We start from the raw sequence: 56,768 nt of genomic DNA, 5'->3' as shown, positions 1-56,768 counted from the left end.
GGCAGATCGATCACATAGGTTTCTTCGACGCTCACCGACTTGCGCTCCTGGCTCGCACTCACCTGCCGCCGGTCGATGCCGCGGCACAGGCTGTACAGGCTGCCGCCGAATTTGCCGAAGTGATGCTGCAGCTCGGGAATCGGCCATTGGCGCAAATCGGCGCAGGTGAACGCGCCCAGCTTCTTCAGCTTCATCGCGGTCACCTTGCCGACGCCGAACAATTTGTCGACCGGCAGCGCGGCGACGAAGTCATCGACATCCTGCGGACGGATGACGAACTGGCCGTTCGGCTTGTTCCAGTCGCTGGCGATCTTGGCGAGAAACTTGTTCGGCGCAATGCCTGCCGATGCAGTGATACCGACCGTGTCGGCAATGCGCGCGCGGATTTCCTGCGCGATCAGCGTGGCGCTGCCCTTGAAGTGCGGTGATGCGGTGACGTCGAGATAGGCTTCATCCAGCGACAGCGGCTCGACCAGATCGGTGTAGTCGCGGTAAATGGCGAGGATCTGTTTCGACGCGGCGCGATACTTGTCCATCGCGGGCGGCATCACGATCAGGTCCGGGCAACGTTGCAGCGCCTGCGACATCGGCATGGCGGAGCGCACGCCGAAGCGGCGCGCTTCATAGTTGCAGGTCGCGACCACGCCGCGCTGATCCGGACGTCCGCCGACGGCCAAGGGATGTCCGCGCAAGGAGGGATCGTCGCGCATCTCCACCGCGGCGTAAAAACAGTCGCAATCGCAATGAATGATTTTTCGCAGCGGAACGCTCACGGTGACCTGGACAGGCTGAAGACGAAGAAAGGCGGAGCTTCATTTTACCGGGCTGTACGCAATGCGTGCTGCGAAGAATCGCAGCAGTTCCAACATGTGAACACTTGAACAAGCGACAAAGAAAAACGCCACCGGCTATGCGGTGGCGTCGATCATGCATGCGTTGTGAAACGCTTGTGTGTCTTGCTTTCTCTTACTTGCCAGAGGTCGACGGCGTTTCGATGTTGCCCTGCGCTGCAGGTGTTGCGCCGGACTCCTTCAGCTTTGCATTGGCTGACTTCTTCTCTTCCTTGTACTCCTGCTTGGCGGCCTTCTTCTTTTCCTTGTACGCCTGCCGTGCCTGCTTGCGCTCTTCACGCCGCTGCACGTAAGGATCATTGGAGCTGCTTGCAGCCGGATTGGTGGTGACCGTGGTCGATGCGCCTGCCGGCGGCGTGGTGGTGACCGTCGCGCCGCTGCCCGCGGCGGCGGAACCGGTGCTGCTCGTGCCTGAGCTGTCGCTCGGCGCAGGTGTCGTCGCACTCGGCATGGTCGTCGATGAGGGCGAGGTGCTGCTCTCGGTCGACGACTGGGCGAAAGCGAGGTTGGCCAGCGCGATCAGCGCCGAGCCGAACAGGATTTTATGTGGTCTTGCCATGAAGAACTCCTGAGAAAGATTGGGTTACCGGGATGACATGCAGGATTGCCGTCACCACGTAGAAAGCCCGTTAAATTCCGGAATCATTCGGCTTCCGTTATTCAAATGACAAATAGATGAACAAGAAAGTTCCTCCCGTCGCGCGGCAAGATTTCCATCGCGCAGCTTTTCACGATATTCCGTATTTGTTTGCGAATTTACAGCGCTCGCCGTGATCTACATCCGTGCAGGTTCCGGTGCGACATGCGTGTTGCACCTCGGTCCTGTCGTCGTCGCAGCCACGACGGTCCCGTGAATTTCAAGCAAGGAGTACATAATGGCAACCAGCACTTTGGATCCGGATAACGTCCCGGAACCTGATCGCCGCCTGGCAAAAGGGCATGGCACACGCGCGCTCGGGCCGAGCGATACCTCCGACAGCGGCAGCGATGTGCAGGGCGGCCTGCGCTGGGCCGATGAGGCGGACATCGGCCTGGACAAAGGCACGTATGAAGATCCCGACAGCGGCAGGCGCGACAGGAGCGCGGGGCCGGATATCGGCGATGCGGAGATCGACAGTGACACCGATGCCGTCGGCACCGGCGAACGCGCAACGGCCGGCCGCGATTCGGACATCGAAGCAGGCAGCGATATCAACGTCGATCGCATCGATTATGTGAATCCGGGCGACGAATCCGGCATCGACGACCTGGAGGCAATGCCGCCGCGCACGCGTCATCCAAACCGTCAGCAGTCATCCCGTCGGTGAGACAGGATCAGGTTCATGCATCGCATGGACCTGACTTCCTTGCGCACTTTCTTCCTGATTCTCCGTTGATCGAACAAAACCACCTTGTCTTTCGACCCTGATCTGCTCGACTGCGCCATCATCGGCGCCGGCGCCGCGGGATTGACCGCAACCATCTATCTCGCCCGTTTTCGACGTCGCATCGTGGTCATCGACAGCAACGCGAGCCGCCTGCTGGCGATTCCAAGTTCGCACAACTATCCGGGCTTCGCCAACGGCATCCATGGCGAGGAATTGCTGACCCGGCTGCGGGCTCATGCGGCGAAGTACGGCGCACGCCGTGTTTCCGGAACCGTGGACCGGCTGGAACGGCTGGACGACGACAGCTTCATTGTCCGTTGCGGTGAACGACACTGGCATGCCCGCCATGTCATTCTTGCGACCGGCGTGATGGACGTCGAGCCGGATTTTCCTGACGTGAAACGCGCAGTGGCGGCGGGTTGCGTGCGCTATTGCCCGGTATGCGACGGCTTCGAGGCAAGCGGCAGGCAGGTCGCGGTGATCGGCCGCGGCAAGGACGGCCTCGGCGAAGCGCTGTTCGTGAAGCATTTCGCGCAGACCGTGAGCCTGCTGACGCTGGACGACATGCCTGGCTTGAACGACGAAGAGCAGGCGCGATTGCGCGGCGCCGGAGTCCAGGTGGTGCAGACGCCTGTTGCGGGCATGCGCTATGACGGCGCCGATGCGATGCACATCGATCTTCGAGATGGGCACAGCCTGCTTTTCGAAGTGGTGTATGTCGCGCTCGGCACGCTGGTCAATTCCGGCATGGCGCAAGTGCTCGGCGCGGAATGCACCGAACACGGCGAACTGATCGTCGACGCGCACCAGCAAAGTTCGGTGGATGGCCTGTATGCGGCGGGCGACATCGTGAAGGGGCTGAACCAGATCATCGTCGCGATGGGCCACGCGGCGATTGCAGCCACGGCGATTCACAATCGCCTGTGACAGGCGCTCCAGCAGGCTGTTGAAAAACGTAGCGAGCGGGGCGAGATTGGGGTCGAGGAGCGCAAGCGTACGACTGGTACGCAGAGCACCGCAGGCCCCAGGATCGGCCCGCGCAGTAGTTTTTCAACAGCCTGCTACAGATCTCCTTCGGAGACGAGAAAGTCGGTAATCAGCACTTCCTGCACCTTGTCGGTCCGCAGCGACGCATTGCTTGCCGCGCGCACGCTCGCCTGCAGCGTCGGCAGGCCGTCGGGCGCGAGGGCGCGTTGCGGGTCGACTTCCATCAGCGCTTGTTTCATCAATTGCTCCAGCGCCTGCTTGTTGGCTGACGCCCATTCCGCGTCGGCGCCGCTGGTGCGGACGGCGAAGGAAGCGCGGATCGAATGCCCGCTTCTGCTGATCGCCACGTCCTGCACGTTCAGGTAGACGATCTCGCTGCTCAGGCGTTCCTTCTGCTTGAAGTAAAACCAGACGCCGGCGAAACCGGTCACCAGCACGAGAAGAACGATCCCGATGACAAAGGCCAGCATCTTGTCGGGTACGCGTTTGGACGGCATGAGGATTTTTCGGGCAAGGCGGCGCGAAACCGTGTTGGACAGGAAGCGTCATTCTACAGGCGCGGCACGACGCGACCGCGCGAAACCGTGCTCTGGGGCAAAAAAAGTAAGTGCCTTGTAAGCTTCGGGCAACAGAATCAATGTGTAGATTCCGGCTACATGTGCGGACCGCTACACATGATTCCACCGCGATTCCACAGCTTCAAGGGCATGCCATGTTACCGGAAGAGATTGTTGACCATATCGATGCGCAAAACCGCGCGAACCTCCATGCGCGCGACTACACGCAAGCGCTCACTTACGACGAGGTATTGAGCCTGATGAATGCAGCGTCGATGCGCGGATTCCGCTATGGCAGCGAAAGCGCCCTGTCGCTGTTGAAGAGCAAGCTGCTGGTGAAGCAGTTGCACCAGGCGACGTCGAGCGAAGCCTAGGAGCGTCTATCAGAATGCGTCGCGAGCAGCCCGAGGCTGGATCGAGAAGCGCAACCGTACGTGAGGTACGGTGAGCATCGCAGGTCCAGGATCGGGTTGCGCAGTAGCATTCTGATAGACGCTCTAAATTTCCTGCACCAGTATCCAGGGTTTCACCACCACCGCCCACAGGGTGGCGTCCGCTTCCAGCCATGCGCTCGCCTGCGCATCGCTCACCCTCCCGATCCGGCTCTCCGCCATCCATTGCGCAATGGCCTTGGTGTCGTCGTTCGCGATGCAGGCGGCGACCTCGATCAGATCAAGTTCATGGCTGACGGCGATCACCGCGCCGGATGCGAAAAAGCGCTGCAATTCGGTCCATTGCATGCGGGAGGTTTCGCCATTCAGTTTGGCGCGCAGCAGTTCCTGTTGTTCCATGTGAATCAATAGTGTGGTGGTTTCTCGTTGGCCGGTCCGCGTTCGGTCGCGGCCTCGCGGACTTCGCGGATGTGCCGCGCGAGCGCGGTGCACAGGCCTTCCAGTTCGTCGATCTTCTTTTGCTGCTGATAGACCGTCTTGTTGAGCGTGTCGATCATGTCTTCCTGGCGCGCAATGCGTATTTCGATGTCGACCAGGCGGTCTTCGCTTGTCATGTTTTCAATTTTCTCAAGTTAGCGCGCGACCCAGCCGCCGCACAGGGGAAATACTTGCCCGACGAAGCAATCGGCGGCATCGCTGCACAGGTAGGCGGCGAACTGCGCGTCTTCCTGCTGCGTCACCAAGCGGCCGAGCGGCACTTCGCGCTTGAGCCTTTCCTGGAATGCAGGATTGGCCTGCACTTCGAGCGGGAAATAGGTGGGATTCTCGACGAAATTCTGCGCAATTGCGTTGATCTGCACATTATGCGGCGCCGCTTCCACGCCGACTGCCTGGATATAGGACAGCTGCGCGCCGCGCGCGGCGCTGTAGGTCGAGGTACGCTTCATGCCGCGCAGCGCCGATGCGCTGCCGATCAGCAGGATCTTGCCGGAGCGGCGCTGGATCATTTGCGGCAGGACCGCGCGGATCAGGCGCGGCAGCGGATCGACCATGTGCGCGAAGGCGTCGCGCCATTCGTCGTCGCCGACCTGGACCGCCGGCGTGGTCGGCGCGGGAATCGCGAGGTTGGCGATCAGCACGTCGATGCGACCGGCGGCCTGCACGATGGCCTGCGGCAGCGCGGGGTCGAGCAATGCGCGTTCGTCGGCGATCACTTCGGCGCCGAACTGCGCGAACAGTTCGCACAAGACCGGCCCCATGAAGGTCGATGACTGCGTGATAAGCACCCGCTTCCCGCTCAGGTCGAGAGCTGCCATTGTTTTTCCTTATGTCTGATTGCCGCCTTCGGGCGTAGAATCCGCCCGTATTTTACGCCGAACATAGCACCGGAAACAGGAGACAAGTCATGAAAGCAAACACTCACTTGCGATTCACGCGGCAGCCGTCCTTGGGTGACCTGTTCCTCGCCCTGATGCGAAACAGCCGCCAAGGACGGCGCAATCCGCAGAACGCGCTGCATCTGCGCGCGAGCTGGCACGACATCGGGGTTGATCCGGCGCATCGCTCCGCCTTCCATGCCGCCTGCCATTTGCCGGACAACAGCGACGTCTCGATCCTGTATCCGATGGCATGGGTCTACCCGCCGATGCTGCACATGCTGAGCCATGGCGCTGCGCCGATGCCGCTGTTCCGTGCGCTGAATACACGGATAACAATCCGGCAACACCACCCCTTGCCGGCTGATGCCCGGCCGGATGTGGAGCTGGCGGCGCAGGCGGTGCGGCGGGTTGAAAAGGGTCTGGAATTCGATATCGGTGCCGAAGTGCGCGTCGATGGCGTGCTGACCTGGGAAAGCCGGATCACGATGTTCTATCGCGGCCGTTTCGACGGGTCTCCCGATTCTTCTCCGTCCCAGCCCGATCCGCGGGTGGAGTCCGGCGATGCCAGCCATGCGTGGCATCTGCCGGCAAAAGATCGTTTTCGCTTCGGCCGGCTGTGCGGCGATACCAATCCGCTTCACTACGGCAAGGCGTATGCGAAAGTTTTCGGCTTCGAGCGCGACTTCGCGCAGCCGCTGCTGGTGATCGGGCAGGCACTGAGCCGGCTGCCGGACTACCGCGCGGCAGGTCCGTCGCGCCTCGAAGCGCGCCTGAAGGGGCCGGTTTACTATGAACGGAACCTGAAGATGCTGGTGCAGGACATCGACGGCGGGCATCGCTTCGACGTCTATTGCGAACCCAATACCCGGCCGAGCCTGTGCGTCGAACTCGGCGGCGCACCTGACCGGACTGCATTATGATGAACACATCCGATCTTCCGGACACTTGCCGGATTTCCACATAGGTTTGCAATGAGATCAACCAAAGCCAGCGCTGCCATCGCACGACTGAACGAGCGTGACAGCGCCTATCGCTATTCGCTGGGAATCAATGCCGCCGGCTTGTTCTATCTGCTGCGCGCGGAGCCGGGCGGCAAGCCGGAAAAGATCAGCGCCGATCTCGCGCTGGATGAATTCGTGCAACTCGTGAACCAGACCGGGCCGCAAAAGAAGGCACGAATCAGCAAGCTCGACACGGCGTTCGAGAAGCAGCTCGGCGACAGGAAGCGCAACGCGGAGTAAAGCTTCGGCCCTTGCTCAAGCCGACTGCAATAGGCTGCGCACCGCACGCGAACTCGACACCGCTCCCTTGAGCATCAGCTTTTCATGGTTCGATTCCAGTTCCGCCTTGCGGTACAGGTAATTGACCATCATCCCTGCCGATTGCTTGAATCCCTTGTCGGACCTGTCCGCCAGCCAATTGACGCGTTCGATGCGTGCGCCGTTGACCAGGTGGAAGCGCGCGACTGGATCCTGCGGCAGTTCCTGCGATTTCTCGCGCGTGAGATAGTGAGCGCATGCTTCCAGCAGTACCGGCTGCAGTGCTTGCGCGACAGGCGAATTGGCGTACCAGCTGCCGGAGGCGACAAACTCCGCGACACCGGGATGCGCATCGAGCACCGGCGCATCGGTTTGCAAACAGCCCAGCCTGATCCGGTCCAGATACGCCTCCTGGCGCTTGAGCCAGGACATGAAGCCGGGGATCGGCGACAGCGTCGAAAAAGTCTTCAGCGTCGGGAAGTCGCGCGCCAGGTCATCGACCACGCGCTTGATCAGGAAGTTGCCGAAGTTCAGTCCGCGCAGTCCCGGCTGGGTGTTGGAAATCGAATAGAAGATCGCGGTGTTGGCGCGCGTCGGGTCCAGCGGCGGCAGCGATTCGTCGAGCAGCACCTGGATGTTGTCGGACAGGCGGTCGGTCAGCGCGACTTCGACGAAGATCAGCGGCTCGTCCGGCATGCGCGGATGGAACAGGCCGTAGCAGCGGCGATCGGAATCGAGCCGGTTGCGCAGGTCGGCCCAGGAACGGATCTGATGCACGGCTTCGTACTTGATCAGCTTTTCCAGCAATGCGGCGGACGAATTCCAGCTGATGCGCTGCAATTGCAGGAAGTCGACATCGAACCAGGTGCTCAGCAGGGAAAACAGCTCGCTCTCGACCACGCCGAGTTCGGGCGAGCCCTTCGCGAAGCGCAGCAGGTCGTCGCGCATCTCCACCAGAAATTTCACGCCCTGCGGAATCGCGCTGAACTGCGTCAGAATGCGCAGCCGCTGCGAACGCAAGGCTTCGCGCAGCGCCATCTCGGCGGCGGTCTTGTGCTGCGTATCGACCGCATGTTTCCAGTCCTTCATCGCCGCATCGACCGCTTCCGGCCGGGGGCCGAACTCCAGTGCCAGCAGGCGCAGGTAGTCGCGCCGCCCCTGCTCGTCCAGGCCGGAATAGATCTGGCCGATTTCCACTGCGCGCTGGCGTGCCGAGACCACGCCACCCCGTTCGGCAGCGCAGGCGGCGAAGCGCTGCCGCAGGCTTCTCAGTTCGCTCGATGAAAGACGGCGGTTGCCGGGATCCGCGTCCTCGTGCTTGCCGAACAGCCGGCCGATCAGATGGCGCGCGCCGGTGAGGAGGTTGGATTCTTTTGCATTTGATTCCGGTGTGGCGGCGGCGTCGGTAAACATGCAGACCCTTTCCAGCGAATCGCGAGGAGTAATCGAAATTGTAGGCCGCGTATTCGAGGACCGAGCAACTGCTTGCACATTTCTTGATGCACGGCAGGCCGGCGAGCGCGGCGTCAGCCGTCGGCGCGTCCCGGATCGTGGCCGATGCGCGACCGGTACTCGCCGGGCGACATGCCGAACCAGCGCTTGCAGGCGCGGAAGAAGGTGCTCTGGTCGGCGAAGCCGAGCAGGTAGGCGATCTGGGACAGCGTCACGTTGTGCTGGCCCAGATGGTCGCGCGCCAGTTCGTGACGGATGTCGTCGACCAGCTGGTTGAAGGAAGTGCCCTCCTCCTGCAGCCGGCGCTGCAATGTGCGTTCGCTCATGTGCAGGGCCTTGGCGATGTCGGCGCGCAGCGGGTCGCCATCGGGCAGATGGCGGATGATGAGCTCGCGCGCCTTGAAGCTGATGCGATCGTTTTCCAGGCGGTTCAGGTGCTCGCCCGCGTAGCGATCGTGCAGCTCGGCGAGCATCGGGTTGGAGGTCGGCAGCGGATGCATGACGTCCTCGAAGGAAAACAGCAAACGGTGCGAAGGCGCGTTGAAACGCAAGGGGCAATGGAAGGCCAGGCTGTATGGCCGCAGGTCGGCCGGTTCGGCGTTGGCAAAATACACTGCCAGCGGGCGCAGGTCGCGGCCGCTCAGCCAGCGGCAGAAATTGAGGATCGTGACCAGCACGAATTCGACGCGCTGGCGCGGTACCGGGCGACCGCCTCCGTAGAGTTCGACGTTGATGCTGAAGCCGTCCGTCTCGTCGTGCAGGGTGATGTCGGCGGCGTCGCTGACGATGCGCAGGTAACGCAGCAGGCGTTCGAGCGCCGCCCGCAGGTTGGGGCAGGACATCATCACATAAGCCACCGCGTCGAAGCTGGCCGGCGTCGCGGCGGGCGGGATGTTCAGGCCGAGGGCGGGATTGCCGGAACGCTGGCTCGCCAGTTCCCAGAGCATGCTGATCTTCTCGGGCGCGAAGCGCGCATCGGGATGTTTCAGCTCGTCGATGTCGAGGCCGGCTTCGACGAACAGCGCGCGCGCATCCAGGTGTTCGGCCTGGATGATCTCCACTATTCCCTTGACCCATGCTGCGGAAATCGTGCGTGCCGTCACGGATGCGATTCCTTTTGCTCCATGGGCCGGGCTTCGATTCTTGCCATGTCTCTCTGATGATTGGTCGGTGCAAGTCCTGCAGGGATAGGCTCTTATACCCGTTTCATGGATTTTGTTCAATATAGCGCATCGGCGTGCCGGGCGCATGGCGGACGCCAAAACAACAAGCCCGCCTCATGGGCGGGCCTGTCCTTGTGCGGGCAGATTGCGGTCGTCGAACTGTGCTCAGTACAGCAGCCGCGCATCGCGTCCGATGACCGCGATGTCCAGATAGTCCGAGCCGCTGCGTTTCGATCCGGAGAAATCGATGGGGAATCCGCCCAGCTTGTAGTCGCGCATCGCGGCCAGGCTCTGCATGACTTTCTCCCCGGTCGGATTCGGGCCGGCTGCCTTGATGGCTTCCACCACCAGGCGGATATTCAGATAGCCTTCCAGCGTCACAGGATTAGCACGGATGCCCTTGCCGTACGGACTATGGAGCAAGGCCTGGAAATCCTTGACAAGCGGCAGCACGGTCGAATTCGGATTCGGCACCACCTGCGAAATGCCGATGCCGCGCGCTTTCGCCTCGCCAGCAACTTCCGCCAGCTTCTGGGAAGTCACGAAGGACAGCGTGTACAGCTGCGCATAGCCGCTCGGCGCGTTCCAGGCCTTGACGAACTGGTAGGTCGAATCCGGCACACCCATCATGAACACTGCCTGCGGACGCGCGGCGATGATCGCGTTTGCTTGCGCAGCGAAGTCGCGCGTGCCCGGCTGGTAGCCTGCCTTGAGGATGACTTCGAGATTGAACTTCTTTTCGCCTTCCGCGACGCTTTGCAGGATGCCTTGCCCGAACGCGTCTTCCTGATACAGCACGGCGATGCGCCGCAGCCCGAGCGTGGAAGCAAGGCGCGAAATCTTCAGCACTTCGTCGTTATAAGTCGAACGGGTGTGAAAGATCTCCGCCGAACCGGGCCCGCGCAACGCGGTGGAGCCACTGAAGACGCCCACGAGCGGCACCTTGTGGCGCGTCAGCACGCCCGATTTGATGACGGCGATGGTGGGCGCAGTGCCGGCGCTGTTGACCAGCGCTACCGCCTTGTCGTTGAGGATCACATCCTCGACCAGCGCGGCCGTCTTGCCCGGATCGTACTGGTCGTCGCGCGTCACCAGCGCCAGCTGCCGGCCATGCACGCCACCAGCGGCGTTGACCTGCTCGACGTAGGCGCGCGTGACCTTGAGGATGTCCTGCGCGGTTTCGGCGATCGGCCCGCTCAGGCCGTTGATGAAGCCGATGCGCACGTCCTCGGCACGCGCCGAACACAGGAGGAAAGCAGTGGCGAGGGCAAACATGGTCTTGATGGTGTGCATGGCTTCCTCCTGTGTTGCTTTGCGTCGATTGTGATGACTATTTTTTGACCAGCGGACAGGCGCTCTTCGCCAGCGACTGGTATGCCTGGTCGCCGGGGATCACTGCCTTGACGTTGTAATAATCCCATGGCGCTTTCGACTCGGACGGTTTCTTCACCTGCACCAGATACATGTCGTGCACCATGCGGCCGTCTTCCCGGATTTTTCCGTTCTTGGCAAAGAAGTCGTTGATCGGTGTCTCTTTCATTTTCTTCATCACGGCGCCGGCTTCGTCGGTGCCGGCCGCCTGGATCGCTTTCAGGTAATGCATGGTCGAGGAGTAGACGCCGGCATGAATCATGTTCGGCATCTTCTTCATCTTCGCGGCGAAGCGCTTGGACCAGGCGCGCGTCTCGTCATTCAGGTCCCAGTAAAAGGCTTCGGTGCCGTACAAGCCCTGCGCCACATTCAGGCCGAGGCTGTGGATGTCGTTGATGGTTAACAGCAGCGAAGCAAGATGCTGCTTGCCGGATTTGCCGATGCCGAATTCATTGGCGGCCTTGATCGCATTGACCGCATCGCCGCCGGCATTGGCAAGTCCGATGATCTTCGCGCCGGAAGACTGGGCCTGCAGCAGGAAAGCGGAAAAGTCCGATGCGTTCAACGGATGTTTCGCGCTGCCGAGCACCTTGCCGCCGTTGGCCTTGACGACGTCGCTCGAATCCTTTTCCAGCGAGTGGCCGAACGCATAGTCGGCGGTGATGAAGTACCATGAATCACCGCCCTGCTTGACCACGGCATTGGCGGTGCCGTTGGCAAGCGCATACGTGTCCCAGGAATAGTGAATGCTGTTGGGCGTGCAGCTTTCATTGGTGAGCCGGGTCGCGCCGGCGCCGTTGATGATGGCGATGCGGTTCTTCTGCTTTGCGATGTCGACCACGGCCAGCGCAGTGCTGGAGGTGACGAGATCGTTGATCATGTCCACCTTCTGCGCATCGAACCATTCGCGTGCCTTGCCGGCGGCCACGTCGGACTTGTTCTGGTGATCGGCGGAAATCACCTCGATCGGCTTGCCGAGCACCTTGCCGCCGAAATCCTCGACCGCCATTTTGGCGGCGGCGACCGAGCCTTCGCCGCTCAGGTCCGAGTAGAGACCCGACATGTCGGTGAGGATGCCGATCTTGACGACATCGTCGGAAACTTTCTGTTGTGCGTGCGATGTGCCGGCTGCCAGCGACAGGATGGCGGCACCGATGGCGGTGCGAAGTTGCGACTGTTTCATTGTGGTGATCTCCATACTTGAAATAAAGGCGTGAACGTCCCCACGCGCGACGCGGGGACGTCGCGCGCTGCGGCGAATCGGTGTGTTCTTACTGCGTGCTGATCTGCGTTTGCGTCAGGCTGGCGTCGAAGGTCAGCTTCTTCGGCCATGGCTCCCAGGTCACGCCGAGCGCCGACGTGTTGGGATCGCCGTTGCGGGCGAAGGCGGCAACGCTGTTCATCATCGCGTTCGACAGCGCGAGGCGTCCGGTACGGTTCGCCGTGCTGACGATAGAACTGGAGAACAGCGACGGACCGAAATTTCCGAAGACGAAAGGCAGGTCGTAGGCATGCGCCGCGCCGTACACATCGTTCCACGGTGCCGGATTCTGCTTCCATGCAAACTGGTAGTACCAGACATTGGATTGCTGCGCGCGCAATGCGTTGAGCACGCTGTCGCGATTGCTCGTGAACAGCAGGTTGCCCACCAGCGCGGTACGCGCGTTATAGCCGGTGCTCGGAGTATCGACCGGTAGGTAGGACGGATCGATGATGTCGTTCACGGTCAGCGTGCTCGCAGCATCACCGTTGAAATTGGCCATCATGGTAAAGCGCGTGGCGTCGCTGACGATGAAGCCCGGCTTGCCGCCCAGCGCCGGCGAGAGCGCGAGGAAGGAGGCGAACAGCTTGCCTTCCTCGGTCGTGTTACCGGCAAGGATGGGCACCTTGCGATAGTTGCCGGCATTGATGGCGGCGATCGGGTCGGTCGACACGACCGTGCCGTCCGGGATCGGATTGGAGCCGGTGAGTCCTTTTGCCAGCAGCGTGCTGAGGATGGTGGAAGCACTCTTGCCGCGCATGTAGGCCGCGATCTGCGCATTGCTCTGCGTGGCGACATACTGCTGCGCCGATGCCGTGTCGGTGGCGAGGCCGTCCGCGATCAGCAGGTTGTACAGCAGCGAAGTCGCCTGCGCCTGGTAGGTCGAGGCCGGGTTCATGATCGCGATGGAACCGGGCGGCAGTTCGGAGGCGAAGGAAATGCCGCCGCTCATCGGGACGGCCTTGTGGAACAGGCCGGTGGTCAGCGGCGAGGTCAGCAGCGCATAGACATTGATCGCGCCCGCGGACTGGCCCATGATCGTAACGTTGCCCTTGTTGCCGCCGAACTGGGCGATGTTGTTCTGGATGAACTTGAGCACCTGGATCTGGTCGAGGATGGCGTAGTTGCCGGAATCATCCAACGCGTTGGCGCCGGTCTTCAACTGCGGCATGTTGAAGAAACCGAACGGCCCGACGCGATAGTTCGCGGTAACGACCACGGCATTCGCGGTCTTTGCCAGGTTGGCGCCGTCATAGACCGGATCGGCGGAATACCCCGAGATGTTGCTGCCGCCGTAGATGAAGAAGATCACCGGCAGATTGCCGGTGTCGTTGGCGGGGCGCCAGATGTTGAGCGTGAGGCAGTCTTCGCTGCCGACCGGCGTGTTCAGCGTGGTGCCGATGGTCGCGTCGTAGGTGTTGTTGGAACCGGGGCCGTACAGGCGGCCGTTCTGGATGCAGGCATTGCCGAAATTCTTTGTTTGCAGAGGCGCGCTCCATGCATCCGGCTCGACCGGCGCTTTCCAGCGCAGCGCGCCGGCGGGCGCCTTGGCGAAGGGCAGTCCCTTCCAGTAATACGTGCCGCTACCGGCACCATCGTCCACGCCCAGCACTTCACCATAGACAGTGCTGCGCACTTCCGGGCCGCTGCTGCCGCCACCGCCGCAAGCGGCGAGCATGCTGACGGCGATCAGCAAGGATGCAAATAGAACTGTCTTGTTTGTTTTCATGTCTCCTCCTTTGTTATTGGAATTCAACAGCCTGTTACGCCGTCGGCAATCTGTAGTCGCGATACTGGTCCCGTATCCTGTTTTTCAAAATCTTCCCGGTCGCGCCGATCGGCAATGCATCGACGAACACCACGTCGTCCGGTGTCCACCACTTGGCAATTCGGCCGTCGTAAAAGGCCAGCAGTTCATCCTTGCTGACTGCGGCGCCGGGCTTCTTCACCACCACCAGCAAGGGCCGCTCGTCCCACTTCGGGTGGGACACGCCGATGCAGGCCGCCTGCTGCACGGCGGGATGGGCGACGGCGATGTTTTCGAGATCGATGGAGCCTATCCACTCACCGCCCGACTTGATGACGTCCTTGGTGCGGTCCGTGATTTGCAGATAGCCGTCGGCGTCGATGGTGGCGACATCGCCGGTGGGGAACCAGCCATCCTGCAAGACCTCGCCACCTTCGCCGCGGAAGTAGCCGTTGATCACCCACGCGCCTTTCGCGAGCAGGCTGCCGCGCGTCTCGCCATCCCATGGCAATGCATTGCCCTCGTCATCCACGATCTTGATCTCGACGCCGAACACGACATGCCCCTGCTTCTGCAGGATGGCGCTCTTGCGCTCTTCCGGCAGCGCTTCGTGGCGGGACTGCAAGGTGCACACCGTGCCGAGCGGCGACATCTCCGTCATGCCCCAGGCGTGCACCACGTCGACGCCGTGTCCGATGCGGAAGGCGTTCATCATCGCGGGCGGACAGGCCGAACCGCCGACCACCACGCGCCGCAGCGAAGAGAAGCGCAGTTGGTTCTGGCTGACATGCGCCAGCAGTCCGTTCCACACCGTCGGCACGCCCGCCGAAAAAGTGACCTGCTCCTGCTCGAACAAGTCATGCAGCGACTTGCCGTCAAGGGCAGGCCCGGGGAAAACCAGTTTCGCACCGGCCAGCGCTGCGGAGTAAGGCAGTCCCCAGGCATTGACGTGGAACATCGGCACGACCGGAAGGATCACCTCGCGGCTGGAGACGGCCAGCGCATCGGGCATGGCCGACGCGTAGGAATGCAGGATGGTGGAGCGGTGCGAGTACAGCACGCCCTTCGGATTGCCGGTGGTACCGGAGGTGTAGCACAAGCTGGAGGCGGCATTCTCGTCGAAGTGCGGCCACGCGTAATCATCCGAGCTCCAGCGGATCAGGTCTTCGTAACAAAGCAGATCGGGAATGGTGCTGTCGGCCGGCATGCGATCGCGCTCGCACATCAGCACGAAACCCTTGACCGTGTCGCACGAGGCGGCGAGCGCCTCCACCAGCGGCAGGAAGGTCAGATCAAAAAACAGATATTGATCCTGCGCGTGGTTGACGATGTAGGCGACCTGCTCGGGATGCAGGCGCGGATTGATGGTGTGCAGCACCGCACCCGAACCCGAGATCGCGTAATACAGTTCCATGTGGCGGTAGCCATTCCATGCCAGCGTGGCGACGCGGTCGCCGATCTTCACGCCGAATTCGCCCAGGGTACGCGCCATCTGCCGCGCACGGCGGTGACAGTCGCGATAGGTATAGCGATGGATATCGCCCTCCACGCGCCGGGACACGATTTCGGTGTCGCCGAAATACCGGTCCGCGTGGCGGATGAGAGAGGAAATGAGCAAGGGCTGATGCATCATCTGGCCCATCAACGGACTGTTCGGATACGACGACATCGACTGCTCCTGATCTGCTTGCGCACTGGTCGTCTTCGCAGACGTGCGCAATTTTTTGAAGAAAAAGCCAACCCTGCTCGCGTCGAAAGGCGAGATCGCGTTGAACAGGGATGGCGACCGCTCTAGCGGTCTGACAGATTGCAATTGAAACGGATTACGTGCAGCGGGTATGCATGGAAGGTCTCCTTGCCGTGCGCGTTCGATGCGCTGACACGGCCTTGTCGGTTTTTCTGTTGTGGAGACTGTATGTTGTTCGCCGGTGCGCGTCAGTGACCGGCGAAGCCAAGTTAATGGCTTTTCGGGACAAGGGATAACTTGCTCATGCGCAGCGCGGCGGGTCTACTTGAGGCGCGAGGGACTCTTCTCGATGACAGCGGCGAAGTGCGCGAACAGCGCGGGGTCGAACTTCCTGTTGACCTCCGAACGCATGACCTCGACGATTTCATTGTGCGTTCGCGGACGATGGTAGGCGCGCACGGTTGCCATCGCATCGTAGCTGTCGGCCATCGAGAGAATGCGTGACAGCATCGGAATGCCGTCGCCGGCAAGACCGTCGGGATAACCGCCGCCGTCGAAGTATTCATGGTGGTGGCGGATGACGCTGGCCACCGCCGGCGCATCCTGCAGCAAGGTGGCGCGCATGATGCGCTCGCCGCGCTCGGAATGGGTTTTCATGATTTCCCATTCGTCGTCATCAAGCTTGCCGGGCTTGAGCAGCACGTTATCGGGAATGCCGATCTTGCCGACATCATGAAACGAGGCGCTGACGCCAAGCAAGACGAGATCGTGGTCCGGCAGCGCGCAAGCAATACCGATTTCGGTCGCCAGGTTGATCACGCGCTCGCAATGAAAGCGCGTATAGGGATCGCGCTCATGCAGCGCGACCGACAGCGCCTTGGTGAAACGACGCAAGGCGCTGAACTTCAATAACTCCTGCATGGCGCTCCTCCTCGGAATCACTCTCCGCATTCCGTATTTTTCTTGAAGCCCGCTGCGGAAATCGGTGGCAACGGTCCGTGTGCCGGAATGCATTCCGAAAATTGTACTCGCCTTGGAGAAAAGCGGTGATACATGCTTCGATCATGTGTCCGGCCTTGCGGCAACGCGTCAATATGTTGTCGATTTGTGCATACCCTGTCGCGAGACATCGTTCCCGCGTATAGCCGGAATCGTGGCAAAAAGGCACAGGAGTCGGGTATCCTTGGCGGACGCATATCAGGAGCCCGCATGGACAAACTTCACACCGCAAAAGAACGTCTCCTTGCTCAGGCTCATCTCGACTACCAACCCGAACTCGTCGCTATTGACGAAGATGCAATCTCGCGTCTGCCCGCCCGCGCCGACCGCTTCGGCCACCTGACCGTCGGCTTGTTCGGAAAGCCGGCCGGGCGCACGCCTGAGGGCGCCGCCGCCTACAGTATTGCCTTGAACAGCCTGAACTTCATGTTCTGGACGCCGACCCCGCAAGGGATTGCGCGCTATCACTGGCGCGGCGAAGGCGGTGCGCATGGATTGATGGCCGCACTGGACACCATCTGGGGCGAGCAATCGACACCGGCCCGGCTGCGCGCGCTGTTGGGCTCCGGCGAGGAACAGGCGCTCGTCAATGCGCTGGGCGACATCTCGATGCCGAGACGGCGCGCGCAGTTCCTGCGCGAGATTCTGTTCGAGGATCAACTGGAGCAGGCGTCGTCGGAACTGGTCGCGGCAAGCAAGAGCGGTCGGCTGACGACGGACGATGCGGAGCGCCTCGCGAAGCGCTTCACCGTGGCGTACGGCCAGGACGCGTACCTGGTACGCGCGCAGCTCGCGCTCATGTGGTTTGCCGGATATCTCATGGAGCAAGGCATCGAGGTTGAATGCGACATCACCGTGGCGGCCAGCTACCAGATGCCGCGCGTGATGCGCTCCATCAAGATACTGCGCTTCGCGCCGGAACTGGCGGCAAGGATTGACAGCCACAGCCTGATCCTGCGCAACAGCGCCGAAGAGCGCGCGATACGGTCGGCGACCGTGCTGGGCACGCAGGCGATGGCGAAGCATCTCGGTGTGTCGGAACATGCGATGGTCAATGTGCTATGGCAGAACCGGCATGCGTGCGGGGCGATACCCTACCACCTGACGATCACGACGGATTACTGACCCGCCACCACTGCCCTTCGCTTTCGACCGCGCGGCCTTCGTCGCGCAACTTGATGAGGTGCGCCATCAGCGAGCGCGCCGCCATCGGAAATCGTTCCCGCGGCACGTCGGCATAGACCACAGGAAGCAACTGATCGATTGTCGCCCGCTCAAGATTGTCGAGCGCGGCGAGCACGATGTTTTCGCGCGATTGCCGGTGTGCGAGCAGTCTTTCGATGCGCTCGCGCGGCTGATCCATCAGAAATCCATGCCCCGGCGCGAGCCAGGCGACGTCCTCCTGCTGCACCTTGCGCAGGGACGCGAGGTACTGGCGCATGTCGCCATCCGGCGGATTGATCACGACGGTGGAGCCTTGCATGATGTGGTCGCCGGTGAAAAGCAGCCGCTCGTCCTCCAGCAGATAGCACAGATGGTTCGAGGCATGGCCAGGCGTGTGAATGGCGCGGATGACGCAGCCGGCAATCGCGATGCGCTCGCCGTCGGCAAGAATGCGATCCGGTACGAAGCTCTGGTCCTGGTGGTCGAAGGGCGGCGGCGGCATGCCGATCAGTTCCGCGCCGGTCTTTTCCTTCAGCAGTCTTGCCGCCGGCGAGTGATCGCCATGGGTGTGCGTGGTGAGTATCCAGCGGATGCGGCCGCCCGCGTTTTCCAGCAGCGCATGCACATGCGCTTCCAGCGCGGGACCGGGATCGAGCACGGCGATGTCGTCGCTCGCGCCGATCAGATAGGTATTGGTGCCGGGTCCGCGCATGAAGTGCGGATTCGGACTGGCGATGCGGCGCACCTTGTCGGACAGCCGCGTCACGACGCCGGGCAGGATTTCGCAGGAAGCATTGCCCGCTCCGGCCGGGTCGAGCTTGCCGACCTCGGGATAGGCGGCGTCGGCAGCCAGCAGAATACGCCGCTCGCCTTGCGCCCATGCGGGGCGCGGCATGACCGGCGTAATCGGTGCAGTCGACGCAAGGCCGCGCGCATGCTCCATCAGGGAAGCAAGATCGCGAAATCCGGCCAGCGATTCCAGCGTTTTCATGGTGGGGAACATCAGTGCCATCTCGTCGCGCTGGTGACGTGCCAATGCATCGCCGGGACGTATCCATAAATGGCCGATGGTTTCCTTGTCGTCGTGCGAGGCGTCTTGCGACGACGGCGCGGCGGCGACAAAAAATCGCGTGTTGAAGCGGCGCGGCGCAATCGGCGGCGCGATCCAGTGGCTGAAATAATGCAGCCGGTCCGCGGCGAGGCGCAGCTTGTGCGTATTGCACAGTTCGGCCAGCGTCTGCTGTCCGGCGATCAGCTTGTTGCGGCTCTGCGCAAGGTCGGAAATTGACGTGCATGCCTGTGGATCGATCAAGGCGCCGCTTTCATCGCAGGCGAGCAGCAGTCCGGCTTCCTCGAAGCATTCGCGGATGGCCGCGACCCAATGTGCGAGTCCGTCTCGCTCCACGTCCAGCATGCGGCTCGCCGCCGCATCGTCGAGGCCGTGGCAATGACCCGAGCGCGCGACACTGAAATCGCTCGCGTCCACCGCGCCTCCGGGGAAAACGTAAGCACCTTCGGCGAAGCTGGCGCCGTGGGTGCGTTGCATGAGAAGGACTTCGATGTCTTCGTCGCTGTCGCGGACCAATATCAAGGTCGCTGCGGGGCGAATTGTGGAAGGCGCTTGGGTCATCTGCTTATCGGCTCACATTGTCTTGTCTCGGCGGGCACGGCATCCAGGATCGGCCAGCGGAATGTTGAACATCCATATTACACTTTCGCCATGCGGCGCGTAGCTGACCATGACCCGGAGGAAAGAGATGGATCTGCAACTGGAAAACCAACACGTTCTGATCACCGGCGGCAGCAAGGGCATCGGCCTCGCCTGTGCCCTCGGGTTCCTGAAGGAAGGCGCGCGCGTCACCCTGGTGTCGCGCGATATCGCCAATCTGAATCGCGGCATGCAAGCACTGCAAAAAAACGTTCCCGATGCGTCGTCGCGCATTGCCATCATCGCAGCCGACCTGAGCGACGTGCATGCCGCGGCGGCGGCGCTCGATCAGGCGGAACAGGCGGGCGGCCCGGTAGACGTGCTGGTCAATTCGGCCGGCGCGGCACGCCGCACTCCGCCGGATGAACTGACGCCACAGGCATGGCACGACGCGATGCAGGCAAAATACTTTACCTACATCCACATGATGGATCCGATGATCAAGCGCATGGCGCAGCGCGGACGCGGTGCGATCGTCAACGTGATCGGTGCGGGCGGCAAAGTGGCCAGTCCGATTCACCTGCCCGGCGGCGCGGCGAATGCGGCGCTCATGCTCGCCAGCGCAGGCCTCGCGGCGGCTTACGGTCCGAAGGGTGTCAGGGTGAACGCGGTCAATCCCGGACTGACCGCGACCGATCGCCTCAAGGAAGGCATGGCCGCGGATGCGAAGCTCAAGCAGATCAGCCTTGATGAAGCGATGCGACGCGCGCATGAACATCTGCCCTTGCGGCGCATCGCCGAGCCGGAAGAAATCGCCAATGCCGTCGTGTTCCTGGCCTCGCCGCGCGCGAGTTATATCAGCGGGGCGATTCTGGCGATGGATGGGGCGGTCACGCCGATGGTTTGAGCGTGGCGGGAAGCGCTAGGCTGCTAGTTGATTTCCCGGTTCTCACTTTGATACGAGGGGCAGCCGTCCTGTCCCCATTTCCCGCCGCAGACTTGCCACTTGCATTGTTCGCGCCGGAAGAAACTGCTGATGCCTTCGCACTGCGCATATTGCTCTTGCGTGCTGACGGACTTCACGATGCTGTTCTGCGCAAGAAGCGGGATGCTGTGGTCGTCGAGCGGTTTCCTGGGTGCCTTGGCGGCGATGGCGGTGGATTCTTTCTTCGCCTTGTCCGCCGGCGCGTGCGCGGCATGCTCGGTTCGTGCGAGGGCCGATTTCTTCAACATGTCCGATGCTCCCGCTTTGGATGTTGTGCTTGCCGACTTCGATTCGCGACGCACCGGATGCGTGACGCCTGCTTCATTGGCTGAAGTTGCTTTGCCTGAATCCGATGCCGGAATGGCAAGCGATGCGCTTGCGTCGGCGGCAGCCAGCTGGGTGTCGCCACGATTGGTCTTCAGGGCGCCGATGGAGAAGATCAAGGCCGCCGTCAGACAGACACTGATCAGCAGTGCCTGCAGGCCTGTCGAGAATTTTCGTTTCGACAGCGGCGCGTCGTTCGCGGGGCCGGATTGCGGCTGCTCGATCATTGCGGGGAGGCGTTGAGGAACGAGTACCGGAAGCATCGGCTTCTCATCTACCTGCCCGGGCACCGCATCATTGGCGCTTTCGTTCTGGCCGATGATCGCCTCCACATTCGTCGGGTGCTCCTCGTGAGGATGCCTTGGCGCGTCCTGTGCGTTCTCGGGCGGATGATTGCGTTTGTGCCGGCCCGATTTTCTTGCCATCCTGGATTGCGCCATGAAGAGTCCCCGTGCGTGTGCATGCTTGTATCAAACTTGGATAGGGGACGCTTCAATTTAGTTCCGTACGGAAATAAATCGTATGGGCCATCGACGCTGCCGGGAAATGTAACTTTCCCTTTCCGCAATTGACCCACGGAAAGTGCGCCGTTATCGTCGCTGCTCGCTACCGACTGGCTTGCGAAAGCAGGGACAGCCGCTTCCAAACCATTGCAAGCTTGTTAAAGACATGAAATATCTTGTGGTACTAATTACCGTGGTCACCCTTTGCAGTTCCGGATGCGTCGTCGTGCCGGAATATCCGTCCGCGCAAGTGGTGATCTCGGGCGGCGGCCAGCCCGGCCCCTATCACTGTCCTCCCGGACAGGCCAAGAAGGGGCGCTGCTGACGGCCTCGAAGGTCCGATCACGCCACCTTCGGTTTCGCGAGCAAGGCTTTCAGATTCGCCAGACGGTCCTGCGGCGTCAGCACTTCATCTTCCTTCGGCACTGCATCGCCCTCGTCCAGCTTCATCTCCTTGATGAAGCGTGAAGGATCGCAGTTCACGCTCTCTCGCGCGCGCTTGCGCTTCTTGCACCAGGTGACATGCAGGCTGCGCTGCGCGCGCGTGATGCCGACATACATCAATCGGCGCTCTTCCTCGATGCGCGCGGCCAGCGTGTCGATCGGCGCATCCGGATCGCCCTTGTGCGGCAGGATGCCTTCTTCCACGCCGACCAGGAACACGTGCGGGAATTCCAGCCCCTTCGACGCGTGCAGGGTCGACATGCGCACCGCGTCGGGCTCTTCATCCTTCCCTTCCAGCATGGTCATCAGCGCGACCATCTGCGTCAGTTCGAGCAGGCTCTTTTCTTCACCGCTGCCGTCCTTGCCGCCGGTGCCCTTCTCCTTCAGCCAGGTGGTGAAGTCGAGCACGTTCTGCCACTTCGATTGCGCCTGACGCTCGTCGAAGGTTTCGTAGAGATAGGATTCGTAGTGAATCTCTTTCATCATCTCGTCGAGCAGTTCGGCGGCGTCTTCGCCGCGCTTGGAGGCGCGCGCTTCGAGGCCGTTGATGAAGTGGCAGAATTCGCGCAGCGGGTTGAGCTGGCGGTCGGCCAGCTTGGCTTCGATGCCGCCCTTGAACACCGCCTCGAACAGCGAGCATTGCCATTGGCCGGCGAACGCACCGAGCGCCTCCAGCGTGGACTGGCCGACGCCGCGCTTGGGCGTGGTGACGGCGCGGATGAAGGCGGGATCGTCATCCTCATTCGCGACCAGCCGCAGGTAGGACACGATGTCCTTGATCTCGGCGCGGTCGAAGAAGCTCTGCCCGCCGGAGATGGTGTAGGGAATGCGTTCCTTGCGCAGCGCGGTTTCGATCACGCGCGCCTGATGGTTGCCGCGATAGAGGATCGCGTAATCGGAAAACTTGGCGCGCCGTTCGAACTTGTGCGCGGAGATCATGATCGCGACCTGCTCCGCTTCCTGCTCGTCGTCCTGCATCGCCATCACCTTGACCGGATCGCCGAGGCCGTGCTCCGACCAGAGCTGCTTTTCGAACAGCTTAGGATTGTTGCCGATGACGGCGTTCGCCGCTTGCAGGATGCGCGTCGAGGAGCGGTAGTTCTGCTCCAGCTTGATCACTTTCAGATCGGGGAAATCGACCTGCAACTGCTTGAGGTTTTCAATGGTCGCGCCGCGCCATGCGTAGATCGCCTGGTCGTCGTCGCCCACTGCTGTGAACATCGGCTTCTTGCCGAGGCCGGTGACCAGCAGCTTGACCAGTTCGTACTGGCAGGTGTTGGTGTCCTGGTATTCATCGACCAGCAGGTAGCGCAGTTTGCGCTGCCAGCGATCGCGCACTTCCTCATTGCTGCGGAACAGCTCGACCGGCAGGCGGATCAGATCGTCGAAGTCGACCGCCTGATAGGACGACAGCGTGGCAACGTAGTTGCGGTAGATGCGCGCGGCCTGCGCTTCGTCTTCGGTGACCGCCTGCTTCAATGCGGTGTCGGGATCGACCAGGCCGTTCTTCCACAGCGACATCGCGGTCTGTATGCGCCGGATCAACTGCTTGTCGGTAGTGCAGGCCAGATCCTGCACCAGCGAAAAACAATCGTCGCTATCCATGATGGAGAAGCGGTCCTTGAGCCCGAGTTCCTTCGCTTCGCGGCGCAGGATCTGCACGCCCAGCGAGTGGAAGGTGCAGACGGTAAGATGCTTCGCTTCCTTCGGTTCCTTCAGCAGCTTGGCGATGCGCTCCTGCATTTCCAGCGCAGCCTTGTTGGTGAAAGTGACGGCCGCGATGTTCTTCGCGTCGTAGCCGCATTGCTCGATCAGGTTCGCGATCTTTTGCGTGATCACGCGCGTCTTGCCGGAACCGGCACCGGCCAGCACCAAGCAAGGTCCATCCATGTAATTGACGGCTTCGCGCTGCGGGCGATTCATTCCATGAGCGACGTTATGCGGGGCGTGTGACATGCGGAAAACCGGTGAAGCGAAAGCGGGTCATTGTATCAGCGCAGTCGGCTCACGATCGGACAGTTGCCAGTTCGCTACGGGAATATATTGCTTGCATTTAAAACGGCGGGACTGGTGAGCTGATCGGAATTATTTTCAGGCAGGCTATTTGTGGAGTGCCTTGGCGTGGGCTTCAACTTTTTCGTAAAAAAAGATGAAGCGCAGCGGTGACGCAGATTCCGTGTCGGCACGGGCTGCCAATGAGCCCATCATAGATGCCGGACAGTCGATTGCAGGCTTATCCCTCATGCCGGCTCTATCGGTCAGTTTTTTGCACTTTGAGGGGAGTCCATATACGAGAGGTTAGCCGTCTGCTCACTCATGCCAGTGTATTACCTCGCCAAGTGAGTGGGCTGTGGGAACGTAAAACTGTAGAGCCTTACCGCCGAAACCGGCGATGACCGCCGCTATGACGAACGGCCAGATAGTACGACTGATAGCAGTGGCCAACCAATGCTGGGTGTCGAGGCCCCGAAGCCTTCGGTAAAGGCTAGCGGAAAGCGCTCCGTCAACCAGCAATTCGGCAAATAGCGTCGGCGCCGTATAAACGATCCAGAGCGATGAGAGCAGCAATGCCCCGACCACTAACAAAACGAGAAGAGGAATTGCGACTTCATCCGCGCTGGCGGCTGCACCAATTGTGTCGGATATTGATCCGCCATCGGCCGACGCCATCGAGTGAACCTCTGAGCAATCGGCCGGAACATTCCGGCAAGTTGGAATGCCAGAAAGATCTGGGAAATCGGTGTAATCCTCGGCAGACGTTCTGAGCCAAAGCCAGAGAAAAAATAGGAATACGACATAGGCGATGGCAATGGACAGAGGATAGCGAGTGGCCATTGACGTTACGCAACAGCGGAGCATCGAAAACGAAGCAAGAAAACCTGCACCGCCAGTAAGCGTGATGATGAGCAGCATTTTGAGGCGAGGTAAGCCTTTCAGCTCCAGCTCGGCACGTATACGAGCTATTTCAGTTTGACGATGAAATTGCGAACGCATGGGCATCAAGACGGCTAACGAAGCTGTATAAAAGTATCTCTGCATCTTGCCACGGCCGAACTGTTATCACAATAACCAGTCTATAGGAGGAACAAGGAGATCCGCCCGTGGCCCGTTACAAGCATATCGACACCAGCCCACGCTTCCTGCCGGTCGATCTGGCCCGGCAGCTGTTACCCGGCACGTTCGAGCATGCGCTGAACCATCTGCTCGACCATGAAATGGACCTCTCCAGCTTCGATGCTCGGTTTCGCAACGACGACACCGGCGCTTCAGCCTACCCTCCCGCGTCGCGGGGTGTCGAGGGTATTGAGTTCTATCGGATTTCGCCGAGACGACACGCCTTTATCTCATTCATTGCGTCGGACACGGTCACCTCTCTTAAATCCCATTGCCACTGGTTGTGCACCTTTAATCCTGAGCTGCTCCAAGAGCTGTCCATCCCAAGGCGAACGTAGTACTCCTTGCGTTGAGTAGCGTTCATTAACATTGTTATGGGCCTATTTTCGAGCGTTGAGTTACCTAATAATCCAGCCTTCCAACGATGGGTGATTGTATGTGGACCAGCATCGATTGGAATGGCGGCATACTCACCATTTTTCAGCACTGCTGCCAACCTTCCATCCATCTCAATTTCGGCGGAAAGAATCGCCAGGCCCCTTGCCTCGGGTCGGTAAACATACACAACACCTTGCTCTGCACGTGCCCCTCCGTAAGGAGAAAAAATGGGACCAGTCGTTGCGCAGCCTGCTAAAACAAGCGACGTCCATACCAGCAGGATAAGTTTCCGACACTGCATAATTTCAATATTCCTGAAATGCTTATAACGATTAGCTAACCCGCGCCGCTGCCGCAGCATGAAAAAGTGCAGAGCTTTCCGGCGTCGGGTTCAGCAACTTGTTCGGCCATTTGCTAGAAGACCGTTTTAACGACCTTTTTCACGCCTGACAGCAGGTCTGATACTTGTTCAGCCGTAGGGTCCGGCGTCTTAGCGTGGTCGCATATGTTCCTAATGTCCGCAAGGTGCTGAATGAATCGCCATTGAGGAATATCGATTATGTTTCCCGCTTTTAGCGCCTCATTGAAGTCGCCGATCGTCGGGTTCTTCTTTGCGATTGTTAGTTGACGATCTGTACACACCTGCCCCAAGTGACGCTCAAGGACAACCCCCGCTACCGCCCCAGCCGCCCGGAAGAACTTTGACTTGGCAAGATGCTCCGCGGCCGCCAGTTCGGAATCCATTAGATCCGCTTGCACGATATACCGGATGTCAAAGAGAGAACTCTCAAACCTCGCTTGCGCGGCTTCGACAATCGCCAACTGTTGGCGAAACTGGGGGATCGCTGCATCTTGGCCAACGACTTTCTCTTTGTATGTACCACGAGTGACGTTCAGGCCTTGGAGATAGTCTTCAATCCGGTAATTCTCGTACGTGATTTCTTTTCGAGTCTTTGGCTTTTCGTAATGCCTTGAGAAATCGGCAACCCTGTCAGGCAACACTTGGCGAAGTAGAGCCAGCGCTTCGGAGTACCAACTTTGGTATTCCGTATTGAAAGAAGGCAGCTCCTTAATGAACTCGTCTGTTTTGTCTTTCAACTGTTCTTTCAGCTGAGCCTTGAATTCCTTCGGGAAGCAATTCAGTTGCATAGCCATGTGCAAGGCGTTGCCCTTATTAACGAGCTTTGCAAGGTCTTTCTTGAAACGTTCGATGTTCGATGACATAACTGCTCCTGCTATGGCGGAGTCCTATTGGGCCGAACTTCAATTGGGGTGAAAAAATTTCTTTCTAACCCGGCGAACTGTCCACCTATCTAGGCTCACCAATTCCGCCGCAGCCCTTGCTACGTCTAGCTTCTGGCAATATACCCAAGGTTTGCACAGTATTAAATAAACGGGAAAGGCAGACAGCTTCCGTGTATGCGATCCATCCTGCTTCGCCTGTTCCGCACAGACCTCGCAAGCTGCTCGATCAAGCCCGGCGTTGCATTCGCGACAAGCATTACAGCTTACGCACAGAGGACGCACACGTCTACTGCGCGCGATGGTAAATCCGCGTCCATTGCCTGCGCCATCCCATGAATATGGGCAGCACTCCGGCAGATCTCGCCACTGATCATCTCCCCGCAACGACCGATGTCGGTCGATCGCTTTCGACGATCATGCGATGCCGATACTCGGTAGGCGTGAGGTTGAACCAGCGCTTGCAGGCGCGACTGAAGGTGCTGCGGTCGGTGAAGCCGAGCAGGCAGGCGGCTTGTGCGAGCGTGAGGCGCTGCTGGCCGAGGTAGCGCTGCGCCAGCTCGCGTCGCGTGTCGTCGACGATCTGGTGAAAGGATGTGCCTTCTTCCTGCAGGCGGCGTTGCAGGGTGCGCTCGCTCATGCACAGCGCACCGGCGATGTCGCCGCGCGCGGGGTCGCCGTTGGGCAGATGACGGATGATCAGCTCGCGTGTTCTGACGCTGGTCCGCACGCTGCCCATGCGGGCGAGGTGCTCGCGTGCATAGCGGTCGTGCAATTCGGCGAGCATGGGATTGGCGGCTTGCGGCGGCAGGGCGAGGTCGGCATGCGAAAACAGCATGCGATGCGCGGGTGCGTCGAAGCCGACCGGGCATTCGAACACATCGCGATAGGTTTGCGCCGCGCCGGGTGCGGGATGGGCAAATTCGACTGCCAGCGGGCGAATGGCTTGCCCGGTGCTCCAGCGGAAAAAGGTGAGCAGCGTGGTGAGCACGAACTCGACGCGCGAAGGCGGCTCCGGCCGTCTGCCGCCGGGCAGTTCGATACACACCCAGCAGCCGCGCTGTTCTTCCTGCAGCGACACGGACACCGCATCGCTGACGATGCGCTGGTAGCGCACCAGGAAGCGCAGGCCTTCCTGCAGGTTCTTGCAGGTCATCATGGCGTAGGCGACGACATCGAAGCCGGCCGGCTGCATCACCGGCGCGAGCGCGAGGCCGATCGTCGGGTCGCCGGAGCGGGCCGCGGCGAGTTCCCACAGCAGGCTGATCTTTTCGGTCGCGTAGCGCGTGTCGGGATTGTCCAGCGCCGCGAGGTCGAGTTGCGCTTCGTCGAACAAGGCATGCACATCCAGGCCGGCGCTCTTCAGGCGTCCGGCGATGCCCCTGACCCAGGATGCGGAAGTCGTTCGTCCACTCATTGATTGCGGTCCCCTCTTTCATCACCCAGCGCTTATGTGGCCGCGCTGGTCGTGATGCAAGTTATACCGTGGATCAACTCGGCGGGCAATCCGCCGCCCCGGCCGGGGCGAAAAAAAACCGCCTGGTGCGCAGGCGGTTAAAAGGAAGGGTGCTGCCTTGTTATTCGATACGGGTCCGCAATTCGCTCATGCGGCCTTCTTCTCGTCGCGCAATTCGCGTCGCAGGATCTTGCCGACGTTGGTCTTCGGCAGGCTGTCGCGGAATTCGATGTATTTCGGCTTCTTGTAGGCGGTGAGCTGCGTCTTGCAGTAGCTCATCAGCTGCTCTTCCGTCAGGGACGGGTCCTGGCGCACCACGAATACCTTGACGGCTTCGCCGGAGTTCTTGTCCGGCACGCCGATGCAGGCGCATTCGAGCACGCCGGGGTGCGATGCGATCACGCCTTCGACTTCATTCGGATAAACATTGAAGCCGGAGACGAGGATCATGTCTTTCTTGCGATCGACGATCCTGACATAGCCACGCTCGTCCATGATGCCGACGTCGCCCGACTTGAAGAAGCCCTCCGGCGTCATCACTTTTGCTGTCTCGTCCGGGCGATTCCAGTAACCGGCCATGACTTGCGGGCCGCGGATGGCAATTTCGCCGGCTTCGCCGAGCGGCACTGGCTGGCCGTCGTCGTTCAGGATGGCGATTTCGGTGGAGGGAATCGGCAGGCCGATGGTGCCGCTGTATTCGGTGGCGTCGACCGGATTGCAGGAGGCGACCGGCGAGGTTTCGGACAGGCCGTAGCCTTCGAGGATGGCGCAGCCGGTGACCTTGCGCCATTTGTCGTTGACCGCCTTCTGCACCGCCATGCCGCCGCCGATGCAGACCTTGAGTGCGGAGAAGTCGAGCTTGTCGAAGCCCGGCGTGTTCAGCAGGCCGTTGTACAAGGTGTTCACGCCGGGGAAGATGTTGATCTTGTACTTGGCCAGTTCCTTGACGAAGCCTGCCATGTCGCGCGGGTTCGGGATCAGGATGTTCATCGCGCCGGCGCGCGCGCCGAACAGGCAGCATGCGGTCAATGCCAGCACGTGGTACAGGGGCAGCGCGCAGACCACGGTTTGCGCTTCGTCGGGCGGCAGGTTTTTCAGCGCGGGCTGCGACCAGGCTTCGTTTTGCAGCACGTTGGCGATCACGTTGCGGTGCGTGAGCACGGCGCCCTTGGAGACGCCGGTGGTGCCGCCGGTGTATTGCAGAAAGGCGATATCGTCATGGCTCAGCTTGACGCGCTTCAAGCTCATGCGGGCGCTTTCGGCCAGCACGCGCTTGAAGGACACGGCTTGCGGCAGCGAATAGGCCGGCACCATCTTCTTGACCTTGCGCACCACGAAATTGACCAGCGCGCCCTTGAAGCCGCCCAGCAGGTCGCCCATGCTGGCCACGATCACGTGCTGGAGACGCGTTTTGGCCAGCACTTGTTCCAGCGTGGTGGCGAAGTTTTCGAGGATGATGATGGCCTTCGCGCCGGAATCGTTCAACTGGTGTTCCAGTTCGCGCGGCGTGTACAGCGGATTGACGTTGACCACGGTAAAGCCGGCGCGCAGAACGGCGGCGATCGCAATCGGATACTGCAGCACGTTCGGCATCATCAGGGCGACGCGGTCGCCCTTCTTCAAGCCCTTGCCTTGCAGCCAGGCACCGATCTGCCGCGAGAGGCGGTCCACCTCGGCATAGGTCATGACCTTTCCCATGCAGGCGTAGGCATTGCGCTGGGCGTACTTGTCGAATGCCTCTTCCAGCAGGTGGGTCAGCGATGCATACCGGTTGGTGTCGATCTCGGCCGGCACGCCTTGGGGATAGGACTTAAGCCAAATCTTTTCCATGCTTTGTCTCGGTTCTCTCGTGGTCTTGGATCGGGGGATGCGGCCAGACAGTGGCCTTATTTTGCTCACATGCTATGGCCGGGACCATGCACTGACAAGCGGTCGGCGCAAGCTTGTCTCGGGAAGTCACACAATTGGCCGTCATGATCAAACCTGGCGTCCGCCGGCCATGCCGACCGTCGCCGCAAGGCAATCCGGCGCCGGAAAAATGGCGATTGCTTTATTATTAGTCGTTCGTATAATAATTCCATGGCGCGCCCTTCCCAAAACATTGACCAGCGGCTGTTGCAGGCCGGCGTCGAACTGCTGCCCGGCACCGGCTGCCGCGGCCTGTCCGCGCGCAAGCTGGCCGAACATGCGGGCGTCAACCTGGGCATGTTCCATTACCACTTCCGCACCAAGGACAATTTCATCCGCACGCTGCTGCAGCAAATCTACGAGCAGATGTTTTCGCTGCTGGTGCTTCGCTCGCATAAGGGCGAATCCGCATTGCAGAACCTGCGCAATGCCTTGCTGGTGCTGGCGCACTTTGCCCGGACGCATCGGCAACTGCTGGTGCGCATCGCGGCGGATGCGCTGGCGGGCGAACAGGTCGCGGTCGAATTCCTGCAAGCCAACCTGCCGCGCCATCTCGGCGTGATTTCCAGCCTGATCGTCGAGGCGCAACGTGAAGGCGACCTGGCGAAGGCGCCGGTGGCGCAGGTATTCTCGTTTCTCGCCGGCGCAGTGATGGCGCCGGTGCTGCTGGGCGCGGCACTGGCGGACAACAGCGCCTTGCCGCCCGCGGTCGGCGGCATGCTGGAGCGCGAGGTGTTATCGAAAAAGGCGGTCGAGCAGCGCGTCGAATTCGCGTTGCGCGGCTTGTCCGTGCCCGACCGGAGAATGGCATGAAGATATGGTGGCTCACGATCGCGGCACTGCTGGCGGGCTGCGCGGAAAAGACCGGCGATTACTTTCCCGGTTACGCCGAGGCGGAATACGTGCGGCTGGCGACGCCGATTGCCGGCACGCTCAGCAAGCTGTACGTGAGCCGCGGCGACAAGGTGGCGCAGAATGCGCCGGCCTTCGTGCTGGAGCAGGAAAGCGAACGCGCCGCCCGCGCCGAAGCAGCCTCGCGCGTGCAGCGCGCGCAGGCGCAACTGGCCAATCTGCAAAAAGGCCGGCGCCCGGATGAAATCGCCGCGCTGCAGGCGCAACTGTCGCAAGCCGATGCATCGCTGCAGCTATCGTCCAGCAATTTTGCGCGGCGCAAGCAACTGGTCGCGGAGAAGTTCATCGCCCCGGCCAACCTGGATGAAGCGCGTGCCGCCGTCGAACGCGATCAGGGCCGCGTGAAGGAATTGCGTGCGCAATTGCGTGTGGCACGGCTCGGTGCGCGCAGCGACGAGATCGACGCCGCGCAACAGGAATTGAAGGCAGCCGAAGCGCAGCTGGCGCAGGCCGATTGGCGGCTGGAGCAGAAGTCGCAGCGCATCCCGGTCGCCGGTGACGTGAACGATGTGCTGTACCGCGAGGGCGAATTCGTGCAGGCCGGCAGTCCGGTGGTCAGCCTGCTGCCGCCGCAGAACATCAAGGTGCGTTTCTTCATTCCGGAAACGCGGCTCGGCGCGATCCGCCTCGGGCAGGACGTGATCCTGCAATGCGACGGCTGCAAGTCGTCCGTCGCGGCAAAAATCAGTTACGTATCGGCTGCACCGGAGTACACCGCGCCGCTCATCTACAGCAAGGAAAACCGCGCGACGCTGGTGTTCATGATCGAGGCGCGCCCCGTTCCCGGGCAGGCGCAGGCGCTGCATCCCGGCCAGCCGGTGGAAGTGCATTTGTCCGGTGCGAAGGCGCAGTGATGGATGCGGAAGCGATCATCGATGTGCGCGGCCTGACCAAGCGTTACGATAATCGCGTGGTGGTCGACCATGTCGACATGCAGGTCGCGCGCGGCCGCATCTACGGCTTTCTGGGCCCGAACGGCAGCGGCAAGACCACCACCATCCGCATGCTGTGCGGCCTGCTGACGCCGGACGACGGCAGCGGCACCTGCCTCGGCTTCGACATCCGCAAGGAGTCGCGCAAGATTCGCCGCCATGTGGGCTACATGACGCAGCGCTTCGGCCTGTATGAAGACCTGAGCATCGAGGAGAACCTCGACTTCGTCGCGCGCGTGTATGAAGTGCCGCAGCGCGCGCACAAGGTGAAGGCGACGCTGGAACAGCTCGGACTCGCAAGCCGCCGCACGCAACTGGCGGGCGCCTTGTCGGGCGGCTGGAAGCAGCGCCTCGCGCTGGCCGCCTGCCTGCTGCACGAACCGCAACTGCTGCTACTGGACGAGCCGACCGCCGGCGTCGATCCGAAGGCACGGCGCGAATTCTGGGACCATCTGCATCAGCTCGCGTCGGAGGGACTGACGGTGCTGGTCTCGACGCATTACATGGACGAAGCCGAGCGCTGCCATCAGCTCGCGTATATCGCGTACGGGCACCTGCTGGCGCAGGGCACATCGAAAGAGCTGATTGCCGGCGCGCGGCTGACCACCTATTCGGCCGCAGGCGAGGGGCTGGCGGAACTGGCGCGGGCCTTGCGCACGCATCCCGGCATCAATGTCGCTTCCTTCGGCACCACGCTGCACATCAGCGCGACCTCGCAGGCCGGGCTTGACGCGGCGCTGTCCCCCTACCTCGGCGACCATCTGCACATCACGCCGGTCGAGACCAGCCTGGAAGATGTATTCATCGCCTTGATGCAGCAATCCACGGACAACTACGAATCATGAACTGGTCGCGCCTGCTCGCCATCCTCATCAAGGAGTTCCGCCAGATCCGGCGCGACCGGCTGACGTTCGCTATGATGGTGGTGGTGCCGATCATGCAACTGATCCTGTTCGGTTATGCGATCAATACCGATCCCAAGCATTTGCCGATGGCGGTGGTGCAGGCCGATCAAAGCGAGTTCGCGCGCACGCTGGTCGCCAGCCTGGAGAACTCCGCCTATTTCCGGATGACCGCGCGACCGCGCAGCGAAGCGGAAGGCAATGAACTGCTGGACGAGGGACGCGTGCAATTCCTGCTGGTCATTCCGCCGGATTTCGGCCGGCAGTTGCTGCGCGGCGAGCGACCGGTCGTGCTGCTGGCGGCCGACGCAACCGATCCGGCGGCAGCGGGCAATGCGCTGTCGTCATTGAGCGCGATCAGCCGTCAGGTGGTGGCGCGCGATCTCACCGGCGAGTTGCGCACGCTGCAAGCGGGCGACGCCGCTTTCGAAATCCGCCCGCAGCGCCGATACAACCCGGAAGGCGTGTCGCGCTACAACATCGTGCCGGGCCTGATCGGCGTGATCCTGACGATGACCATGGTGATGATGACCGCACTCGCGATGACGCGCGAACGCGAACGCGGCACCATGGAGAACCTGCTCGCCACGCCGGTGCGTCCGCTGGAAGTGATGGTCGGAAAAATCGCGCCTTACATCCTGATCGGCTATGTGCAGACGGCGGTGATCCTGGTCGCCGCGCGGCTGCTGTTCGATGTGCCGATGGTGGGCAGCCTCGTGCTGCTGTCGGCCGCGCTGGTAGTCTTTGTGGCGGCCAATCTCGCGGTCGGCTTCACCTTCTCGACGATTGCGCGCAACCAGTTGCAGGCCATGCAATTGACCTTCTTCTTCTTTCTGCCGTCGATGCTGCTGTCGGGTTTCATGTTCCCGTTTCGCGGCATGCCGGGCTGGGCGCAAGTGCTCGGCCAGGCCTTGCCGCTCACGCATTTCCTGCGCGTCGTGCGCGGCATCATGCTCAAGGGGAATGGCTGGATGGAGGTGCTGCCGAATGTGTGGCCGATTGCGCTGTTCATGCTGATCGCAGGGCTGATTGCGCTGAAGCGCTATCGGCAGACACTGGATTGAAAGAAGTCAGTGCAGCCGCGGGTAGCCGGTGATCTTCTGAATCTCCTTGTACAGCGGCTGCAGCCGCGCATACATCTGCTGGTACACGCGCCGGTACAACTCGTCGTAAATCTTCTGGTGATGCGGCTGCGGCTCGAACACGCGGCCGATGCGCGTCATCGCATGGATCGCCGTGTTGAAATCGCTGTGCAGCCCGAGTCCGACTGCCGCGTCGATGGCCGCGCCGAGGCCCGATGTTTCATACACGTGCGGACGCGCGGTCGGCAGGCCGAATATGTCGGCGGTCAACTGCATTGCCGCGTCGCTTTGCGAGCCGCCGCCGGAGACGCGCAGTGAAGTGATCGGCACGCCGCTGCGCTTTTCGATGCGTTCCTTGCCCTCGCGCAGCGCGTAGGCCAGCCCTTCCAGGATCGCCCGGTAGAAATGCGCGCGGGTGTGCACATCGCCGAAGCCGATCACCGCGCCCTTCGCTTCCGGCCCCGGCACCTTGATACCGGGCGTCCAGTACGGCTGCAGCATCAATCCCATGGAGCCGGGCGGCACCGCATTGACCAGTTCGTCGAACAGCGCTTCCGGCGCAATGCCCTGCTCCGTCGCCCGATCCCTCTCGTGATGGCCGAACTGTTCCTTGAACCAGTTGACCATCCAGTAGCCGCGAAAGATCTGCACTTCGGTGCTGTAGGCATCCGGCACGGCGGCCGGATACGGCGGAATGAAAGGCGTGACTTCGATGTACTTCCTGCTGGTGGTATTGATGGTCGCGGTGGTGCCATAGCTCAGGCATCCGATGTGCTGCTCCAGGCATCCGGCGCCGATCACTTCGCAGGCCTTGTCGGCGGCAGCGGCCAGCAGCGGCGTGCCGGGCGGAATGCCGGTGGCTTCGGCGGCAGCGGCGGTGATCCTGCCCATCAGTGTGCCGGGCGGAACCAGCTCCGGCAGCATGCGGCGCTCGATCGGCAGCGCCTGCCATTTCCAGTCGCGCTTGCCGGCCCATTGCAGGCCCTTGTAGTCGAAGGGCACATAGCCGACCTGCGAACCGATCGAATCGATGAACTCGCCGCACAGGCGGTAATTCAGGTAGCCCGACAGCAGCAGGTACTTGTCGGTCTTGTCCCAGATCTCCGGCTGGTGCGCCTTGATCCAGTTGGCTTCGGCTTCGCCGAGAAAGAAGTTGATCGTGTCCTCGACGCGCGCGAGCTTGAACGCGGTGCGCCACAGCGGCCCGAGTGTCGGCACCTGAGTAGTGCGGCGCTGGTCGAGCCAGAGGATGGCGGGACGCAAGGGGCGGCCGAACTTGTCGAGGTTGATGACGGTGCCGCGCTGCGTGGTAACGGCCACGCCCTTGATCGCGCTTTTGTCGATGTCGTTCTGCGCCCACAGGCGCGCGCAAGCCGTGCACAGCGCCTGCCAGTAGCCTTCCGGCTCATGCTCGGCCCAGCCGGGCTGCACGGAGAAATAGGCGTCGAGGTGCACCTGCGACTTGGCGACGATATGGCCCTGCAAGTCGAACAGGATGGCGCGCACGCTTTGCGTGCCGTTGTCGATCGCCAGGATGTACTCGTTGGACATGCGTGTCTCCGACTTTGTTTTTTATGCGGCCTTCTGCGATGCCTGCCCGCCCTGCTCCGGCGGCACGCTGTAATGCTTCTGCCACAGCGCAATATACGCCGCCTGTTCGCTCACCCAGCGCATATCATCCCAGCCGAGTTCCGGCTGGCAGATGGCACGTATCCTGGGCAGCATGGCGATGCCGCCGTCGCGCAGCAGCAGGCCGAGCCGGGTCCGCCGCAGCATCAGGTCTTCCAGGTGCAGCACGGCTTCGCGGCGCGCGGCCCAGCGCAGTTCCGCGTAGAGGGTGTCGGTACCCGCGATCGTTTCCAGCTCGCCCTCCTGTGCGGCGGCCAGCAGCATGCGCGCGAAGCTGCCGTAGCGCCCGACCAGTCGTCGCGCTTGCTGCGAGGACAGGCGCCGGTCATAGGGCAAGGGCGGCACCGGCGGAAATACCGGACGTGCCCCCAGGCGCACATGCCAGCCGCGCAGCATGGGTGCGGCGTGCTTCAATGCATCGAGCGCAATCAGGCGGAAGGTGGTGAGCTTGCCGCCGGTGACGGTGAGCAGGCCGTCTTCCAGCCACACCGCGTGGTCGCGCCCTTCCTTCGAGGGATCGGCCTTGCCGCTATCGATCACCGGCCGCACGCCGGCAAAGGTGGAAATGATGTCCTCGCGCGTGATGCCGAGCTGCGGAAACTGGAAATCGATGGCCGCCATCAGGTAGGCGACTTCGGCTGGCGTGATCGCCGCTTCCATGCGCATGTCCTCGCGATGATCGACGTCGGTGGTGCCGACCAGGGTCACGCCTTCCCACGGAAATGCGAATACCGGACGGCCGTCCTGCGGATGCATCAGGCTGATCGCCTGTGCCACCGGCAGGCGCCACGCCGGAAATACCAGGTGACTGCCGCGCAGCGGGCGCAACCTGGCGCCGTTATGTGCCTGCTGCCGCAATGCATCGGCCCAGGCGCCGGTGGCGCTGATGACGACCTTGGCTTCGACCGCCTGACGCCGGCCGCTCACGGCGTCCTGCAATTCCACCCCGCATACCCGGCCGTCACGGCGCAGCACCTGGCGCGCGGCCATGTAATTGATCGCCACGCCGCCCGCCGTCAGCGCCTCCTGCAGCACGCGCAACACCAGGCGCGCATCGTCGGTCTTGGCATCGGTGTAGCACAAGCCGCCCTTGAGCCCGGCGGTCGCGATATGCGGTGCCATGAATGCGAATTCGTCGGGGGGGAAATAATGCCGCGCACGCTGCCCGGCCATCATGTCGTACAGCGCAAGGCCGAGCGAAAACGCCCAGCGTCCGGGCTTGCGTCCCTCGTAATCGGCAAAGGCGAAACTCTGCGGCTCGACCAGGCCGGCCGCTTCCTTCAGCAATCGTTCCCGCTCATGCACAGAATCGCGCGTCAGCAGGAGCTTGCCTTCCTTGAGGTAGCGCAGCCCGCCATGCACCAGCTTGGAGGAGCGGCTCGATGTGCCCCAGGCGAAATCGCGCTGCTCGACCAGCAGTGCCCGCAGGCCGTTGCGTGCCGCTTCCAGCAGGATGCCGGCACCGGTGATGCCGCCGCCGATGATCACGATGTCCCATTTGCGGTTGCTGAGCGAGGCGCTCGTGCGTTCGCGCCAGTTGGTCTGCCACATGCGAATTCCTTTCAGGACGCCGGCAGCAGCTTGCCGGGATTCATCATGCCGCTCGGATCGAAATGCCGGCACAGCTCGCGCATCGCGCTCAGGCCCAATGCGCCCTTCTCCGCGTGCAGGTAGGGCGCGTGATCGACGCCCACGCCGTGCTGATGGCTGATGGTGCCGCCATTGGCGACGATCGCCTCGCAGACCGCGCCCTTCAGGGCCTGCCAGCGTTCCAGATCGCCCTCGTAACTGCCGGCCAGCCGGTAGGCGAAGGTGGTGTACACGCTCGCGCCCTGCGCATACATGTGCGACAAGTGCGTATAGGTGTGCACGCGCTCGCCGAATGCGGCAAACGCATTGCGCGCGGCCTGCTCGACCGAGTGCATCATGCCGCCCACGCGCGGCCAGTCGACGGCGGTCTCGACGGTATCGACCGCATAGCCGCGCTGCCACAAGGCGTTGCGCAGGTAGACGTTGCGAAAACGGTTCTGCTTCCACTTGTTGCCGATGGCGGAGCCCGCATGCACGCCGTGATGGCGGCTTGCGCTGCGCAGCGCCTGCTTGAGCGCGTGAGTCACCGTCGCGCGATCGCCGCTGGCACCGAGCAGCAGCATGCATTTCTGATCGGCGCAGCCGCGCAGGCGCAGATAGCTTTCCAGCAGACCGATCATGGTCCGGTGGCCCGCCATGGTGAGCGTGGTGAGCGTCTCGACCGGATTCGACAGGCGCAGCATCGACAGCGGCAGCTTCGCCTGCGCGATGCTGCGCACCGCGGCTTCGGCTTGCGCCCAGTTCGGGAAGAACACGGCGTGAAAGGCTTCGCGCTGCGGGATGGGCGAGATGCGCACCGTTGCCTCGGTCAGGATGCCGATGCGGCCTTCCGAACCGAGCACGATCTCGCGCAGATCGGTGCCGGCGGCCGAGGCCGGAAATGCGGGGATGGTGAGCGTGCCGCTCGGCGTTTCCACCTTGCCGCCGGCAAACAACTGCTCGATGCGGCCGTAGCGCAGCGATTGCTGCCCGGACGAACGCGTCACGACCCAGCCGCCGAGCGTCGAGTAGTCGAAGGACTGCGGAAAATGGCCGAGCGTGTAGCCGTGCGCGCGCAATTGCGCTTCCAGGTACGGCCCCGCGACACCGGCGCCGAAGGTCGCCAGTTGCGCCTGCGGATCGAAGTCGATCAGGCGCGACAAGCGCGACAGATCGATGCTGAGCACCGGCGCGTCGTCGTCCGGCGCGGTCAGATGGCCGACCACGCTGGTGCCGCCGCCGTAGGGAATCACGACCGCGTTGCTGCGTCGCGCATGTTCGAGCAGGTCGCGCACCTGTTCGCTGCTTTCCGGAAACGCGACGCCGTCCGGCACGCGGCCGATCTTGCCGTAGCGCAGCTTCAGCCAGTCCGGCAGACTCTGCCCGAGCGCGTGGCGCAGCCGCACTTCCGGGGTGCTGTCGATCTGGCGATGCGGCGCCAGCCTGCTCGCAGGCACGGCCTGGCAGGCCTGCGCCAGTGTCGCATCGACCGGCGGCTTGCCCTCGCCCACGCGTGCGTGGAGGAATGCCAGCATCTCTTCATTCAATGCGAAGTCGATCGACTCGTCGCCCCAACCGTTCCAGCGTCTCACCTTGCTTATCCTTATTGATGGCTTGTTATACTGCTTGTTGCCAAAATCTTATCCACCCCAGCGATCCGTGTATTGCGCATTCATGACAGCCCACTTGTTTGATCATGCCAAGACCGCCCTCCCCCGCTAGCCGGTCCGGCGGTCGCGTGGCCGGCCCCTACCTGCAACCGCTGATCGAAGCGGCGGCGGTGCGCGGCGTGAACGTGCGTGAACTGGAGCAAGCTGCCGGCCTCGCGCCGGATGCGCTCTCGCCCTTGCCGGAATCGTTGGCGGCCACGGATTACGTGCGCCTGCTCGATGTCGGCGCGCAGCTGGCCAAGGATCCGTACTTCGGGCTGCATGTGGGCGAACGCGTCAAGCTCGGCACCTACAATGTGTATGGCCTGATCCTGCTCAGTTGCCGCGATTTCGGACAGGCGTTTCAGCAAACCCAGCGCTTCGAGGGACTGGCGCATGACCTCGGCCGTTCCACACTGAACGTGGACAAGGGCGTCGCGGAATACCGCTGGGACAGCTTGTTTCCGCATGCAACACGGCATCTGGCCGAGAGCGTGTTCACCGGCATCCGCGTCTTCGGCAGCTGGCTTGCCGGCCAGGCGCTGCCGCCGGTGGAGGTTTCGTTCGCCCATCAAGCGCCGCAGGATGACAGCGAATACCGGCGCATCTTCGGCACCGACGTCCGCTTCGATGCGCCCGCGCATACCGCGCGCTTCGACGCCGCCTTGCTGAGCTGGCCGGTGCCGAATGCCGACGTCAGCCTGTACCCGGTGTTGCAGCAGCACGCGGAACGGCTGCTGAAGGAGAAATTGCGTGCGGAGCGGGAAGGCGGCATCGTTGCGCAAGTGCGCGCGGCCATCGTGAAGAATCTGGAACAGGACCGCGTGCGCCTGCCGCTGATCGCGCAGGAAATGTGCATCACGCCGCGCACCCTGCAACGCAAGCTGAGCGATGCCGGCCTCAGCTTCCAGCAATTGCTCGATCAGACCCGGCATGAGCTGGCACTCGATTACCTGAAGCAGAAAAAACTGAGCATTGCGGAAATCGCCTTTCTGCTCGGCTACCAGGAGCAAAGTTCCTTCACGCATGCCTTCAAGGATTGGACGGGCATGAACCCGGGCGCCTATCGGGAACGCAACCGCGACTGAGCGGGCGCAACGCGTGCGATCGGAGCTTCGAACGGATCATGCGATTGCCTGTCCCACGGTGATCGACCACACTTGTCTTCCCATGAACCCCGCCATCTGTCTCGCCGTCAGGGAAAAGCGCGTGCTGGAATTGCGCTACCACGGCTATTCCCGCATCGTCGAGCCGCACATCTACGGCGAAGACAGGCACGGCGATGAAGTCGTGCGCTGCTTCCAGATCGCCGGCGGCAGCGAGAGCGGCGAGCGCGCCGGCTGGAAGTTGTTGAAGATCAAGGATGCGCTGGTCGTGCTGGTGGCGGAAACGCGTTTCGAACCGCGCGCGGAATTCCAGCGCGAGGACAAGGTGGTCAGGAAGCTGTTCTGCGAGGTGTGAAGGCCTTCATTCCACCACGCCCAGCTTGCCGCTATGGCTTCCCATATACCACAGCCGGCCTTTCGCATCGACGATCATCTTGCGTATTCCTTCGTTGTCGCTCGGCAGCGCAAACACACGAAATTTTTCGGTGGCGGGATCGAACAGCGTGACGGTATCGGTACCGATCTCGTTGGCCCAGACCTTGCCCGCACCGTCCACAGTGACCGCATACGGCCGGCCGGATTCTCCTGCGGGCATGTCATAGGTCTTGATCACTTTCGCGCTTTGCGCATCGATGTGCGTGAGCTTGCCGTCGCCATAGCGCACCACCCACAGGGTATTGTCCGATGCGGCGGCGATGCGGCGCGGCAGCGAACCCTTGCCAAGGTCGAGCTCGCTGACGCGGCCGCTAGCGGCATCGATGCGCCCGACGCGCTGCCCGCTGGCCTGGCAGAACCAGACATTGCCTTGCCGATCCATCGCGAGACCATACGGACCGTCGCGCGTGCCGTACTCGGTCATCTTCCCGCTGCGGCGATCGAAGCGTGTCACCTTGTCGGCGGACTGGTTGGTAAACCAGAGCGCATCACGGCCATCGAAAATAATGGTATGCGGGCTGCCGCCGGAAGGCGTCTTGTGCGCGATCATCGATGCCGGCTGACCGTTCCGGAAAGGAATCTCGAGCAGCGTGCCGTTACCGTTGCCGGTCATCCAGACCGTGCCCTTTTCATCGATCACGAGGCCATGCGGCCGCGTGCCTTCGGGCAAATTCCATTCCTCGAACTTTTGCGTGGCGGGATCGAAGCGCGCGAGCTTGTTGCCCTGCATGACGGCAATGTAAATCCTGCCGTCGGGCGCGGGCGCCGGATCGCGCGCAAATTTCGGCGTGGGGACCGGCCATTCGGTGATCTTGCCAACGGGTTGGGAAATGCCGGGCGTGATGGTGTAATTGGAACCACCGGCGAGCGCCAGTGGCGACAGCAGAATGAGCAGCGACAGAATGGTTCGCATGATGCGCTCCTTTCCAGGAACGCCTATTGTGGCGCATGCGATCAAGGCTTGCACGCTGCCGCCGCGGATGCGCGGCGGACAGCTTGCTCATGCGAGACGCTTGCGTCCGAACGGTAACTGTTTCATGGCGTGGAGCAGCCAGTCGAGCGATGCCGGCAGGTAGACGCGACATGGCGAGTAGTCGAAGACGCGCGGCAAGTCGACGCGAATGCGCGATTCCCCGACAGCCTCGGCCAGCACCAGTCCGTCATTCGGCACGGTATAGGTTTCGCCGGGCCGCAGGAAAACGTCGGTCGCATGCTGATAAGCCGTAATCCATGCAATGCCGGACACGCAATGGATACGCCGGCCCGCTGCTTCGACCAGGCGCAGGGGATGGTTCTCATGCAGTTCGCATTCGACCTGGCTCCTGGATGCTGCCACTATCTTCGGTTTCATCGCTGCTCTCCTTTCTTTGGGTATGAAGCAACAGCGTACGGGGATGCAAGCGAAGGCAACAGGTGCAGCAAATCGAAATTGTGACCATCACAGCAGGAGTGGCCTTAAACTGTTATGGTCAAAAAAGCATGCCGCTGTATCTTTGTACCGCGTCGCCTTCAGCCCAGAATCAAAGCATGACCGCCCAAATCAACCTCTACGAGCGCCTGGCCGATGAACTCGGCGCGCTGATCGCCAGCAGGGTGTTCGCGCCCGGCGACCGGCTGCCGTCGATCCGCCACCTGTCGCAGCAAAAGCGCCTGTCGATCAGCACGGTGATGCAGGCGCTGCGCCTGCTGGAGGATCGCGGCCTGATCGATGCGCGGCCGCAGGCGGGATTTTATGTGCGTCACCGTGCGCGCAACCTGGCCGGCGTGCACGAATCGCATTGCACGACACAGCCGACCTATGTCGGCATCAACAATCTCTTGATGCGCGTGCTGCGCGCCAACAAGACGCCCGGCGCGCTGCAGCTCGGCCTGTCCTGGCCGCCGGATGAACTGCTGCCGGTCAAGCGCATGCAGCAGATCATGGCGTCAGTGGCGCGCCGCTCGCCCGAGCTGCTCACGCAGGACGGCTGCTTCGATACCAATGAGCCGAACTTCATCCGCCAGGTGATCCGGCGCGCGGTCGACTGGGGACGCATCGATCCGCAGGAAATCATCGCGACCAATTCCTGCACCGAGGCGATGAGCCTGAGCCTGCGCGCAGTCGCCAAGCCGGGCGACACGGTCGCGATCGAATCGCCGACCTACTTCGTGTTGCTGCAATTGATCGAGAGCCTGGGCATGAAGGCGCTGGAGATCCCGACCGATCCGAAGACCGGATTGTCGATCGATGCGCTGGAACTGGCGATGCGCGAGGGCCTGGTGCAGGCCTGCCTGCTGGTGCCGAACGTGAACAATCCGCTTGGCAGCATCATGCCGGAGGAAAGCAAGAAGCGGCTCGCGGGGCTGCTGACGCAGTACGACATTCCCCTCGTCGAAGACGATGTGTATGGCGACCTGTGCTTCACCGCCGAGCGCCCGTGGCCGGTCAAGGCCTACGACACCAGCGGTCACGTTCTGCTGTGTTCATCGTTTTCGAAGATCATCAGTCCTACCGTGCGCGCCGGCTATATCGTGGCCGGACGCTATACGCAGCAGGTGGCCTTCCTGAAGAATGTCTCGAGCGGCGGCACCAGCGTCTTCATCCAGGCCGTGCTCGCGGATTACATCGGCAGCAGCAGCTACGACAACCAGGTGCGCCGCAGCCGGCGCACCATGGCGCAGCGCATCGCGCGCATGTCGGACGCGGTGTCCGAGTTTTTCCCCGCGGAGTGTTCGGTCTCCGCGCCGCAGGGAGGTTTCGTGTTGTGGATACAGCTGCCGGAAGAAGCCGATGCGCTGGTGCTCCACGCGCAGGCAATCGCGCACCGCATCGCGTTCATGCCCGGACCGCTGTTCTCGGCCTCGGGCAAGTTCGGCAATTACATCCGGATCAACTGCGGCAATGCGTGGAATGCGGAAGTGGAAAATGCGGTGCGTACGCTGGGCACGCTGGTGAATCGCTCACTCGATGAGGCGCCCGCGCGTCGGCCGCACCCGGTACTGATGAGGGCCTCGTAGTACGTCTTGATCAGCGCATCTTAATTCGCCGTGGTCCGGCTGCCGATATTCGCTTGATCACGGCTGCCTTGTTGCGTTGCCTCGGCATGTTGCATGTCGATCAGCCATCGCCCTCCACGCGCAAGCAGCGTCATTGACACGCCATCCTGCTCGCTGCGCTCCATCCGGTAAAACACGCCGCTGATCACCAGAACCAGGCCGGTCACCAGCAGTAACATGCTCGCTGTCGTCCGCAGGCGTTGCCGGCGACGGCCACGGGCGAGTTCCAGCTGATGCAGGCGCCGGTCATAGGCCAGCCGCCGACTCGGCGAAGCCAGCACCAGATACGCTTCACGCAATTGCTGCAGGCGCGCCCGCTTCTTCTTCTGCGAAACGGGTGACGATGGGTCGTCAATCTGCTCGTTGACGCCGTAGCGGTAGCTGTACTCGATATCGATGGACCTCGCATTGCGATCGACGCCCAGCACATCGTAATAGGTTCTCATTGCAACAGTGTTCACGCGTTTGGGAGGACGCACTTTATCCAAACCGCATGCCTGCAACAATCCCGTGGATATGGGAGTCGATGCCGCCCGACGCTTATTTCGGGCGGCCGAGTTCCAGCGTCCAGTACTGCTTGTAGGTCGACGCGTCGTTGCGCACGCAGGCCGCGCCGACTTCGCTGAAGCTGCCATTCATGATGTTGTCGCAATGCGCAGGGCTTTGTAACCAATTGTTAATCACCTGCTCGACACTGGTCTGGCCGGCCGCGATGTTTTCACCGACTGCCGTCCAGTTGTAACCGGTTGCGGTAATGCGCTCGCTGAAGATGCGGCCATCCTGGCTCTCATGCGAGAAGTAATTCTTCGTCGCCATGTCCGTCGCGTGGGCGGCTGCGGCCTCAAACAGTTTGCCGTTCCAGCTCAGGGGTCCGACTGCCTTGGAGAAGGTGTTGCCGCACATGCGGTTGCTGGCACGTGCCTGATTGAGGCGATCGAGAACTTCTTGCTGGAAGTTGGCAAGGCCGCAGGTCTTGTCCGCGGGTGGCTGGGTGATCGGAGCAGGCACTGCAGTGGTGGATAGAACCTGGGACGATGTGCTGACGGGAACCGGCACCTTGCCGTCGCCTCCGCACGAGGCGAGCACGACGGGCACGGACATCAACAAGGCGGAGGTGAGGCGATTCAAGTTTGACTCCTGCAAACGGAATGAAAGACCGTCGATCGCAGTCCAACCGGGCCGGCTGCAAAGGAAGCGTGATCGACCGCTCGATATTGCGGAGCGTAAAGCGCCTGACCGTGCAGGAAGCGGATTAGTTCCTCGAAGAATGTATTTTCGGATGGGAATAAGAATACGGCGGCGCAACAAAGCGTGTCGCGCATGCATCAAGCTTGTCATCACGCCCGGATAAATGCTTTATTATTGGCATGCCCTCGTGGTGTGTTTGACGAATATCAACGCGGGTGCCGACTCCGCTTGACCGATAGATGCGAATGTCATGACAAAAAACCATTCTATGCAGATCGGCGACCTTCGCTTCCTGATCGCAGAAGACGACGAATTCCAGCGCCACTGGCTCAATGTCATGTTGCGCAAACTCGGCGCTCTCCATATTGCCGAAGCAGAGAACGGCCGCGTAGCGCTCACCATGCTGCAAGACCGCAATGCATCCGTCGACATCAGTTTCGTCGACCTCAACATGCCCGACATGGACGGCATCGAACTGGTGCGCCATCTCGCCAACAGCGATAGCCAGACCGCGATCGTGCTCACCAGCGCACTTGGCTCCGCCTTGCTGTTTTCGGTTGAAACGATGTCGAAGGCTTACGGCGTGCATCTGCTCGGCACCTTCGAAAAACCGGCGACACCTGAAGTCCTGCAAAACCTGATCGCGCAATACCAGCCGCCGCAAGCGCGGCAGGATCGCGTGAAAAAAGCCCTGCCGGTCTTTACCCTGCAGGAAATCCGCGACGGCATCCGAGCCGGCCAGTTCGAACCTTTCTTCCAGCCCAAGGTGGAGCTCGCGACCGGCAAGGTGAAAGCGGTGGAAGCGTTCGTGCGCTGGCATCATCCGCAATACGGCCTGGTGACGCCGCCCGCCTTCATCCCCATCCTGGAAGCCAGCGGGCACATGGAAGACCTGACCTGGGCAGTGATCGAACGCGCGATTGCCGCCTGCCGGGCGTGGCATGACCAGGGACTGATGCTGGCGGTATCGATCAACCTGTCCGCCACTTCACTGGCCGAGCCGGGCCTGGCGGAAAAGATCCTTGCCTACATCGCGCAGCACGGCATCGAGCCGCAATATCTCACGATCGAAATTACCGAACTGATGGCGATGACCGACGTCCCGGTCTGCCTGGAAAATCTTGCGCGCCTGCGCATGAAAGGATTCGGCCTGTCGATCGACGATTACGGCACCGCGCATTCCAATGTGCAGCAATTGTTGCGGATCCCTTTCCTCGACCTGAAGATCGACCGCTCGTTCGTCGCCGGCGCTTCGCAGAACAAGCAGATGCACATCGCCCTCAGTTCCTGCCTGGAACTGGCGAAGAAGCTGCATCGCAACTCGGTGGCGGTCGGCGTGGAAACGCGGGAAGACTGGGACTTGCTGCGCGACCTGGGTTGCACCTATGCACAGGGCTTTTACATCGCCAAGCCGATGGAGCGCGCCGCGGTGCCGGGATGGATCGACGAATGGACGCAGTTTTTTTGATGCCCGTGCCGCGGCCCCTTCTATCGCACGGAGGATGGCGCTACACTGTGTGATTCTTCAGTCGGTCCTGCATCATGAAATTCGCTCATCTCGTTGAAATCAACGATCCGCTCAATCCCCTGATCGATCCGCTTTCGCGCGAACAACTCTGGCGCGGCCTCGTGTTACGCGCCGAAACGCCAACCGCTTTCGTGCCCTACCTCGATCGTTGCACCATCCTGGAAAAGTCGGAACAGTCGGTGTCGCGCGAGTTGCATTACGGCGAGCTTGTCGTGCGCGATCGCGTCACCTTCCTGCCGCAGGAGCAAGTGGTTTATCACGTGCCGCCACAGAAAGACATTCCCGAATCGCGCCTGACCATGACGATCGAAGAGCCGGAGCCGAACATTTTCTTCGTGCGCTTCGAATACGACGACGGCGCCGGCGAAGTGGAGGACACGGCACAAGCGTTCTACAACGATTTCCGCCGTTCCGCGTATACCGAATCCGATATCGATACCATCCGGACCATTCGCGAAATGGCGGAAGACGGACGCCTGGAACAGGCGCGATAGATCCCGCGCGTCATTCCCGCCGGAGCGGGAATGAGTGTCACGCCGCGCGGGCCGATGCATCGCTCAATGCTGGCCCTTCACCTTTTCCGCGCCATAGCGTACCGCATCCTTCACCTTGTCCCAGGTGCTTTCCGGATGCTGCCGCTCCCAATCGCTGCGCATGTCGGGCTCGGCGTCTTCCCAGCGATAATTCCTGAACCGCTCGCTGCCCGCCATGGTTGAACCGTAGCGATAAGCGGCGTCGTAGTCTTCGTAGCGCCCGCCGCTCGGACCATAGGCATTCTGCCAGTGGCGACGGAAATCGGAATCGTCGGCGGTCGCCGCGGTGTCGGCATAATCGGCATTGCGCCTGGCGTCCGATGCGCCGAGCTGCTCGACCTCCACATCGGTCCTGCGCACCGTGTCGCTCACGTCGGCGGTTTCCTGCGTCACTTCCTTGCCCACCACCACTTCTTCGACCACGCGCGCTGTCTTGGAAACGATCGGCTCTTCCGCCATTTCACGCAACTCGACCGACCCCTCCTTGAAGGCCGCCAGGTCGGCTTCGCTGGCCGGCTGGTCGACCGGGCGGCGCTCGACGTTCACGTGCTCCTGGCGCAGCTCCACCGACTCGTGTACCGGCTTTTCCTGCACGCGCGTATAGACGCGCACGCCGCCGCGCTGCACTTCCCGCTTCCCGACATGCAATTCTTCCTCGACCACCGGAATGCGCGTTTCGCCTTCGGTCCGGGTCTGCGCCTGATCCGCGAGCGAAGTATCACGGCCCCGCGCATACAGGTCGCGTTCGCGTGCGATATCGCTATCGGTGTACTGCGGCGCATTCTCGTCATAGCCGGTCCAGCCTTGAGAGCGCCAGTGCGCGGCGCGCTCGTCGATGTCCACCGGGTCGTAACGGTTCATGACCTCCACCGCGCGATCACGCTGCTCTTCGTTATCGGCATTCACCGTCAGCACGCAACTGCCGCGCCGCACTGCTTCCGAATACACGTCGTGTTCCTCGGGACGTTCATCCATGCCGAACAGCGAACGGAAAAAATTGCCGATGCCGCTGCCGCTCGTTTGCGTCTTGTCGCGCGTCGTGGCGGCGCTTTCGGAATCCGGGCTCAGCTGCACTTCGCTGCGGGAAAATCCGCAGGAAAGCAATTCGTTCATCGCATTTTGGGCTTGCGCGTAACTGTCGTACACGCCTACTACGGTATTTTCCATGGTCAGTCTCTCCATTGGGGTGTTGTCCGGCGCAGGTCCGGAATCGGTCTGAGTGGAGCGCCGACGCATATCCCGTGCCTGACCTTGAACGGCGCATTACGGGTTAGTGCTGGGTGCGTTCGCGATCCTCGTCGAATCGTTCGACCGAGACCTGTTCCGAACGCAGCAGCACCGTCTGCGGCGACTGCACCTGCTGCCGTTGTCGCGTGATGCGCACTTCTTCCTTCAGCACGAGCTGCTTCTGCACGACGAGCACTTCCTCCAGCACGGGTACGATCAGCGTGTCGCCTTCGTAGCGCGTCTGCGGCACATCGGCTTCGGACACGATGCGTCCTACCGGCACGTGTTCGACCACCAGGTCGTCGCGCATCAGCGGCTGGTCAACGACACTTTCCTGCTCTGCCACCGTCTTGTGGATGCGCACGCCGCGACCGGTATCGATCACGCGCTTGGCCACGTGCAGCTCTTCTTCCATCACCGGAAAGCTCATCTGCGTCGGCTGTCTCGATTCGCCGGAGACATGAAAGGTGAAAGGCAGGCGGAAGCTGCCGTCATCCTGCTGCATGAGCAAGCTCACGGGAACCAGCACTTGCGTTTCGTCGGGCAGGCGCACCCAGGCATGCGGATTGGATTCGGCCTGCTGCACGCCGACGATGGATGCCTTGCTGCCCTTGGCATCGACGACGGTGGCGTTCATCAAGCGGTTTGCGGGCGAGGTATCGCCGCTCTCGGGGAAGTGCTCCATCGGTGGCGCTTTCCATCAGGTCAAGGATGGAGCGCTGCATGCAATTAGCGGGCCGGGGCTTGGCAGGCATCCTGCATGGCGAAGCAGGTATCGCATGCGAGTTTTTTACCGCACGAGCGGAAAAAATTACATGACGCATTGCGCGACAAATTACACGACGATATGCCGGAAAATCGATCCGAACTTATTCGGAAAGCCTGCTCTCTTACCCATATTCATCGTATCGCTTCGTGCAAGGAGGCTCACATGACAAATATCATTGCAGGCCGGTTTCAGCAGCAATCGGAAGTCGAGGACAGTATCGAAGAACTGCAGCGCGCCGGATTTGCGCGCGAACGCATTTCCGCGTTCTACGTCAATCCGCCGGGGCAACATGACACCTTTCCGATCGGCGGCGACCGGGCGCAATCGCCCGGTGCGAAGCAATCGGGCAAGGGCGTTGCCGCCGGTGCTGCGGCAGGTGCGGCAGCCGGTCTGGCGGCAGCACCCTTCCTCGGCCCGGTCGGCGCGGTCACCGGAGGCTTGCTCGGCGCCCATGTCGGCGGCCTGGTCGGCAGCCTGTCGACCATGAAGGAACAAGGCGATACCGGCGAGCATGCGGAAGACGCGGAGAACGCCGCGCCGATACGCAAGTCGGGCATGATGGTCGCCGTTGCCGTCGATGACCCGGAGCACGAGGATCAGGTGGTCAACATGCTGCGCTCGCTCGGCGCGGCGGACATCGAGCGCGCGCAAGGCATAATTGAAAACGGCGACTGGCGCGACTTCAACCCGGTCGAGCCGCCGCAACTGGTCGAGTCCGCGCCACAGCAGACTCAAGCTGCCGGGCCGCGTCAGCGCGTGTGATGGCAGAATTGTCCACGGAAGGCACGGAAAACACGGAAGTTTTTTTGTGCTTTCCGTGTTTTCCGTGGAGCTGATTTTCAGCGTCCGTAAAACGCTTATCTCATCCGTCGATATGCGCGATCAAGGGCAAATGATCCGAGGCGACACGCGCGAGCGGCGTCGCGTGCACTTCCACATGCACGAGCCGATGGCGCGGCCGGATCCAGATCCTGTCCAGCGCGAAAATCGGCTTGCGTGACGGGAACGTGCGCGGCGCCGGTACCGGCTGGAAGTGCGAAACCAGCCAGCGCAGTGAACGGCCCCAGACAAACCATTCATTGATGTCGCCGAGCAGGATCACCGGCATTTCCTCGGTGTCGAAAACCTGCAGCAAGCGGCGGATTTGCGCACGACGTTCCGCCGGCCGCAAGCCGAGGTGGGTCGCGACCACGCGCAGCAGGTGGCCGTGACAATCCACGTCCGCGTCGAGCGCGCCGCGCGGCTCGCGGCTGCCGAAGGACAAGTCGATGGTGCGCATGGACAAGATCGGATAGCGGGTCAATACGGCATTGCCATAGCGCCGCTCCGGACGGTCGCAGGCGGGGCCTTCCGCGGCGACAAAGCCGGTCGCTTCCTGCAACATCGCAAGCACATTGGGCGTCTTGGAACCGCCGAGCGGCACTTCCTGCAAGGCGATGATGTCCGCGCCGATTTCACCCAGCACGTCGGCCACGCGTTCCGGCGCAAAGCGGCCGTCGGTGCCGATGGCGCCGTGAATGTTATAAGTGGCGATGGTGAGTGGCCACGGGTCGACATCGGGCACGGCTTGCTGCACCGGTGCGATGGGGTCGGCGACGTTATCGATCATGCCGCGGGATCCTCCTTGCGCTTGAGCAGCCGCTGCAGGCCAAGTGCGACTGCAATGATGGAGACGGCCACCGCGCCGAGTACGGCCACGGTGCCCGGGCTGGGATTGCGAATGGCCTCGGCCAGATGATGGACGAAGGTGACGGTGATCATGATGCCCGGCATCATGCCGAGCAAGGTGCCGATCAGGTAGTCGCGCAGCTTGATATGCGAGGCGCCGGCGACCACGTTGACAACGGAAAACGGTGCAATCGGCAGGATGCGGATCACGATCATGGCGAGAATGCCGCGCGTGGCGATGCGTCGGCTCAAGTGATTGACCCGCTTGCCCAGCAGCCGCTGCACCACCTCGCGGCCAAGCCAGTGCCCTAGGCCGTATGTGGCGGCCGCACTGAGCAGCGTGCCGGCAATCGCATACAACGAACCGTACAGCGGGCCGAATACAATGCCGGTCACCGCAATCAGCAATGTCACCGGCACCACCAGAAAACCGGCCACCACATAGCTCGCGACGACCGCCACCGGCGTAAACGGCATGGCGTCGAGTCCGCGCGCAAAGGACACCAGCGCACCCAGATTCACCCATTCGCGCAAGGGCGTCCAGCGCCATGCGATCGCCAGCAAGACAAGCGCGACGGCCAGCATGCCGATGCCGATCAGCCGGCGCGGCACCGGCTTGCGTGCATAGCTCGGCACGAACTGGTTGACCAGTCCCTCCGGGTCGATCGGCTTCTCGGGATCGAACAAGGCCTGCTCGGGAATGAGCGCGTCCAGTTCCGCCGACGCGACCGGATCGAGCGGGAGCAGCGTGCGCTCCGTACGCAACGCAGCAACCGCATGATGCAGGCTGTTGTGCTGGTGCACTTCGGCATCGACTGTTTCCACGCTGCTGCCCAGATGTTCGGCCAGCAGGCGACTGCGCAGGCGGCCGATGGCGTCGCGAATCCGAGCCGCGTCGGGACCCTGCGCCTCGATCGTGATATTGCATTCCGTATCGAGTGCCATGGAACGGCTGCTCAGATTGGCCGAGCCGACCGAGAACAGGCGATCGTCCACGGAAAACACCTTGCTGTGCACATTCAGGCAATGCCCGTCCTGGCCCGGAATATAGGGTGAGTACATGCAGTACCGGCCATAGCGATCCGCGTCCTTCAGGCGCCGGTGCACACGCGCCCGCAACACGCCCATGGTCGCTTCTTCCAGCCAGCCACTCTGCATCTGCGGCGAGATGATCATCACCTCGGGCCCGTCGGGCTCCTTCAGTCGCGCGGCGAGCGCGTCGGCGATCATGCCGGAAGTGAAATACTGGTTCTCGAAAAACAGGTGATGCCGCGCGGCGGCGATGGCATCCAGATGCAGTTGCCGCACCTCATGCACACCCGGTGCGCCATCGAAAACCGGCTCGGTGCGCGAGATGGCAATGTCGACGTCGGTCAAATCGGGCACAACATCCTCCGGCCAGGGATCGAGCGCCGGATCGTAGCGGTCGATGGCCGGCTTGCCGCCCGCCCGGCGCCAGCGCGCGCGCGCAAGCTCGCCCAGCGCACGCGCCGCGTCCCCATCCACCATGGCTTGCACGTCATGAAAAGGCCCGTGCGGCTTGCCGTCGCTGTCACACCGCAACGCGGCATGATTGGCATGTTCCGGCGTATCCCATCGGCAACGGGTTAGGTCCAGTCCGCCGACGAAAGCCACCCGATCATCCACCACCACCACTTTCTGATGATGCGAAGCGCCGATCGGATGCCGTCCATCCATGCGAAAGGCAAGGCGGCGATGCGTGCGCCACTCCAGCTTGTAGATCGGCAGCCATTCCCGCTCGAGCGCATACAGCATCGCGAAATCCCAGTTCAGCACGTAAGCGTGCAGGCCGGGCTGCGAGGACACCACTGCGTGCAGGAAATCGCCCAGCGGTTCCGGATAGCCGTCATTCGCCCCCTGCGGCACCAGGCGGGTGCGGCTGTCGATGTCCCAGCTCAGGATATAGATGCTGTGGCGGGCCTTGCGCACGGCAGCCCGTACTGCGCGGAAATAGGCGTCGGCATCCACCAGCATGGCATAGCGATGCGCGCGCTCGATGCGCCAGCAATTGCGTCCTGCCTGCAACAATCCGGGCGATACATCGGGCATGTTCAGCGCATCGGTCTGTTCGCGTGACGAAGGGAAATGCGAGCTCATTTTCTTTCGACGCGGCGTAATCCTGATAGTTTCTGCAATCATTGCCGCGCCGTGTTGCGCGTCGATAAACTTTGGCTGGCTCAGCATTTCGCGCGGCTTTTTCCGCTGCAAGCATTTCTTCGGATAAGATCGCATTACAACCATCAACCCACTGCTTGCCGTGCCGCATCGAGGTATCCGAACCGCATGAGTTCCCCGCCGAATTCCGCATCCGCCAAACGCCGCCGCGGGCTGCCCATGTCGCCCCGGACGCGTCTCGGAATCGGTATCCTGGCTTCGCTGCTGGTGCACGGACTGATCCTCTCCATGCAATTCGGGGTCTTGGGCCTCGGACTGCCCGGCCTCGAGTTGCCGTGGAGCGAGCGCCGCGTGCAGGCCGGTCTGAGCGTGCGTCTCACTGATGTGAAGCGCACGCCGGAAGTGCAAAACACCCTTGCATCTTCGCCAAGCTCGCCGCCTGTCGAAAGCCTTCCCCCTGCACCGGAAACATCCGCCGGCGACAAGCACATGCAAGTCCGCATTGCTCCGCCGCCGCGCGTCGCTGACGCCAAACCCGTCACACCAGCCAGGAAAGCCCGCCGCAAGGCACGCACTCCGCCCCGCATCGCGCAAAGCAAGCCGCAACGGCCCAAGCCGGCACCGGACGTCATTGCGTTGAACGAGGCGAAACCGGATTCCCTCGTGCTTCCCGCGCCCGCAGTGGATGAAATCGTTCAACCGGCCGACACGCCGGAAGTGCCTGCCGCGCCGGCGCCGGAGCCGCTTGCGGCAAGCACAGCAAGCACGCCGGACGAGGCACAGGCCGCACAAGCCGCGCAGGAACTGGAAGCGCAACAGCGTGAGGAAGCCGAAGCCAGCCGCCGGCTGGAAGAACAACAGGCGCGCCAGGCAGCCGAGGAAGCCGCGCGCAAAGCTGCGGAGGCGGAGCAAAGACGCGCGCAGGAAGAAGCCGTGCGGCGCGCCGAAGAACTTGAAGCCAGCCGGGTGGAGGAAGCAAGACGGCAGGCGATGGAACTCGAAGCACGTCGCAAGGCGGAGCAAGCCGCGCAGCAGCTCGAAGAAGCACGTCGGCAGGAAGAGGCCCGCGCGATGCAGCAGCAACTGGAAGCACGCCGACAGGCGGAAGAAGCGGCACTGCGCAGGCAAGAGGAACAACGAGTTCAAGAAGAGGCGGCACGCCGCGCCGAGCTTGAAGCAAAAAAGCGGGATGAAGAGCAACGCGCAAGACGCGAAGCGATGGAACGCGAGGCGCGCCTGCAGGCAGAGGAAGCCGCACGTCAACAGGCCGAAGCGCTCGCCCGCCAGAAACAGGCGGAACAAGCCGCCATGCGCCAGCAAGCGGAAGCAGCCGCGGCACAAGCGCGCGAACAGGAACGGCTGGCGGCGGAGAATGCCGCTGCAGCCGCACGCGCTGCCGAAAACGGCAAGAGCTCAGCCGCTGCGACGCTACCGAAAGCCGCTCAGGGCGGCGACCTCGCCAGCCGCGCCCTCGACCAGGCAAGGCGTCCGGCCCCGCTGCACATAGAGCCGCGCGCTCCCGCGCCCGTTGCCGATGCGGCGGAGAATCCGCGCCGTCGTTCGATCTTCGGCGGAGGAAACCTTGATGTCGGCCTGATGATGTACATCGAAAGCTGGCGCCTCAAGATCGAGCGCAACGGCCGCCTCAACTATTCGCAAACCGCGAAAGACAAGGCACGCGGCGATCCGATCGTCACGGTCTCGATCCGCAGCGACGGCAGCGTCGAGGATGTCGTGATCAACCGCTCCAGCGGCCGCCCGGAGCTGGACGCCGCCGTGCGCCGCATCATCAAGCTCAACGAACGCTACGCCGCCTTCCCGCCCAATCTTGCGCGCCAGTACGACGTGATCGACATTCGCCGCGTGTGGAATTTCGACGAGGTGCTGCGGATCCTGGAAGAGGTCCGCTGACAGGCTGTGCTAAAACTATCGCTCAGATGTCGACCGGATCCACTTCCAGCGACCATTTGGCCCGCGTCTTCATCTCGCGCAGCATCGCCAGCCACTCCTTCAGGAAAGCCTGCAGCGCCGGCCGCGACGCCGATTCGATCAGCAATTGCGCACGGTCGACATTTGCCACCCGCGTCATCGTCATCGGGATCGGATCGTTGATGACGATGCCGGGATGCTGCATGCATTCGGCCGCCTGCGTCAGGAAGTCGAGCGCGGTCTGCAATTCCCGCGCCTCGGAACGCAGCAAAGCCTGATACAGGAAGGGCGGCAAACCCGCCTGCTGCCGCTCCTCCAGCAAGCCGCCGGCGAAACGGTCGTAATCGTGCGCCATCACCGCAGCGTACAAGGGATGGTGCGGATAGCGGGTCTGTATCCACACTTCGCTGACGCTGCCGCCCTCCTTCTGCCCGGCACGACCGGCCCGCCCGGCCACCTGCATCAGTTGCGCGAACAGCCGCTCGCTGGCGCGGTAGTCGTGCGAGAACAGCGCGGTATCGGGATTCAGGATGCCGACCAGGGTGAGATTGCGGAAGTCATGGCCCTTGGCCACCATCTGCGTGCCGATCAGGATGTCGACATCGCCGCGATGCACGCTGTCGAAGGCGGCCTGCGCACTGCCCTTGCGCCGCGTGGAATCGGCGTCGATGCGCGTGATGCGCGCCTGCGGAAAGACATTCTGCAGCGCCTCTTCCACCCGCTGCGTGCCGCGCCCGAGCGGCTGCAGATCGACGTTGCCGCAAGTCGGGCAGGACTTGGGAATGCGCTGCTCCAGGCTGCAGTGGTGGCAGCGCAGCCGATGCTCGGGTTTGTGCAGCACCATGAAGGCGGTGCAGCGCGGGCAATTGCTGATCCAGCCGCAGGCATCGCAGGCGAGGACTGGCGCGTAGCCGCGACGGTTCAGGAACAGCAGCGACTGCTCGCCCCGCTCCAGCCGCAGCTTCAGCGCGGTGACGAGGGTCGACGTGATGCCTTCCGCGGGCTTGTCGCGCTCCATGTCGATCAGGCGCACTTTCGGCAGCACCGCGTCCTTCGAAGCACGCTCGCGCAGTTCGAGTTTCTTGTAGCGGCCCGACTGGGCATGATGCCAGGTTTCCAGCGAGGGCGTGGCCGAGCCCAGCACGATAGGAATGCCCAGCTGGCGGGCGCGCCACACCGCGAGGTCGCGCGCCGAATAGCGCAAGCCTTCCTGCTGCTTGTAGGAAGGATCGTGTTCTTCGTCGATGATGATCAGTTTCAGCTGTGGCAGTGAGGCGAGGATCGCCAGCCGCGTGCCGAGAACGATGCGCGCGTGGCCCAGATGCGCGGCCAGCCAGTGGCTCATGCGCTCGCCTTCAGCCAGGCCGCTGTGCAGCGTGGCGACGGCGACTTGCGGAAAACGCGCGCGCACATTGTTCTCGAGTTGCGGCGTGAGATTGATCTCCGGCACCAGGATCAGCACTTGCGCGTTGCTTTGTCGAGCAAGGACTTGCGCGGCCGACTGCAAATAGACTTCGGTCTTGCCGCTGCCGGTCACGCCGTAGAGCAGCGTCGGCGCAAATTCCGTGGCGGCCGCAATCACATCAGCGGCATGCTGTTGTGCGGAATTGAGGGTCGGCGCCGCGCCGGGCTCTGCGTCCGGCGCAGTCTCGGCTTTCGCCAGTTTCTTCAGTGCCCGGTCGAGCGCAGTGGTCTTGGGCACGCGCAGATTCTTGGGCAGGCCGGGTATCGCCACCTCCCCCAGGGGCCGCTGGTAATACTCCGCGGCAAAGCCGCACAAGGCAAGCCAGGCCTGGGACAGCGGCGCGAGCTGCGTCCGCACGGCGATGACATCCTTGAGCTTGTCGTCGGGAACATTGCTCTGCGCGCGCACGGCAACCACCAGGCCGATCACTTCGCGACGGCCGAAGGGAACGAGCACCAGTTGTCCGACCACAGGCAACTCTGCGTCGTCCTGGCCGCGCCAGCGGTAGTCGAAGCAAGTCGCAAGCGGTGTGTCGAGGGCAACCTCCAGAAAACATTGTTTCACGACTTAAAGTGATTCCTGAAAATGAGAGCTAAATACACGTTTCATAAAGGGTTTTTGAGCTATCCACACAAGCTGTGGATAACTTTGTGGACAAGAACCCCTTGACAGCCGGAAATGCCTGATTTCATGCGGGTTTCAATACATTGCCCATTTGAAAAGCAAAAAACTTTCTCTTTTAAATCAATGACTTGAAAAGTCAATATCTGCCTGCGAAAAAATTTTCTTTTAAAAAAGTTATTGCTTTGCACAAGACCTATGGCAACTTGTTAATGTGAATAAGTCGCATGAAGGATTGCCCTCCGGGTTTCCGGGGGCTTACAAATCTCGGCAAATTTCCACCGTTTTTGCAAGAAGCGAACATTCTCTTCCCGCCAATATTTCCAGGTAAAAGTCACTCGGATGACATACGCCTGGACCGGGCAAGTCTTCTAGAAGACCTCATGTAGATTTTGAAAAACCGATCTAAATGCCCGATTCATAAGCGCTTTTTCATCTATCCACAAAGTCTGTGGATAACTTTGTGGACATTCCCCCCTTGACAGGCCTGAAGGGCCTGATTTCATGCGGGTTTCGATGAAATGCTGAATTGAAAAGCAAAATTTTTGCCTTTAAAAATCAATGACTTATAACAGCGCTGCAGTACGGAAAAACAGATCCGGATAAATTACTTTATTGCTGCACAGAACTGTAAGTGTGTGAATAAAGCCGCGAAAAGTCCGACCAAAAATGTCCGGTACGTGATTGCAGTTAACAGAAATTTTTGCTAGCCGGATGCATTGCTTCAATCGCTCGCACGCATCGCGCGGCTCACCTCATGCACGGTCTCCACCAGCACCGTCACCGCTTCCGGCGGCGTGTACTGCGAAATGCC

General features: G+C 61.9%; 52 protein-coding genes (1 of these 52 running past the window's edge). 20 read left to right on the top strand and 32 right to left on the bottom strand.

All coding sequences use genetic code 11. From position 1 onward, the window contains the following. Together dinB and E6W33_RS25885 are read right to left on the bottom strand one after the other, a co-directional pair. Positions 1–761, bottom strand: partial view of a DNA polymerase IV gene (gene dinB, locus E6W33_RS25890; protein ID WP_136420282.1) — the 5' portion only. Its footprint begins 325 nt before the window's first position; the window shows 761 of its 1,086 coding nt (coding positions 1–761); its start codon is at positions 759–761; its stop codon lies beyond the left edge, outside the window. Between the two features lie 205 nt (positions 762–966). Further along, positions 967–1,410 (bottom strand): hypothetical protein, encoded by a 444-nt coding sequence (locus E6W33_RS25885; RefSeq protein ID WP_136420268.1) that lies wholly within the window; start codon positions 1,408–1,410, stop codon positions 967–969. Positions 1,411–1,726: 316 nt separating this feature from the next. Here E6W33_RS25885 and E6W33_RS25880 point away from each other — a divergent pair, with 316 nt between their 5' ends. Then, positions 1,727–2,158 carry a hypothetical protein gene (locus tag E6W33_RS25880; RefSeq protein WP_247869799.1) on the top strand — a complete coding sequence of 144 codons (432 nt, stop codon included), beginning with the start codon at positions 1,727–1,729 and terminating at the stop codon, positions 2,156–2,158. Positions 2,159–2,242: 84 nt separating this feature from the next. Next, positions 2,243–3,145, top strand: a complete 903-nt coding sequence (locus E6W33_RS25875) for an NAD(P)/FAD-dependent oxidoreductase (RefSeq protein WP_136420267.1) — start codon at positions 2,243–2,245, stop codon at positions 3,143–3,145. A gap of 134 nt (positions 3,146–3,279) precedes the next feature. Here E6W33_RS25875 and E6W33_RS25870 read toward each other — a convergent pair whose 3' ends face one another. Beyond that, entirely contained in the window at positions 3,280–3,702 is a 423-nt protein-coding gene (locus tag E6W33_RS25870) for a hypothetical protein (RefSeq protein ID WP_136420266.1), read from the bottom strand. 215 nt (positions 3,703–3,917) lie between these two features. On the opposite strand from E6W33_RS25870, the gene E6W33_RS25865 reads away from it, so the two are divergent. Further along, positions 3,918–4,136, top strand: coding sequence for a hypothetical protein (locus E6W33_RS25865; protein ID WP_136420265.1), 219 nt, complete (start codon positions 3,918–3,920; stop codon positions 4,134–4,136). 123 nt (positions 4,137–4,259) lie between these two features. Here E6W33_RS25865 and E6W33_RS25860 read toward each other — a convergent pair whose 3' ends face one another. The 3 genes from E6W33_RS25860 to E6W33_RS25850 are packed head-to-tail and all read right to left on the bottom strand — an operon-like array spanning position 4,260 to position 5,470. After that, positions 4,260–4,553 carry a DUF2288 domain-containing protein gene (locus E6W33_RS25860; protein WP_168798769.1) on the bottom strand — a complete coding sequence of 98 codons (294 nt, stop codon included), beginning with the start codon at positions 4,551–4,553 and terminating at the stop codon, positions 4,260–4,262. 5 nt (positions 4,554–4,558) lie between these two features. After that, positions 4,559–4,768 carry a SlyX family protein gene (locus tag E6W33_RS25855; RefSeq protein WP_136420263.1) on the bottom strand — a complete coding sequence of 70 codons (210 nt, stop codon included), beginning with the start codon at positions 4,766–4,768 and terminating at the stop codon, positions 4,559–4,561. A gap of 18 nt (positions 4,769–4,786) precedes the next feature. Beyond that, positions 4,787–5,470 (bottom strand): SDR family oxidoreductase, encoded by a 684-nt coding sequence (locus tag E6W33_RS25850; RefSeq protein ID WP_136420262.1) that lies wholly within the window; start codon positions 5,468–5,470, stop codon positions 4,787–4,789. An 89-nt stretch (positions 5,471–5,559) separates the two neighbouring features. On the opposite strand from E6W33_RS25850, the gene E6W33_RS25845 reads away from it, so the two are divergent. Further along, positions 5,560–6,453, top strand: a complete 894-nt coding sequence (locus E6W33_RS25845; RefSeq protein WP_136420261.1) for a MaoC family dehydratase — start codon at positions 5,560–5,562, stop codon at positions 6,451–6,453. A gap of 51 nt (positions 6,454–6,504) precedes the next feature. Further along, positions 6,505–6,774, top strand: coding sequence for a hypothetical protein (locus E6W33_RS25840; protein ID WP_136420260.1), 270 nt, complete (start codon positions 6,505–6,507; stop codon positions 6,772–6,774). Between the two features lie 15 nt (positions 6,775–6,789). Here the strand turns inward: E6W33_RS25840 and E6W33_RS25835 are convergent, their stop codons facing one another. The 7 genes from E6W33_RS25835 to E6W33_RS25805 form a co-directional block, all read right to left on the bottom strand. Continuing rightward, positions 6,790–8,205 carry a malonyl-CoA decarboxylase gene (locus tag E6W33_RS25835; protein WP_136420259.1) on the bottom strand — a complete coding sequence of 472 codons (1,416 nt, stop codon included), beginning with the start codon at positions 8,203–8,205 and terminating at the stop codon, positions 6,790–6,792. 113 nt (positions 8,206–8,318) lie between these two features. Further along, positions 8,319–9,347 carry an AraC family transcriptional regulator gene (locus E6W33_RS25830; RefSeq protein WP_168798768.1) on the bottom strand — a complete coding sequence of 343 codons (1,029 nt, stop codon included), beginning with the start codon at positions 9,345–9,347 and terminating at the stop codon, positions 8,319–8,321. A 225-nt stretch (positions 9,348–9,572) separates the two neighbouring features. Then, positions 9,573–10,700: an ABC transporter substrate-binding protein gene (locus tag E6W33_RS25825; protein WP_136420257.1), complete on the bottom strand. Its 1,128-nt coding sequence runs from the start codon at positions 10,698–10,700 to the stop codon at positions 9,573–9,575. Between the two features lie 37 nt (positions 10,701–10,737). Continuing rightward, entirely contained in the window at positions 10,738–11,961 is a 1,224-nt protein-coding gene (locus E6W33_RS25820; protein ID WP_136420256.1) for an ABC transporter substrate-binding protein, read from the bottom strand. Positions 11,962–12,049: 88 nt separating this feature from the next. Beyond that, positions 12,050–13,768, bottom strand: coding sequence for a carboxylesterase family protein (locus E6W33_RS25815; protein WP_136420255.1), 1,719 nt, complete (start codon positions 13,766–13,768; stop codon positions 12,050–12,052). Between the two features lie 34 nt (positions 13,769–13,802). Next, the gene (locus E6W33_RS25810; RefSeq protein ID WP_136420254.1) at positions 13,803–15,455 is read right to left on the bottom strand and encodes a 3-(methylthio)propionyl-CoA ligase; all 1,653 of its coding nucleotides are present in this window, start codon (positions 15,453–15,455) and stop codon (positions 13,803–13,805) included. A 339-nt stretch (positions 15,456–15,794) separates the two neighbouring features. Continuing rightward, on the bottom strand, positions 15,795–16,394 hold the full coding sequence (locus E6W33_RS25805; protein ID WP_136420253.1) for an HD domain-containing phosphohydrolase: 600 nt from the start codon (positions 16,392–16,394) through the stop codon (positions 15,795–15,797). Between the two features lie 288 nt (positions 16,395–16,682). Here E6W33_RS25805 and E6W33_RS25800 point away from each other — a divergent pair, with 288 nt between their 5' ends. After that, on the top strand, positions 16,683–17,597 hold the full coding sequence (locus E6W33_RS25800; protein WP_168798767.1) for a queuosine salvage family protein: 915 nt from the start codon (positions 16,683–16,685) through the stop codon (positions 17,595–17,597). Here the strand turns inward: E6W33_RS25800 and E6W33_RS25795 are convergent. Further along, positions 17,581–19,182 carry an MBL fold metallo-hydrolase gene (locus E6W33_RS25795; RefSeq protein WP_247869798.1) on the bottom strand — a complete coding sequence of 534 codons (1,602 nt, stop codon included), beginning with the start codon at positions 19,180–19,182 and terminating at the stop codon, positions 17,581–17,583. The genes E6W33_RS25800 and E6W33_RS25795 overlap by 17 nt on opposite strands. Positions 19,183–19,393: 211 nt before the next feature. Here E6W33_RS25795 and E6W33_RS25790 point away from each other — a divergent pair, with 211 nt between their 5' ends. Then, entirely contained in the window at positions 19,394–20,191 is a 798-nt protein-coding gene (locus E6W33_RS25790; protein ID WP_136420250.1) for an SDR family oxidoreductase, read from the top strand. Between the two features lie 23 nt (positions 20,192–20,214). Here E6W33_RS25790 and E6W33_RS25785 read toward each other — a convergent pair whose 3' ends face one another. Further along, positions 20,215–21,018: a hypothetical protein gene (locus E6W33_RS25785; RefSeq protein ID WP_136420249.1), complete on the bottom strand. Its 804-nt coding sequence runs from the start codon at positions 21,016–21,018 to the stop codon at positions 20,215–20,217. Between the two features lie 256 nt (positions 21,019–21,274). On the opposite strand from E6W33_RS25785, the gene E6W33_RS27180 reads away from it, so the two are divergent. After that, the gene (locus tag E6W33_RS27180; protein ID WP_168798765.1) at positions 21,275–21,421 is read left to right on the top strand and encodes a hypothetical protein; all 147 of its coding nucleotides are present in this window, start codon (positions 21,275–21,277) and stop codon (positions 21,419–21,421) included. Between the two features lie 17 nt (positions 21,422–21,438). On the opposite strand, the gene E6W33_RS25780 is transcribed toward E6W33_RS27180, so the two are convergent. Beyond that, positions 21,439–23,496 carry a UvrD-helicase domain-containing protein gene (locus tag E6W33_RS25780; protein ID WP_136420248.1) on the bottom strand — a complete coding sequence of 686 codons (2,058 nt, stop codon included), beginning with the start codon at positions 23,494–23,496 and terminating at the stop codon, positions 21,439–21,441. 354 nt (positions 23,497–23,850) lie between these two features. Continuing rightward, the gene (locus tag E6W33_RS25775; protein WP_136420247.1) at positions 23,851–24,534 is read right to left on the bottom strand and encodes a hypothetical protein; all 684 of its coding nucleotides are present in this window, start codon (positions 24,532–24,534) and stop codon (positions 23,851–23,853) included. 107 nt (positions 24,535–24,641) lie between these two features. Between E6W33_RS25775 and E6W33_RS27350 the strand changes: the two genes are divergently transcribed. After that, the gene (locus E6W33_RS27350) at positions 24,642–24,992 is read left to right on the top strand and encodes a hypothetical protein (protein WP_211097432.1); all 351 of its coding nucleotides are present in this window, start codon (positions 24,642–24,644) and stop codon (positions 24,990–24,992) included. A 454-nt stretch (positions 24,993–25,446) separates the two neighbouring features. On the opposite strand, the gene E6W33_RS25760 is transcribed toward E6W33_RS27350, so the two are convergent. The 3 genes from E6W33_RS25760 to E6W33_RS25750 form a co-directional block, all read right to left on the bottom strand. Next, positions 25,447–26,256 carry a hypothetical protein gene (locus E6W33_RS25760; protein WP_136420245.1) on the bottom strand — a complete coding sequence of 270 codons (810 nt, stop codon included), beginning with the start codon at positions 26,254–26,256 and terminating at the stop codon, positions 25,447–25,449. A gap of 391 nt (positions 26,257–26,647) precedes the next feature. Next, positions 26,648–27,691 carry an AraC family transcriptional regulator gene (locus E6W33_RS25755; protein ID WP_136420244.1) on the bottom strand — a complete coding sequence of 348 codons (1,044 nt, stop codon included), beginning with the start codon at positions 27,689–27,691 and terminating at the stop codon, positions 26,648–26,650. A 186-nt stretch (positions 27,692–27,877) separates the two neighbouring features. Next, positions 27,878–29,560, bottom strand: coding sequence for a long-chain fatty acid--CoA ligase (locus tag E6W33_RS25750; RefSeq protein WP_136420243.1), 1,683 nt, complete (start codon positions 29,558–29,560; stop codon positions 27,878–27,880). Between the two features lie 249 nt (positions 29,561–29,809). Between E6W33_RS25750 and E6W33_RS25745 the strand changes: the two genes are divergently transcribed. Genes E6W33_RS25745 through E6W33_RS25730 form a run of 4 tightly spaced genes read left to right on the top strand, consistent with a single transcriptional unit; the run spans position 29,810 to position 33,448 of the window. Then, a complete protein-coding gene (locus tag E6W33_RS25745; protein WP_136420242.1) occupies positions 29,810–30,451 on the top strand; it encodes a TetR/AcrR family transcriptional regulator in 642 nt (213 codons plus the stop codon). Then, positions 30,448–31,404, top strand: a complete 957-nt coding sequence (locus tag E6W33_RS25740; RefSeq protein WP_136420241.1) for an HlyD family efflux transporter periplasmic adaptor subunit — start codon at positions 30,448–30,450, stop codon at positions 31,402–31,404. Before E6W33_RS25745 ends, E6W33_RS25740 begins: the two co-directional genes overlap by 4 nt. Further along, positions 31,404–32,327 carry an ABC transporter ATP-binding protein gene (locus E6W33_RS25735; protein ID WP_136420240.1) on the top strand — a complete coding sequence of 308 codons (924 nt, stop codon included), beginning with the start codon at positions 31,404–31,406 and terminating at the stop codon, positions 32,325–32,327. The genes E6W33_RS25740 and E6W33_RS25735 overlap by 1 nt, the downstream gene beginning before the upstream one ends. Further along, positions 32,324–33,448: an ABC transporter permease gene (locus E6W33_RS25730; RefSeq protein WP_136420239.1), complete on the top strand. Its 1,125-nt coding sequence runs from the start codon at positions 32,324–32,326 to the stop codon at positions 33,446–33,448. Before E6W33_RS25735 ends, E6W33_RS25730 begins: the two co-directional genes overlap by 4 nt. Before the next feature lie 6 nt (positions 33,449–33,454). On the opposite strand, the gene E6W33_RS25725 is transcribed toward E6W33_RS25730, so the two are convergent. From E6W33_RS25725 to E6W33_RS25715, 3 genes are read right to left on the bottom strand one after another with little or no spacing between them, the layout of a single operon-like run. Continuing rightward, the gene (locus tag E6W33_RS25725; protein WP_136420238.1) at positions 33,455–35,017 is read right to left on the bottom strand and encodes an FGGY-family carbohydrate kinase; all 1,563 of its coding nucleotides are present in this window, start codon (positions 35,015–35,017) and stop codon (positions 33,455–33,457) included. A 21-nt stretch (positions 35,018–35,038) separates the two neighbouring features. After that, positions 35,039–36,646 (bottom strand): glycerol-3-phosphate dehydrogenase/oxidase, encoded by a 1,608-nt coding sequence (locus E6W33_RS25720; protein ID WP_136420237.1) that lies wholly within the window; start codon positions 36,644–36,646, stop codon positions 35,039–35,041. 11 nt (positions 36,647–36,657) lie between these two features. After that, a complete protein-coding gene (locus E6W33_RS25715) occupies positions 36,658–38,256 on the bottom strand; it encodes an FAD-binding oxidoreductase (protein ID WP_136420236.1) in 1,599 nt (532 codons plus the stop codon). A gap of 104 nt (positions 38,257–38,360) precedes the next feature. Between E6W33_RS25715 and E6W33_RS25710 the strand changes: the two genes are divergently transcribed. After that, a complete protein-coding gene (locus E6W33_RS25710) occupies positions 38,361–39,401 on the top strand; it encodes an AraC family transcriptional regulator (protein WP_136420235.1) in 1,041 nt (346 codons plus the stop codon). Positions 39,402–39,483: 82 nt separating this feature from the next. Then, positions 39,484–39,774: a hypothetical protein gene (locus E6W33_RS25705; RefSeq protein ID WP_136420234.1), complete on the top strand. Its 291-nt coding sequence runs from the start codon at positions 39,484–39,486 to the stop codon at positions 39,772–39,774. 6 nt (positions 39,775–39,780) lie between these two features. Here E6W33_RS25705 and E6W33_RS25700 read toward each other — a convergent pair whose 3' ends face one another. After that, a complete protein-coding gene (locus E6W33_RS25700; protein WP_136420233.1) occupies positions 39,781–40,767 on the bottom strand; it encodes a hypothetical protein in 987 nt (328 codons plus the stop codon). Positions 40,768–40,854: 87 nt separating this feature from the next. Further along, positions 40,855–41,205: a DUF2917 domain-containing protein gene (locus E6W33_RS25695; RefSeq protein ID WP_136420232.1), complete on the bottom strand. Its 351-nt coding sequence runs from the start codon at positions 41,203–41,205 to the stop codon at positions 40,855–40,857. Positions 41,206–41,381: 176 nt separating this feature from the next. Between E6W33_RS25695 and E6W33_RS25690 the strand changes: the two genes are divergently transcribed. Then, positions 41,382–42,851, top strand: coding sequence for a PLP-dependent aminotransferase family protein (locus E6W33_RS25690; RefSeq protein WP_136420231.1), 1,470 nt, complete (start codon positions 41,382–41,384; stop codon positions 42,849–42,851). A 20-nt stretch (positions 42,852–42,871) separates the two neighbouring features. Here E6W33_RS25690 and E6W33_RS25685 read toward each other — a convergent pair whose 3' ends face one another. Beyond that, positions 42,872–43,336 carry a DnaJ domain-containing protein gene (locus tag E6W33_RS25685; protein WP_168798766.1) on the bottom strand — a complete coding sequence of 155 codons (465 nt, stop codon included), beginning with the start codon at positions 43,334–43,336 and terminating at the stop codon, positions 42,872–42,874. Between the two features lie 94 nt (positions 43,337–43,430). Continuing rightward, positions 43,431–44,018: a CAP domain-containing protein gene (locus E6W33_RS25680; RefSeq protein ID WP_247869797.1), complete on the bottom strand. Its 588-nt coding sequence runs from the start codon at positions 44,016–44,018 to the stop codon at positions 43,431–43,433. 310 nt (positions 44,019–44,328) lie between these two features. Between E6W33_RS25680 and E6W33_RS25675 the strand changes: the two genes are divergently transcribed. Together E6W33_RS25675 and E6W33_RS25670 are read left to right on the top strand one after the other, a co-directional pair. After that, the gene (locus E6W33_RS25675; RefSeq protein ID WP_136420229.1) at positions 44,329–45,546 is read left to right on the top strand and encodes an EAL domain-containing response regulator; all 1,218 of its coding nucleotides are present in this window, start codon (positions 44,329–44,331) and stop codon (positions 45,544–45,546) included. Positions 45,547–45,620: 74 nt separating this feature from the next. Continuing rightward, positions 45,621–46,100: an SRPBCC family protein gene (locus E6W33_RS25670; protein WP_136420228.1), complete on the top strand. Its 480-nt coding sequence runs from the start codon at positions 45,621–45,623 to the stop codon at positions 46,098–46,100. A 63-nt stretch (positions 46,101–46,163) separates the two neighbouring features. On the opposite strand, the gene E6W33_RS25665 is transcribed toward E6W33_RS25670, so the two are convergent. Next, entirely contained in the window at positions 46,164–47,306 is a 1,143-nt protein-coding gene (locus E6W33_RS25665) for a YsnF/AvaK domain-containing protein (RefSeq protein WP_136420227.1), read from the bottom strand. 103 nt (positions 47,307–47,409) lie between these two features. Continuing rightward, complete coding sequence (locus E6W33_RS27705) at positions 47,410–48,051, bottom strand: YsnF/AvaK domain-containing protein (RefSeq protein WP_247869796.1); 642 nt, start codon at positions 48,049–48,051, stop codon at positions 47,410–47,412. Positions 48,052–48,297: 246 nt separating this feature from the next. On the opposite strand from E6W33_RS27705, the gene E6W33_RS25655 reads away from it, so the two are divergent. Further along, a complete protein-coding gene (locus tag E6W33_RS25655; protein ID WP_136420226.1) occupies positions 48,298–48,897 on the top strand; it encodes a hypothetical protein in 600 nt (199 codons plus the stop codon). Between the two features lie 100 nt (positions 48,898–48,997). On the opposite strand, the gene E6W33_RS25650 is transcribed toward E6W33_RS25655, so the two are convergent. Further along, entirely contained in the window at positions 48,998–49,744 is a 747-nt protein-coding gene (locus E6W33_RS25650) for an endonuclease/exonuclease/phosphatase family protein (RefSeq protein WP_136420225.1), read from the bottom strand. Next, positions 49,741–51,921: a VTT domain-containing protein gene (locus E6W33_RS25645; protein WP_136420224.1), complete on the bottom strand. Its 2,181-nt coding sequence runs from the start codon at positions 51,919–51,921 to the stop codon at positions 49,741–49,743. The genes E6W33_RS25650 and E6W33_RS25645 overlap by 4 nt, the downstream gene beginning before the upstream one ends. A 186-nt stretch (positions 51,922–52,107) precedes the next feature. Here E6W33_RS25645 and E6W33_RS25640 point away from each other — a divergent pair, with 186 nt between their 5' ends. Continuing rightward, positions 52,108–53,850, top strand: coding sequence for a TonB family protein (locus E6W33_RS25640; protein ID WP_136420223.1), 1,743 nt, complete (start codon positions 52,108–52,110; stop codon positions 53,848–53,850). A 22-nt stretch (positions 53,851–53,872) separates the two neighbouring features. Here E6W33_RS25640 and E6W33_RS25635 read toward each other — a convergent pair whose 3' ends face one another. After that, positions 53,873–55,897 carry a primosomal protein N' gene (locus E6W33_RS25635; protein ID WP_136420222.1) on the bottom strand — a complete coding sequence of 675 codons (2,025 nt, stop codon included), beginning with the start codon at positions 55,895–55,897 and terminating at the stop codon, positions 53,873–53,875. Positions 55,898–56,768: the final 871 nt, after the last annotated feature.

The sequence above is a fragment of the Herbaspirillum sp. ST 5-3 genome, from assembly GCF_004804275.1.
GTDB lineage: Bacteria > Pseudomonadota > Gammaproteobacteria > Burkholderiales > Burkholderiaceae_D > Noviherbaspirillum.
This window is presented reverse-complemented; position numbering and strand designations above follow the sequence as displayed.

Bases quoted from the DNA above. Each gene is read 5' to 3' on its own strand.
- E6W33_RS25870 (WP_136420266.1), bottom strand. From the start codon at position 3,702: ATGCCGTCCAAACGCGTACCCGACAAGATGCTGGCCTTTGTCATCGGG.
- E6W33_RS25805 (WP_136420253.1), bottom strand. From the start codon at position 16,394: ATGCAGGAGTTATTGAAGTTCAGCGCCTTGCGTCGTTTCACCAAGGCG.
- E6W33_RS25675 (WP_136420229.1), top strand. From the start codon at position 44,329: ATGACAAAAAACCATTCTATGCAGATCGGCGACCTTCGCTTCCTGATC.
- E6W33_RS25790 (WP_136420250.1), top strand. From the start codon at position 19,394: ATGGATCTGCAACTGGAAAACCAACACGTTCTGATCACCGGCGGCAGC.
- E6W33_RS25850 (WP_136420262.1), bottom strand. From the start codon at position 5,470: ATGGCAGCTCTCGACCTGAGCGGGAAGCGGGTGCTTATCACGCAGTCA.
- E6W33_RS25865 (WP_136420265.1), top strand. From the start codon at position 3,918: ATGTTACCGGAAGAGATTGTTGACCATATCGATGCGCAAAACCGCGCG.
- E6W33_RS25655 (WP_136420226.1), top strand. From the start codon at position 48,298: ATGACAAATATCATTGCAGGCCGGTTTCAGCAGCAATCGGAAGTCGAG.
- E6W33_RS25825 (WP_136420257.1), bottom strand. From the start codon at position 10,700: ATGCACACCATCAAGACCATGTTTGCCCTCGCCACTGCTTTCCTCCTG.
- E6W33_RS25645 (WP_136420224.1), bottom strand. From the start codon at position 51,921: ATGAGCTCGCATTTCCCTTCGTCACGCGAACAGACCGATGCGCTGAAC.
- E6W33_RS25665 (WP_136420227.1), bottom strand. From the start codon at position 47,306: ATGGAAAATACCGTAGTAGGCGTGTACGACAGTTACGCGCAAGCCCAA.
- E6W33_RS25780 (WP_136420248.1), bottom strand. From the start codon at position 23,496: ATGTCACACGCCCCGCATAACGTCGCTCATGGAATGAATCGCCCGCAG.
- E6W33_RS25775 (WP_136420247.1), bottom strand. From the start codon at position 24,534: ATGCGTTCGCAATTTCATCGTCAAACTGAAATAGCTCGTATACGTGCC.
- E6W33_RS25835 (WP_136420259.1), bottom strand. From the start codon at position 8,205: ATGTTTACCGACGCCGCCGCCACACCGGAATCAAATGCAAAAGAATCC.
- E6W33_RS25810 (WP_136420254.1), bottom strand. From the start codon at position 15,455: ATGTCGTCGTATCCGAACAGTCCGTTGATGGGCCAGATGATGCATCAG.
- E6W33_RS25735 (WP_136420240.1), top strand. From the start codon at position 31,404: ATGGATGCGGAAGCGATCATCGATGTGCGCGGCCTGACCAAGCGTTAC.
- E6W33_RS25855 (WP_136420263.1), bottom strand. From the start codon at position 4,768: ATGACAAGCGAAGACCGCCTGGTCGACATCGAAATACGCATTGCGCGC.
- E6W33_RS25795 (WP_247869798.1), bottom strand. From the start codon at position 19,182: ATGCAACGCACCCACGGCGCCAGCTTCGCCGAAGGTGCTTACGTTTTC.
- E6W33_RS25750 (WP_136420243.1), bottom strand. From the start codon at position 29,560: ATGGAAAAGATTTGGCTTAAGTCCTATCCCCAAGGCGTGCCGGCCGAG.
- E6W33_RS25650 (WP_136420225.1), bottom strand. From the start codon at position 49,744: ATGATCGATAACGTCGCCGACCCCATCGCACCGGTGCAGCAAGCCGTG.
- E6W33_RS25745 (WP_136420242.1), top strand. From the start codon at position 29,810: ATGGCGCGCCCTTCCCAAAACATTGACCAGCGGCTGTTGCAGGCCGGC.
- E6W33_RS25885 (WP_136420268.1), bottom strand. From the start codon at position 1,410: ATGGCAAGACCACATAAAATCCTGTTCGGCTCGGCGCTGATCGCGCTG.
- E6W33_RS25740 (WP_136420241.1), top strand. From the start codon at position 30,448: ATGAAGATATGGTGGCTCACGATCGCGGCACTGCTGGCGGGCTGCGCG.
- E6W33_RS25760 (WP_136420245.1), bottom strand. From the start codon at position 26,256: ATGTCATCGAACATCGAACGTTTCAAGAAAGACCTTGCAAAGCTCGTT.
- E6W33_RS25705 (WP_136420234.1), top strand. From the start codon at position 39,484: ATGAACCCCGCCATCTGTCTCGCCGTCAGGGAAAAGCGCGTGCTGGAA.
- E6W33_RS25800 (WP_168798767.1), top strand. From the start codon at position 16,683: ATGGACAAACTTCACACCGCAAAAGAACGTCTCCTTGCTCAGGCTCAT.
- E6W33_RS25690 (WP_136420231.1), top strand. From the start codon at position 41,382: ATGACCGCCCAAATCAACCTCTACGAGCGCCTGGCCGATGAACTCGGC.
- E6W33_RS25785 (WP_136420249.1), bottom strand. From the start codon at position 21,018: ATGGCAAGAAAATCGGGCCGGCACAAACGCAATCATCCGCCCGAGAAC.
- E6W33_RS25710 (WP_136420235.1), top strand. From the start codon at position 38,361: ATGCCAAGACCGCCCTCCCCCGCTAGCCGGTCCGGCGGTCGCGTGGCC.
- E6W33_RS25700 (WP_136420233.1), bottom strand. From the start codon at position 40,767: ATGCGAACCATTCTGTCGCTGCTCATTCTGCTGTCGCCACTGGCGCTC.
- E6W33_RS25640 (WP_136420223.1), top strand. From the start codon at position 52,108: ATGAGTTCCCCGCCGAATTCCGCATCCGCCAAACGCCGCCGCGGGCTG.
- E6W33_RS25860 (WP_168798769.1), bottom strand. From the start codon at position 4,553: ATGGAACAACAGGAACTGCTGCGCGCCAAACTGAATGGCGAAACCTCC.
- E6W33_RS25815 (WP_136420255.1), bottom strand. From the start codon at position 13,768: ATGAAAACAAACAAGACAGTTCTATTTGCATCCTTGCTGATCGCCGTC.
- E6W33_RS25755 (WP_136420244.1), bottom strand. From the start codon at position 27,691: ATGAGTGGACGAACGACTTCCGCATCCTGGGTCAGGGGCATCGCCGGA.
- E6W33_RS25880 (WP_247869799.1), top strand. From the start codon at position 1,727: ATGGCAACCAGCACTTTGGATCCGGATAACGTCCCGGAACCTGATCGC.
- E6W33_RS25720 (WP_136420237.1), bottom strand. From the start codon at position 36,646: ATGTGGCAGACCAACTGGCGCGAACGCACGAGCGCCTCGCTCAGCAAC.
- E6W33_RS25845 (WP_136420261.1), top strand. From the start codon at position 5,560: ATGAAAGCAAACACTCACTTGCGATTCACGCGGCAGCCGTCCTTGGGT.
- E6W33_RS25730 (WP_136420239.1), top strand. From the start codon at position 32,324: ATGAACTGGTCGCGCCTGCTCGCCATCCTCATCAAGGAGTTCCGCCAG.
- E6W33_RS25685 (WP_168798766.1), bottom strand. From the start codon at position 43,336: ATGAGAACCTATTACGATGTGCTGGGCGTCGATCGCAATGCGAGGTCC.
- E6W33_RS25695 (WP_136420232.1), bottom strand. From the start codon at position 41,205: ATGAAACCGAAGATAGTGGCAGCATCCAGGAGCCAGGTCGAATGCGAA.
- E6W33_RS25840 (WP_136420260.1), top strand. From the start codon at position 6,505: ATGAGATCAACCAAAGCCAGCGCTGCCATCGCACGACTGAACGAGCGT.
- E6W33_RS25725 (WP_136420238.1), bottom strand. From the start codon at position 35,017: ATGTCCAACGAGTACATCCTGGCGATCGACAACGGCACGCAAAGCGTG.
- E6W33_RS25820 (WP_136420256.1), bottom strand. From the start codon at position 11,961: ATGAAACAGTCGCAACTTCGCACCGCCATCGGTGCCGCCATCCTGTCG.
- E6W33_RS25670 (WP_136420228.1), top strand. From the start codon at position 45,621: ATGAAATTCGCTCATCTCGTTGAAATCAACGATCCGCTCAATCCCCTG.
- E6W33_RS27705 (WP_247869796.1), bottom strand. From the start codon at position 48,051: ATGGAGCACTTCCCCGAGAGCGGCGATACCTCGCCCGCAAACCGCTTG.